The sequence below is a fragment of the Cupriavidus lacunae genome (genome assembly GCF_003353055.1).
In the GTDB taxonomy this organism is placed as follows: domain Bacteria; phylum Pseudomonadota; class Gammaproteobacteria; order Burkholderiales; family Burkholderiaceae; genus Cupriavidus; species Cupriavidus lacunae.
The window spans coordinates 171,600-221,850 of record NZ_QKWJ01000005.1 but is presented as its reverse complement, the minus strand read 5'-3'; the positions used below and the strand labels follow the sequence as shown (position 1 = coordinate 221,850).

47 protein-coding genes and 4 tRNA genes (1 of these 51 running past the window's edge) are annotated in these 50,251 nt (G+C 66.3%); 32 read left to right on the top strand and 19 right to left on the bottom strand.

The annotated features are described in order from the left end of the window. Positions 1 to 362 precede the first annotated feature (362 nt). From DN412_RS07255 to DN412_RS07245, 3 genes are all read right to left on the bottom strand, one after another. Positions 363 to 680, bottom strand: coding sequence for an Mpo1-like protein (locus tag DN412_RS07255; RefSeq protein ID WP_115013874.1), 318 nt, complete (start codon positions 678 to 680; stop codon positions 363 to 365). 100 nt (positions 681 to 780) lie between these two features. Beyond that, positions 781 to 1,605, bottom strand: a complete 825-nt coding sequence (locus DN412_RS07250) for an alpha/beta fold hydrolase (RefSeq protein WP_115013873.1) — start codon at positions 1,603 to 1,605, stop codon at positions 781 to 783. After that, the gene (locus DN412_RS07245; protein WP_115013872.1) at positions 1,605 to 2,927 is read right to left on the bottom strand and encodes an O-acetylhomoserine aminocarboxypropyltransferase; all 1,323 of its coding nucleotides are present in this window, start codon (positions 2,925 to 2,927) and stop codon (positions 1,605 to 1,607) included. The genes DN412_RS07250 and DN412_RS07245 overlap by 1 nt, the downstream gene beginning before the upstream one ends. Positions 2,928 to 3,166: 239 nt before the next feature. Here DN412_RS07245 and DN412_RS07240 point away from each other — a divergent pair, with 239 nt between their 5' ends. The 5 genes from DN412_RS07240 to DN412_RS07220 all read left to right on the top strand — a co-directional run bounded on the left by DN412_RS07240 (position 3,167) and on the right by DN412_RS07220 (position 8,893). After that, positions 3,167 to 3,613 carry a CBS domain-containing protein gene (locus DN412_RS07240; protein WP_078195923.1) on the top strand — a complete coding sequence of 149 codons (447 nt, stop codon included), beginning with the start codon at positions 3,167 to 3,169 and terminating at the stop codon, positions 3,611 to 3,613. A gap of 160 nt (positions 3,614 to 3,773) precedes the next feature. Next, positions 3,774 to 5,672: an MFS transporter gene (locus DN412_RS07235; protein WP_115013871.1), complete on the top strand. Its 1,899-nt coding sequence runs from the start codon at positions 3,774 to 3,776 to the stop codon at positions 5,670 to 5,672. Positions 5,673 to 5,699: 27 nt separating this feature from the next. Beyond that, positions 5,700 to 6,422: a glutathione S-transferase C-terminal domain-containing protein gene (locus DN412_RS07230; RefSeq protein WP_115013870.1), complete on the top strand. Its 723-nt coding sequence runs from the start codon at positions 5,700 to 5,702 to the stop codon at positions 6,420 to 6,422. Positions 6,423 to 6,496: 74 nt separating this feature from the next. After that, positions 6,497 to 7,606, top strand: a complete 1,110-nt coding sequence (aroC, locus tag DN412_RS07225; protein WP_078195926.1) for a chorismate synthase — start codon at positions 6,497 to 6,499, stop codon at positions 7,604 to 7,606. 12 nt (positions 7,607 to 7,618) lie between these two features. Then, positions 7,619 to 8,893 (top strand): MFS transporter, encoded by a 1,275-nt coding sequence (locus tag DN412_RS07220; RefSeq protein ID WP_115013869.1) that lies wholly within the window; start codon positions 7,619 to 7,621, stop codon positions 8,891 to 8,893. Here DN412_RS07220 and DN412_RS07215 read toward each other — a convergent pair. After that, complete coding sequence (locus DN412_RS07215; RefSeq protein WP_115013868.1) at positions 8,815 to 9,921, bottom strand: NAD(P)/FAD-dependent oxidoreductase; 1,107 nt, start codon at positions 9,919 to 9,921, stop codon at positions 8,815 to 8,817. The two genes, DN412_RS07220 and DN412_RS07215, sit on opposite strands and share 79 nt — an antisense overlap. Before the next feature lie 37 nt (positions 9,922 to 9,958). Beyond that, positions 9,959 to 10,672, bottom strand: coding sequence for a FadR/GntR family transcriptional regulator (locus tag DN412_RS07210; protein WP_115013867.1), 714 nt, complete (start codon positions 10,670 to 10,672; stop codon positions 9,959 to 9,961). A 239-nt stretch (positions 10,673 to 10,911) separates the two neighbouring features. On the opposite strand from DN412_RS07210, the gene DN412_RS07205 reads away from it, so the two are divergent. Next, positions 10,912 to 11,799: a flagellar brake protein gene (locus DN412_RS07205; protein WP_115013866.1), complete on the top strand. Its 888-nt coding sequence runs from the start codon at positions 10,912 to 10,914 to the stop codon at positions 11,797 to 11,799. An 84-nt stretch (positions 11,800 to 11,883) separates the two neighbouring features. Here DN412_RS07205 and DN412_RS07200 read toward each other — a convergent pair whose 3' ends face one another. Beyond that, positions 11,884 to 13,572 carry an electron transfer flavoprotein-ubiquinone oxidoreductase gene (locus DN412_RS07200; RefSeq protein WP_078195931.1) on the bottom strand — a complete coding sequence of 563 codons (1,689 nt, stop codon included), beginning with the start codon at positions 13,570 to 13,572 and terminating at the stop codon, positions 11,884 to 11,886. 332 nt (positions 13,573 to 13,904) lie between these two features. Here DN412_RS07200 and DN412_RS07195 point away from each other — a divergent pair, with 332 nt between their 5' ends. From DN412_RS07195 to DN412_RS07175, 5 genes are all read left to right on the top strand, one after another. Then, positions 13,905 to 14,690, top strand: coding sequence for an SDR family oxidoreductase (locus DN412_RS07195; RefSeq protein WP_115013865.1), 786 nt, complete (start codon positions 13,905 to 13,907; stop codon positions 14,688 to 14,690). 268 nt (positions 14,691 to 14,958) lie between these two features. Then, positions 14,959 to 15,567 (top strand): TRAP transporter small permease, encoded by a 609-nt coding sequence (locus tag DN412_RS07190; RefSeq protein ID WP_115013864.1) that lies wholly within the window; start codon positions 14,959 to 14,961, stop codon positions 15,565 to 15,567. Next, entirely contained in the window at positions 15,564 to 16,868 is a 1,305-nt protein-coding gene (locus tag DN412_RS07185; protein ID WP_206363367.1) for a TRAP transporter large permease, read from the top strand. Before DN412_RS07190 ends, DN412_RS07185 begins: the two co-directional genes overlap by 4 nt. A 49-nt stretch (positions 16,869 to 16,917) precedes the next feature. Continuing rightward, positions 16,918 to 17,946 (top strand): DctP family TRAP transporter solute-binding subunit, encoded by a 1,029-nt coding sequence (locus DN412_RS07180; RefSeq protein WP_115013863.1) that lies wholly within the window; start codon positions 16,918 to 16,920, stop codon positions 17,944 to 17,946. Between the two features lie 51 nt (positions 17,947 to 17,997). Then, on the top strand, positions 17,998 to 18,399 hold the full coding sequence (locus DN412_RS07175; protein WP_018310310.1) for an acyl-CoA thioesterase: 402 nt from the start codon (positions 17,998 to 18,000) through the stop codon (positions 18,397 to 18,399). 15 nt (positions 18,400 to 18,414) lie between these two features. On the opposite strand, the gene DN412_RS07170 is transcribed toward DN412_RS07175, so the two are convergent. Then, positions 18,415 to 18,960: a PAS and helix-turn-helix domain-containing protein gene (locus DN412_RS07170; protein WP_115013862.1), complete on the bottom strand. Its 546-nt coding sequence runs from the start codon at positions 18,958 to 18,960 to the stop codon at positions 18,415 to 18,417. Positions 18,961 to 19,130: 170 nt separating this feature from the next. Here DN412_RS07170 and DN412_RS07165 point away from each other — a divergent pair, with 170 nt between their 5' ends. Together DN412_RS07165 and DN412_RS07160 are read left to right on the top strand one after the other, a co-directional pair. Beyond that, a complete protein-coding gene (locus DN412_RS07165) occupies positions 19,131 to 19,832 on the top strand; it encodes a CoA transferase subunit A (RefSeq protein WP_078195937.1) in 702 nt (233 codons plus the stop codon). Positions 19,833 to 19,843: 11 nt separating this feature from the next. Then, positions 19,844 to 20,482 (top strand): CoA transferase subunit B, encoded by a 639-nt coding sequence (locus tag DN412_RS07160; protein WP_115013861.1) that lies wholly within the window; start codon positions 19,844 to 19,846, stop codon positions 20,480 to 20,482. 76 nt (positions 20,483 to 20,558) lie between these two features. Here the strand turns inward: DN412_RS07160 and DN412_RS07155 are convergent, their stop codons facing one another. Continuing rightward, entirely contained in the window at positions 20,559 to 21,041 is a 483-nt protein-coding gene (locus tag DN412_RS07155; RefSeq protein ID WP_115013860.1) for a DUF411 domain-containing protein, read from the bottom strand. 10 nt (positions 21,042 to 21,051) lie between these two features. Beyond that, on the bottom strand, positions 21,052 to 21,828 hold the full coding sequence (locus DN412_RS07150; RefSeq protein ID WP_115013859.1) for a 3-hydroxybutyrate dehydrogenase: 777 nt from the start codon (positions 21,826 to 21,828) through the stop codon (positions 21,052 to 21,054). Between the two features lie 234 nt (positions 21,829 to 22,062). On the opposite strand from DN412_RS07150, the gene DN412_RS07145 reads away from it, so the two are divergent. The 13 genes from DN412_RS07145 to DN412_RS07085 all read left to right on the top strand — a co-directional run bounded on the left by DN412_RS07145 (position 22,063) and on the right by DN412_RS07085 (position 34,237). Continuing rightward, positions 22,063 to 22,944 carry an alpha/beta fold hydrolase gene (locus tag DN412_RS07145; protein ID WP_115013858.1) on the top strand — a complete coding sequence of 294 codons (882 nt, stop codon included), beginning with the start codon at positions 22,063 to 22,065 and terminating at the stop codon, positions 22,942 to 22,944. A gap of 52 nt (positions 22,945 to 22,996) precedes the next feature. Further along, entirely contained in the window at positions 22,997 to 23,359 is a 363-nt protein-coding gene (locus tag DN412_RS07140; RefSeq protein WP_063238517.1) for a RidA family protein, read from the top strand. Between the two features lie 15 nt (positions 23,360 to 23,374). Further along, positions 23,375 to 25,594, top strand: a complete 2,220-nt coding sequence (locus tag DN412_RS07135) for a RelA/SpoT family protein (RefSeq protein WP_115013857.1) — start codon at positions 23,375 to 23,377, stop codon at positions 25,592 to 25,594. Between the two features lie 21 nt (positions 25,595 to 25,615). Next, a tRNA-Val gene (locus tag DN412_RS07130) sits at positions 25,616 to 25,692 on the top strand. A gap of 358 nt (positions 25,693 to 26,050) precedes the next feature. Further along, positions 26,051 to 27,958, top strand: a complete 1,908-nt coding sequence (thrS, locus tag DN412_RS07125; protein WP_115013856.1) for a threonine--tRNA ligase — start codon at positions 26,051 to 26,053, stop codon at positions 27,956 to 27,958. A 48-nt stretch (positions 27,959 to 28,006) separates the two neighbouring features. After that, positions 28,007 to 28,528 (top strand): translation initiation factor IF-3, encoded by a 522-nt coding sequence (gene infC, locus DN412_RS07120; RefSeq protein WP_078195944.1) that lies wholly within the window; start codon positions 28,007 to 28,009, stop codon positions 28,526 to 28,528. A 168-nt stretch (positions 28,529 to 28,696) separates the two neighbouring features. Further along, positions 28,697 to 28,894: a 50S ribosomal protein L35 gene (rpmI, locus tag DN412_RS07115; protein ID WP_006575466.1), complete on the top strand. Its 198-nt coding sequence runs from the start codon at positions 28,697 to 28,699 to the stop codon at positions 28,892 to 28,894. A 27-nt stretch (positions 28,895 to 28,921) separates the two neighbouring features. Then, entirely contained in the window at positions 28,922 to 29,278 is a 357-nt protein-coding gene (gene rplT / locus DN412_RS07110) for a 50S ribosomal protein L20 (protein WP_008650487.1), read from the top strand. Positions 29,279 to 29,514: 236 nt separating this feature from the next. Continuing rightward, the gene (pheS, locus tag DN412_RS07105) at positions 29,515 to 30,546 is read left to right on the top strand and encodes a phenylalanine--tRNA ligase subunit alpha (RefSeq protein ID WP_078195945.1); all 1,032 of its coding nucleotides are present in this window, start codon (positions 29,515 to 29,517) and stop codon (positions 30,544 to 30,546) included. 57 nt (positions 30,547 to 30,603) lie between these two features. Next, the gene (gene pheT, locus DN412_RS07100; protein ID WP_115013855.1) at positions 30,604 to 33,051 is read left to right on the top strand and encodes a phenylalanine--tRNA ligase subunit beta; all 2,448 of its coding nucleotides are present in this window, start codon (positions 30,604 to 30,606) and stop codon (positions 33,049 to 33,051) included. A gap of 101 nt (positions 33,052 to 33,152) precedes the next feature. Further along, complete coding sequence (locus DN412_RS07095) at positions 33,153 to 33,563, top strand: integration host factor subunit alpha (protein ID WP_078195947.1); 411 nt, start codon at positions 33,153 to 33,155, stop codon at positions 33,561 to 33,563. Positions 33,564 to 33,679: 116 nt separating this feature from the next. Further along, a complete protein-coding gene (locus DN412_RS07090) occupies positions 33,680 to 34,105 on the top strand; it encodes a MerR family transcriptional regulator (RefSeq protein ID WP_115013854.1) in 426 nt (141 codons plus the stop codon). Between the two features lie 55 nt (positions 34,106 to 34,160). Next, positions 34,161 to 34,237 (top strand) — tRNA-Pro (locus DN412_RS07085). 140 nt (positions 34,238 to 34,377) lie between these two features. Here the strand turns inward: DN412_RS07085 and DN412_RS07080 are convergent. The 4 genes from DN412_RS07080 to DN412_RS07065 form a co-directional block, all read right to left on the bottom strand. Beyond that, entirely contained in the window at positions 34,378 to 34,758 is a 381-nt protein-coding gene (locus DN412_RS07080; RefSeq protein ID WP_115013853.1) for a helix-turn-helix domain-containing protein, read from the bottom strand. Further along, the gene (locus DN412_RS07075; protein WP_244222581.1) at positions 34,755 to 35,138 is read right to left on the bottom strand and encodes a type II toxin-antitoxin system RelE family toxin; all 384 of its coding nucleotides are present in this window, start codon (positions 35,136 to 35,138) and stop codon (positions 34,755 to 34,757) included. Before DN412_RS07075 ends, DN412_RS07080 begins: the two co-directional genes overlap by 4 nt. Positions 35,139 to 35,221: 83 nt before the next feature. Further along, positions 35,222 to 35,728, bottom strand: a complete 507-nt coding sequence (locus DN412_RS07070) for a cupin domain-containing protein (protein ID WP_115013851.1) — start codon at positions 35,726 to 35,728, stop codon at positions 35,222 to 35,224. A 43-nt stretch (positions 35,729 to 35,771) separates the two neighbouring features. Beyond that, positions 35,772 to 36,032, bottom strand: a complete 261-nt coding sequence (locus DN412_RS07065; RefSeq protein ID WP_078195952.1) for a hypothetical protein — start codon at positions 36,030 to 36,032, stop codon at positions 35,772 to 35,774. A gap of 207 nt (positions 36,033 to 36,239) precedes the next feature. On the opposite strand from DN412_RS07065, the gene DN412_RS07060 reads away from it, so the two are divergent. Both DN412_RS07060 and DN412_RS07050 read left to right on the top strand, forming a co-directional pair. Further along, positions 36,240 to 36,626: a hypothetical protein gene (locus DN412_RS07060; RefSeq protein WP_115013850.1), complete on the top strand. Its 387-nt coding sequence runs from the start codon at positions 36,240 to 36,242 to the stop codon at positions 36,624 to 36,626. A gap of 486 nt (positions 36,627 to 37,112) precedes the next feature. Then, positions 37,113 to 37,448 carry a hypothetical protein gene (locus tag DN412_RS07050; RefSeq protein WP_115013848.1) on the top strand — a complete coding sequence of 112 codons (336 nt, stop codon included), beginning with the start codon at positions 37,113 to 37,115 and terminating at the stop codon, positions 37,446 to 37,448. A gap of 23 nt (positions 37,449 to 37,471) precedes the next feature. Here DN412_RS07050 and DN412_RS07045 read toward each other — a convergent pair whose 3' ends face one another. Together DN412_RS07045 and DN412_RS07040 are read right to left on the bottom strand one after the other, a co-directional pair. Beyond that, positions 37,472 to 42,328, bottom strand: a complete 4,857-nt coding sequence (locus tag DN412_RS07045; RefSeq protein WP_115013847.1) for an NAD-glutamate dehydrogenase — start codon at positions 42,326 to 42,328, stop codon at positions 37,472 to 37,474. A 167-nt stretch (positions 42,329 to 42,495) separates the two neighbouring features. After that, entirely contained in the window at positions 42,496 to 43,047 is a 552-nt protein-coding gene (locus DN412_RS07040; protein WP_115013846.1) for a MarR family winged helix-turn-helix transcriptional regulator, read from the bottom strand. Between the two features lie 398 nt (positions 43,048 to 43,445). Here DN412_RS07040 and DN412_RS07035 point away from each other — a divergent pair, with 398 nt between their 5' ends. Then, positions 43,446 to 44,954, top strand: coding sequence for an acetyl-CoA hydrolase/transferase family protein (locus DN412_RS07035; protein WP_115013845.1), 1,509 nt, complete (start codon positions 43,446 to 43,448; stop codon positions 44,952 to 44,954). A gap of 92 nt (positions 44,955 to 45,046) precedes the next feature. Here the strand turns inward: DN412_RS07035 and DN412_RS07030 are convergent, their stop codons facing one another. From DN412_RS07030 to DN412_RS07020, 3 genes are all read right to left on the bottom strand, one after another. Continuing rightward, on the bottom strand, positions 45,047 to 45,406 hold the full coding sequence (locus tag DN412_RS07030) for a hypothetical protein (protein WP_115013844.1): 360 nt from the start codon (positions 45,404 to 45,406) through the stop codon (positions 45,047 to 45,049). Positions 45,407 to 45,726: 320 nt separating this feature from the next. Next, the gene (locus DN412_RS07025; RefSeq protein ID WP_115013843.1) at positions 45,727 to 46,707 is read right to left on the bottom strand and encodes a tripartite tricarboxylate transporter substrate binding protein BugE; all 981 of its coding nucleotides are present in this window, start codon (positions 46,705 to 46,707) and stop codon (positions 45,727 to 45,729) included. Between the two features lie 352 nt (positions 46,708 to 47,059). Continuing rightward, positions 47,060 to 47,135, bottom strand: a tRNA-Lys gene (locus tag DN412_RS07020). Between the two features lie 149 nt (positions 47,136 to 47,284). Here DN412_RS07020 and DN412_RS07015 point away from each other — a divergent pair. Together DN412_RS07015 and DN412_RS07010 are read left to right on the top strand one after the other, a co-directional pair. Continuing rightward, complete coding sequence (locus DN412_RS07015; RefSeq protein WP_115013842.1) at positions 47,285 to 48,193, top strand: LysR substrate-binding domain-containing protein; 909 nt, start codon at positions 47,285 to 47,287, stop codon at positions 48,191 to 48,193. A gap of 136 nt (positions 48,194 to 48,329) precedes the next feature. Then, positions 48,330 to 49,718 (top strand): 8-oxoguanine deaminase, encoded by a 1,389-nt coding sequence (locus DN412_RS07010; protein WP_115013841.1) that lies wholly within the window; start codon positions 48,330 to 48,332, stop codon positions 49,716 to 49,718. A 128-nt stretch (positions 49,719 to 49,846) separates the two neighbouring features. On the opposite strand, the gene DN412_RS07005 is transcribed toward DN412_RS07010, so the two are convergent. After that, positions 49,847 to 49,922, bottom strand: a tRNA-Lys gene (locus DN412_RS07005). 226 nt (positions 49,923 to 50,148) lie between these two features. On the opposite strand from DN412_RS07005, the gene DN412_RS07000 reads away from it, so the two are divergent. Then, positions 50,149 to 50,251: the start of a DUF1488 family protein gene (locus DN412_RS07000; RefSeq protein ID WP_018006788.1), read on the top strand. It continues 161 nt past the right edge of the window; only the first 103 of its 264 coding nucleotides appear in the window; its start codon is at positions 50,149 to 50,151; its stop codon lies beyond the right edge, outside the window.

The following is a 50,251-nucleotide window of genomic DNA, read 5'->3' as shown; positions in this document are numbered from 1 at the left end:
AATAGAACGTGGTCGTCCGCCTGCCACGTTAGGGCCGGCGCGAAGCGCAGCCGAAGGCGTCCCACCGACGCGGTACTTAGCAGGCTGCCAACAGCCTAAAGTCGGGTTCGTCCAATAGTCCGTCGATGTGGGCACAGACAGGGTGCGTAGCAGGCTCGAACGGCCAACCACACCAAACGGCAAGCACCGCCGCCCGAACCACCCCCACCACCAAATTGATGGCCAGCCGCCAGAGGCGACGCGTTTTTTGGTTACTTTTGTCGCTCGGACAAAAAGTGACCCGCCCAGCAGGGCGGAACCAGGCGATTAAACCTACGACAACATCAAACCCGACCTACATACCCCCACCCAAACACCCCCCCTCAAAACGAAATCCTCCCCCGCCAGATATCCCCATACATCACCCAATCCCCCATCAAGCTATAAACCGGATGCCGAAACGTAGCCGGCCGATTCTTCTCGAACCCAAAGTGCCCCACCCAGGCAAAGGCATACCCCGCAACCACCGCGGCGAGCAGCCACCACGCATTGCCGGTGACAACCAGTGCAACCAGGCACAGCAACGCCACCGTCGACCCGACAAAATGCAGCCGCCGGCAGTTCCGATCTTGGTGTTCACTCAGGTAATAGGGATAGAAGGCCGCGAAATTCTCGAATTCGCGCACGCGGGCGTGGGCCATGACTGTCTCCGGCAGGTCTTGTTTTGTGCAGTGTAGACCTTCTGCGCCGAGGTGCCGGGAGGCTGGCCGCGACGGCGCCGGCCAGCCATCCGGGCCAGAACTAGCCGGCCGCAACCACCTTGCGCGCAAAGGCCGCCAGCGCGTCCAGCACTTCATCCGGACGCTCCCCCATCAGCGCATGCCCGCACGGCACCGTCACCAGACTCGCCTTGGCCATCTTGCCGGCCAGCGCCTGGGCCGCCTTGGGCGAGGTCATCATGTCCTTGGTGCCGGTGATGAACAGCGCCGGGCAGGCCACTGCGGCCGCGGCCTCTTCGCCATGGGCGTAGGCGTTGCAGGCCGAGAAGTCATTGTGGAACACATGGGCCTGCGGGTTGTTGCGCGACACGCGCTCCATCAGCCGCTGGCTGCCGCCGTGCATCCACGCGCCCGGTCCGGGCGAAGACGGCTTGTTGGCCAGGCTCGAATGCGACCAGGTGTTGACCATGGCGATGGCTTCGCCCTCGCGGTTGAGCGAGGCGTCCAGCAGTGCATCCGAGACTTTCATCGGGTAGGCCGTGGCCAGCAGGCCGATGCCGCGCACCGCTTGCGGATGCCGCGCCGCACATTCCAGCGCGATCAGCGAGCCCATGCTGTGGCCGAAGACGAAGGCCGGCGCCTTCACGCCGGCGGCCGCCACCAGCGCCATGACCCAGTCGGCCATCGCCTCGACGGTGGCCAGCGGCGCGCCCTTGCTGCGGTTGTGGCCCGGCAGGTCCACTGCCAGCACCGAGAAGCCGTGGTTGGCGAACCAGCGGGTCTGCAGGGCCCACACGCTGTGGTCGTTCTGCGCGCCATGGACGAACACGGCGCAGGGCAGGGCGGGATCGAACGGTTTGCCGCCGGTGTAGGCATAGGCCGGCTGGCCTGCAATGGTCAGTTCCATCAGGCTTGCCCTCCCTTGTTGCCAGCACCTGCGCTCATGGCCTTCTCTGCCGCCTTCAGGCCGCGCTTGAGATCGTCGATCAGGTCGTCCGGGTCTTCCAGGCCAATCGACAGCCGGATCGTGCCCTCGGTGATGCCGGCCGACTGCAGCGCCGCCGCGTCCATGCGGAAGTGCGTGGTCGAGGCTGGGTGGATCACCAGCGAGCGCGCATCGCCCACGTTGGCCAGGTGCGAGAACAACGACATGCTCTCGATAAAACGCTGGCCGGCCACGCGGTTGCCCTTCAGGTTGAAGCTGAACACCGCGCCGCAGCCGCGCGGCAGCAGGCGCTTGGCCAGTTCGTAGTCGGGGTGCGATTCCAGTTCCGGATACGACACCGATTCCACCATCGGGTGGGACACCAGGAACTGCACCACCTTGCGGGTGTTGTCGACATGGCGGCTCATGCGCAGCGGCAGTGTCTCCACGCCCTGCAGCAACTGCCAGGCGGCCATCGGGTTCATGCAGGCGCCGAAGTCGCGCAGGCCCTCGCGGCGCGCGCGCAGCAGGAAGGGCGCCACCGTGCTTTCCTCGGTAAACACCATGTTGTGGAAGCCTTCATACGGCTCGGACAGCTCAGGGAAGCGCCCCGAGGCCTCGAAGTCGAAGGTGCCGCCTTCGACCAGCACGCCGCCGATGGTGGTGCCGTGGCCGCCCAGGAACTTGGTGGCCGAGTGGTAGAGCAGGCCGGCGCCGTGGTCGAACGGGCGCAGCAGATAGGGCGTGGTGAAGGTGGAATCCACCAGCAGCGGGATGCCGTTATCCTGGCCCAGTTGCGCGAGGGTGGGGATGTCCAGCACGTCCAGCCCCGGGTTGCCCAGGGTCTCGCCGAACAGCAGCCGGGTGTTGGGGCGGATCGCGGCGCGCCAGGCGTCGATGTCGCGCGCCTTGACGAAGGTGGTCTCGATGCCGAAGCGGCGCAGCGTGTAGTGCAGCAGGTTGTGCGAGCCGCCGTACAGCGCCGACGAGGCCACCACGTGCGAGCCCGCGCCCATCAGCGTGGCCACCGCCAGGTGCAGCGCGGCCTGGCCCGAGGCCGTGGCGACGGCGCCGGCGCCGTTTTCCAGCGCGGCAATGCGCTCTTCGAGCACGGCCACGGTGGGATTGGAAATACGGGAATAGACGTGCCCCGCGCGTTCCATGTTGAACAGCGACGCGGCGTGCTCGCTGTCGCGGAACACGAAGGACGTGGTCAGGTGGATAGGGGTGGCGCGGGCGCCGGTGGCGGGGTCTGGCGCGGCGCCGGCGTGCAGCGCCAGCGTGTCGAAGCGGGTTCCGGACATGGTCGGTGGGCCTTGAGTTATCTCCGGCCAGCATCGTAGCACCGTGCGCCCGCCCACGCGCTGCCGCCGCCCGCAAACCGGCCTCCCGCTTTACTTTGACGGCGGGTTTGGGCTAGGATCGGCCAACGGGCAAACGGTGCCCACCCACCCATAGACAGATAATAAAGTGACCGGTATCGCCCCCCGTGCCATCGGCCGGAGCGATACCGTCAGTTTCAATACCGGCAGCGGAGACCACCATGAAAGTCAGCGACATCCTCCAGATCAAGGGCAATACGCTCTATACCGTGACGCCTGACACCTCCTTGCTGGTAGCCGTCCACACCATGGCCGAGCACGATATCGGCTCGCTGGTGGTGATGGAGTACGGCGACCTGGTCGGCATGCTGACCTTCCGCGAGATCATCGAGACGCTGGCCCGCAATCAGGGCAACGTCGGCACCACCAGCATCCGCAAGGTGATGGACGATGCGCCGCTGACCTGCACCATGGAGACCGACGTCAACGAGGTCCGCCGCATGATGCTGGAGCGTCACACGCGCTACCTGCCGGTGCTCGACAACCGGACGCTGATGGGCGTGATCTCCTTCTACGACGTCGCCAAGGCCGTGGTCGAGGACCAGAGTTTTGAGAACAAGATGCTCAAGGCCTATATCCGCGACTGGCCGGAAGAGCACGCCGAGTGACCTTGCCGGGCAGCGCGGGCAGCCCGGGCTGAGGATTCCTTCGGGAAAAGCCCTCGATTGGCGCCACGCAGTCGTGTTGGGGTGGCGGCCGGGCGCCGGCTCCGGCACACTAGCCGGCGTTTCCATTTCGGCGGCGGTTCCCTGACCGACCGGCCCATCCATGAGCCAACACAGCCAGTTCCGACTGCTCGGCCTGCGCCGCTTCGCCCCGTTCTTCTGGACCCAGTTCCTGGGGGCGATGAACGACAACCTCTTCAAGGTCGCCTTCACCTCGCTGGTGACCTACCACACGGCGCTGTTCGAGGGCGTGGACGCGCGCAGCGCGGCCTTCCTGATCTCGGCCATCTTTATCGCGCCGTTCGTGCTGTTCTCGGCTACCAGCGGGCAGATCGCCGACAAGCTGGAGAAGTCGCGCCTGATCCGGCTGGTCAAGTCGCTGGAAATCGCCATCATGGTGCTTGGGCTGGCCGGCTTTACCTGGCACAGCGCGCCGCTGCTGTACACCGGCACCTTCCTGATGGGGCTGCATTCCACGCTGTTCGGGCCGGTCAAGTTCGCCTACCTGCCGCAGCACCTCGATGAGAGCGAGCTGGTCGGCGGCAACGGGATGGTCGAGATGGGCACCTTCGTCGCGATCCTGATCGGGACCCTGATCGGCGGCGAGCTGGCCGGGCTGCAGCAGGGCGGCAGGATCGTGGGGCCGATGTACGTGGGCGCGGTGTGCGTGGTCATCGCCGTCGCCGGACGGCTGGTGTCGGGCCGCATCCCGGCCTCGCCGGCGCCGCAGCCGGACCTGCGCATCAACTGGAACCCGTTCTCCGAGACCTGGCGCAACCTGGTGCTGGCGCGCGGCAACCGCACGGTATTCCTCAGCCTGCTGGGCATCTCGTGGCTATGGTTCCTGGGTGCCACCTTCCTGACCTCGTTCTTCAGCTATGCCAAGGACGTGCTGGGTGGCGACCAGAACGTGGTGACCCTGCTGCTGGCAGTGTTCTCGCTGGGCATCGGCACCGGTTCGCTGCTGTGCGAGCGCCTGTCCGGGCGCCATGTCGAGATCGGCCTGGTGCCGTTCGGCTCGATCGGCATGACCGTGTTCGCGGTCGACCTGTACTTTGCCAGCCAGGGGCAGCCGCCGGCCGCGCTCAGTGGCCTCGGTGGCTTCCTGGCCGAGCCGCATCACTGGCGCGTGCTGGCCGACCTGTTCCTGCTGGCCATGTTCGGCGGCTTCTACAGCGTGCCGCTGTACGCGCTGATCCAGAGCCGCAGCGCGCCCACGCACCGCGCCCGCATCATTGCCGCCAACAACATCCTGAACAGCTTCTTCATGATCGCCGCCTCGCTGCTGGGCGTGGCGATGACGCAGGCGGGCTACAGCATCCCGCAACTGTTCCTGGTGGTGGGGCTGCTCAATGCGGTGGTGGCGGTGTATATCTACTCGCTGGTGCCGGAATTCCTGCTGCGCTTTATCGCGTGGATCCTGGTCCATACCATCTACCGGCTGCGCCGCGTCAACGCCGAGCGCATCCCCGCCGACGGCCCGGCGGTGCTGGTTTGCAACCACGTCAGCTTTGCCGATGCCGTGGTGCTGATGGCGTGCAGCCCGCGCCCGGTGCGCTTCCTGATGGACTACAACATCTTCAAGGTGCCGCTGCTGTCGTGGTTCTTCCGCCAGGCCCGCGCGATCCCGATCGCACCGGCGCACGAAAATCCGGACATGCTAAAGCGCGCCTATGACAGCGTGGCGCAGGCGCTGGACGAGGGGGATCTGGTCTGCATCTTCCCCGAGGGCAAGATCACCGCGACTGGCGACATCAACCCGTTTAAGCAGGGCGTCCAGCAGATCATCCGGCGCACGCCGGTGCCGGTGGTACCGATGGCGCTGCGCGGGCTGTGGGGCAGCTTCTTCTCGCGCAAGGGCGCCCCGGCGATGTCGCGGCCGTTCCGGCGCGGCATCCTGAACCGGCTGGAACTGGTGGTGGGTGAGCCCGTGCCGCCCGAGGCCGCCACCCCCGAAGGGCTGCAGCAGATGGTGCAGGCCCTGCGCGGCGACTGGCGCTGAATCGATAGCACGCAACCCAGGCCCACGATGATCACGCTCTACACCTTTGGCCCCGCCTTCGGGCTGCCCGACGCCAGCCCCTTCGTCACCAAGGCAGAGATGCTGCTCAAGCTGGCCGGCCTGCCTTACCAGGCGCGCCGCGGCAGCCTGCGGCGCGCGCCCAAGGGCAAGCTGCCCTACCTGGACGACATGGGCCGGATCGTGGCGGATTCCACCATGATCCGCTGGCATATCGAGAAGACCTACCACATCGATTTCGACGCCGGCCTGAGCGCGGCCGAGCGCGGCATCGCCTGGGCTGCCGAGAAGCTGATGGAAGACCACCTGTACTGGGCGGTGGCGCGGGTGCGCTGGCTGGACCAGGCCAACTTCGACAAGGGGCCGGCGCAGTTCTTCCGCGGCGTGCCGGCGCCGGTGCGCGGCCTGGCCGAGCGGCTGGTGCGCTACAAGGTGCGCAAGACACTGTGGGGGCAGGGGCTGGGCCGGCACAGCGAGGAAGATCTGGTGGCGCTGGCCAGCAAGGGCGTGACCTCGATCGCCGACATCCTCGGCGACAAGCCCTACCTGATGGGCAACCAGCCATGCGGGGCCGACGCCACGCTGTTTGCCTTCGCCGGCAGCCTGCTGTGCCCCGTATTCGACACGCCGATCCGCACCGCGGCCGAGGGGCATGCCAACCTGGTGGCCTATATGGAGCGGATGCGGGCCGAGTTCTACCCGGAACTGGCGGCGGAAACCACGGCCGCCTGAGCCCGCCGGGCCGCCAGCGGGGCGGCATTGGCCTTACAATGGAGGCCGTCCCCAATTCCTGTGCGGTTTCCATCATGTCCGGCAACACCCTTGGCCTGCTTTTCACTGTTACCACCTTCGGCGAATCGCACGGGCCCGCCATCGGCGCGGTGGTGGACGGCTGCCCGCCGGGCATGGCGCTGACCGAGGCCGACATCCAGGGCGACCTGGACCGCCGCCGGCCCGGCACCTCGCGCCACGTCACGCAGCGCCAGGAAGCCGACCAGGTCGAGATCCTGTCCGGCGTGTTCGAGGGCAAGACCACCGGCACCCCGATCTGCCTGCTGATCCGCAATACCGACCAGCGCAGCAAGGACTACGGCAATATCGTCGAGACCTTCCGCCCGGGCCACGCCGACTACACCTACTGGCAGAAATACGGCATCCGCGACCATCGTGGCGGCGGCCGTTCGTCGGCGCGCCTGACCGCGCCAGTGGTGGCAGCCGGGGCGGTGGCCAAGAAGTGGCTGCGCGAGCAGTACGGCACCGAGATCCGGGGCTATATGTCGCAACTGGGCGAGATCGCCGTGCCGTTCACGGACTGGTCGCACGTGCCGGAGAACCCGTTCTTCGCGGCCAATGCCGACATCATCCCTGAGCTGGAAACCTATATGGACGCGCTGCGCCGCGACGGCGATTCCGTCGGCGCGCGCATCGAGGTGGTGGCCAGCAAGGTGCCGGTGGGCCTGGGCGAGCCGCTCTTCGACAGGCTCGACGCCGATATTGCCCACGCCATGATGGGCATCAATGCGGTCAAGGGCGTGGAGATCGGCGCCGGCTTCGACAGCGTGGCCCAGCGCGGCAGCGTCCATGGCGACGAGCTGACCGCCGGGGGCTTCCGCACCAACAACTCCGGCGGCGTGCTGGGCGGCATCTCCACCGGCCAGGACGTCACCGTGTCGCTGGCGATCAAGCCCACGTCCTCCATCCGCACCCCGCGCGAATCGATCGACAAGGCCGGCAATGCCGCCACCGTCGAAACCTTCGGCCGCCACGACCCGTGCGTGGGCATCCGCGCCACGCCGATCGCCGAGGCCATGCTGGCGCTGGTGCTGATCGACCATGCGCTGCGCCACCGCGCCCAGTGCGGCGACGTCCGGGTCGAAACGCCGCGCATTCCCGCGCAGGCCGGCCAGACCCCCTGAGCTGACCCTGCGTTGGCCACACCCTCTGCGGGCGACGGTGCCACCGGCGCCGGCCGCCCGGACTACGCCCGTTTCGGGGTCTTCTATCTTGGCTACTACGGCTACGTCGGCCTGATCTCGCCATACGTCAGCCTGTATTTCGCCGACCGCGGTTTCAACCCGGTGCAGATCGGCGTGCTGATGGCGAGCTTCCAGGTCAGCCGTATTTTCGGGCCCTACCTGTGGGGCTGGCTGTCCGACGTGATGCACACGCGCGTGCGTATCCTGCGCGTGAGCGCGTTCACCTCGCTGCTGGCCTTCCTGATGCTGCCGGGCGTCGGCAGCTACGCCGGCATGATGGCGATGATGCTGACGCTGAGCCTCTTGACCAGCGCGATGTCGCCGCTGGGCGATGCCCTGACCATCTCCACGCTGCGCCGCTACGGCGCCTTCGACCATAGCTACGGCCGCATCCGCATGTTCGGCTCGGTTGGCTTTATCGGCGCGGTGCTGGCGGGCGGGGCGCTGTTCGAAGCGGTCGGCATGCGCGCGTTCCCGTGGGTGGCCAGCGCGCTGCTGGCGATCCTGGCCGGGGTGGTGCTGACCATGCGCGATGCCGCCGACGACGGCCCTCGCACGGCGCCGCCGCGCGCCTTGCCGCTGCTGCGCCGCCCGGACGTGGCCTGGTTCCTGGCGTCAGCCTTCCTGATGATGTTCGCGCACGCCGCGCTCTATGTGTTCTATTCGCTGTGGCTGGCCAAGCTGGGCTACAGCAAGTTCGCCATCGGGGTGATGTGGACCATCGGCGTGGTCGCCGAGATCGTCTTCTTCTACTACCAGGGCCTGCTGTTCGCGCGCTATGCGCTGCGCACCATCTTGGCCGGCACCTTCGTGCTGGCGGCGCTGCGCTTCGGTTTGACCGGCTACTTTGCGCAGTTTGCGTGGCTGATGGCGCTGGTGCAGGTGCTGCATGCCGCCACCTTCGCCGCGCATCACAGCGCCAGCCTGAAGCGGCTGCAGACATGGTTTGCCGGGCCGCTGCAGGGGCGCGGGCAGGCGCTGTACACGGGCATTTCCTACGGCGTCGGCGGCACGCTGGGCGGACTGGCGATGGGCTGGACCTGGAACGCGCTGGCGCCCGAGCATACCTTCGGGCTGGCCGCCATTGCGGCGGCAGCCGGCGCGTTCTGTGCGGTGATGAGCTTCCGCGCGGAAGGCGATGACGCCGTTCAGGCCAGCGCCGCGCAGACCCGTTCGGCGATCGCCAGCGACGAGGTCAGCCCCGGCGACTCGATGCCGAACAGGTGAACCAGCCCCGGCACGCCGTGCACGGCGGGGCCGTCGATGCGGAAGTCCGCCGCCACTTCATGCGGGCCGCTGATCTTGGGGCGGATGCCGGCATAGCCCGGCTGCAGCGCGCCGTCGGCCAGCCCCGGCCAGTAGCGGCGCACCTCGTCATAGAAAGCGTCGGCATCGGCCGGGTCCACGCCGTATTCGATCTCGTCGATCCAGCGCACATTGGGGCCAAAGCGCGCCTGGCCGCCCAGGTCGATGGTCAGGTGCACACCCAGCCCGGCCGCCTCGGGCACCGGGTAGATCAGCCGTGAGAACGGCGCCCGGCCGGCCAGCGTGAAATAGCAGCCCTTGGCGTAGTACTGCGGCGGGATATGGGCTTCGGGCATGCCATCGATGCGGCGCGCCAGTTCGGGCGCGGTCAGCCCGGCCGAGTTCACCACCGTGCGCGCCAGCAGCGTGGTGGCGCTGCCATCCTCGCTGCCGATCTCCAGCCGGATCCCGTCCGGCGTCACCGCGCCGCTTAGCACCGGCGATTGCACCGCCAGCATCGCGCCGGCGTTTTCCGCATCGCCCAGCAGTGCGGTCATCAGGCCGTGGCTGTCGACGATGCCGGTCGACGGCGACAGCAGCGCCGCATGGCATTGCAGCTGCGGCTCCAGCGCCTGCGCCTCGGCACGGCTGACCAGGCGCAGGTCGCCGACGCCGTTGGCAGCCGCCTTGGCGCGGATGCCTTCGAGCGTGGCCACCTGGGCCTCGCTGGTGGCCACGATCAGCTTGCCGCAGCGCTGGTGCGCCACGTGGTGGCTGGCGCAATAGTCATACAGCATGGCCTTGCCGCGCACGCACAGCTGCGCCTTGAGCGAGCCGGCCGGGTAGTAGATGCCGGCGTGGATGACCTCACTGTTGCGCGCGCTGGTGATGGTGCCGAAGGCGTTCTCGGCTTCCAGGATGATCACTTCGCGGCCCTGCTGCGCGAGCGCCCGTGCCACCGCCAGCCCCACCACGCCGGCGCCGATGACGACGCAATCCACTTGTTCCATGGTTGTTCCTTGCTCCAATGTCCTGTGTGTTCGGGATTCAGGCCGGCAGGCCGAGGCGAGTGGCGGCAGCCGCAAGGTGCCGCTGCGCGGCGTTGCGCGCGGCAGCCGCGTCGCCGGCGGCAATGGCTTCGGCCAGCGCCGCATGTTCCTGGTCGGCGGCCCGCGGCGCGCCGGTTGTGACGCTCAGCCGCGCCGTGTTCTCCCAGGCGCGCCGGCGCGCGGCCAGCATCTGCTGGCTGACGAAATCCGTGAGGCCGGTAAAGCAGGGGTTGTGCGCGGCCTCGGCAATGGCATGGTGGAAGGCCATGTCGGCCGCGGCAGCACTGGGCATGTCGCCGTGGCCGTCGGCCTGAGCCTGCATCACCGCCAGCGCGGCACGGATGGCGTCGATATCGGAATCGGTACGCCGCTGCGCCGCCATTTCGGCGCAGGCGGTTTCCACCACCCGGCGCAGCTCGAACAGCTGCGCCAGCGTCGGGCCACCGTCGGGCGCGCTGGCCACGCGCCAGGCCTGGCCGCCCGGGGTCTCGGACACATAGGCACCCGAGCCCTTGCGCGTCACCAGCACGCCATCGGCCTTCAACTGGGCGATGGCCTCGCGCACGATGGGCCGGCTCACGCCGAAGGTGTCGGCCAGGCTCGCCTCAGCCGGCAGGCGCGCGCCCGCGCCGTAGCGGCCGGCGAGGATGTCGTCGTGCAGGGTCTGGGCAATGCGGCTGGCCAGCGAGGCCGGGCGAGGCAGGATGGTCATGGTTTAATGTGTCAGGCTGTCAGACAGCTTTCGGTGATTTTGCGGCTAACTTTGCGTCGCGTCAAGGTTTCCGCAGGGAGCGAATGCTACACATGCGGCCTCGGTCAATCGCTGAGCGCTTAACTTCTCCGCGCCGGCGCCGATAGAAACCCAATACAGGTGGCGGATCCTGCGCGTCAGCTCCGCCCAGGGCTTGCCACGCCCCGTGGCGTCCATCACGGGGTCTACTGCGAACAGCCATGATCCAGCTCAAACCTAACGATCTTCCCGTCGGATACCCGCTGCCCTGGTCGCTGCTTGATGGCGAGGGCAACCTGGTGCTCGGCAGCGGCAACGTCATACCCGATGAACGCGACCTGGCGCTGGTGTTCCGACACGGCGTGGTCTGCCGCGAAGATGGCCACGACGATGCCGATGACGAATTGCGCCCGGCCACCGGGCCGCTCGGCCTGCAGGTCGGCACGCTGCTGCATATCAAGCTCGACGGCGAGGCCGCGCGCCCGGCTGCCAGCCGGCTGATCGGCTTTATCGAGCAGGGCCTCTTTGTCACCTGGCCACAGCTAGGCGGGCGCGACCTGCCGCTGAAGGCAGGCGATGCCGTGCTGCTGCGCGGCTTCTCCGGGCAGGCCATCCACAGCTTCACCTCGACCATCACCGCCGTCTGCCGCAGCCCGTTCCGCTACCTGGTGCTGTCGGCGCCGGTGCAGCAGCATGCAACGCCGGTGCGCAAGGCGGCGCGTGTGCCCACGCGGCTGGCGGCCTACCTGACCGAGCCCGGCGACGACGACGGCACCGACACCGGTGCGGCGCGCCTGGCGCTGCTGTCAGACCTCAGCACCGGCGGCGCACTGGTGCAGACCACCGCACCGGCGCCCGCACCGGGCAGCCGCCTGCGGTTGCGCTTCAAGCTGCGGACGGCGTCACTGGACAGCGAGGTCACCCTCGATGGCTGGGTCCGTGTGGCGGCCCCCGGCGCGGCCAGCGACGATGCCGATTTCCCGGCCTTCGGCGTGGCCTTCGACGTGCTGGCCGAGCGCGAGCTGACGCTGCTGCAGTGCTACATCTACGAACAGCTGCTTTCCAGTACCCGCATGCCCTTGCAGCCCGCGGCTGTAGCGGCCGTTTAGCAGCGCAGCGCTACCGGCAGCAGACGTGAGAACGGCACCGGGTTCCGGTGCCGTTCTCACATGCCAGCCGCTGGCGCGGCCGGCTTACATGCCGACGTAGTTCGGACCGCCGCCGCCTTCCGGCGTCACCCAGACGATGTTCTGGGTCGGGTCCTTGATGTCGCAGGTCTTGCAGTGCACGCAGTTCTGCGCGTTGATCTGCAGGCGTTCCTTGCCAGACGTCTCGTCCTGCACGAACTCATACACACCTGCCGGGCAGTAGCGCGACTCGGGGCCGGCGTACTTTTCCCAGTTGATGTTGACCGGCACGCTGGCGTCCTTGAGCGTCAGGTGCGCCGGCTGGTTTTCTTCGTGGTTGGTGTTGCTGATGAACACCGAGCTCAGGCGGTCGAAGGTCAGCTTGCCGTCCGGCTTCGGGTACTCGATCTTCTGGCACTCGGCCGCCGGCTTCAGGTAGACATGGTCCGGCTTCACGCGGTGGATGGTCCACGGCGGGTTGCGGATGCCCAGCTTGGGCAGCAGCCATTGCTCGATGCCGGTCATCAGCGTGGCGGTGGTGCGGCCCTTCTTGAACCACTGCTTGAAGTTCTTGGCCTGCAGCAGTTCCTTGTGCAGCCAGCTCTGCTCGAACGCGGCCGGGTAGGCGGCCAGCTCGTCGTGCTGGCGGCCGGCCTGCAGCGCGTCATAGGCGGCCTCGGCGGCCAGCATGCCGGTCTTGATGGCGGCGTGGCTGCCCTTGATGCGCGAGGCGTTCAGGTAGCCGGCGTCGCAGCCAACCAGCGCGCCGCCCGGGAACACGGTCTTGGGCAGCGACAGCAGGCCGCCGGCGGTGATGGCGCGCGCGCCATAGGAGAGGCGCTTGCCGCCTTCGAAGTACTGGCGGATTTCCGGGTGCGTCTTGAAACGCTGGAATTCCTCGAACGGCGACAGCCACGGGTTGGTGTAGTCCAGGCCGACCACAAAGCCGACCGCGACCTTGTTGTCTTCCATGTGATACAGGAACGAGCCGCCGTAGGTGGCCGGGTCCAGCGGCCAGCCGGCCGTGTGCACCACCAGGCCGGGCTTGTGCTTGGCCGGGTCGATTTCCCACAGCTCCTTCAGGCCGATGCCGTAGCTCTGCGGGTCCTTGCCGGCATCCAGCCCGAACTTGGCGATCAGCTGCTTGCCCAGGTGGCCGCGCGCGCCTTCGGCGAAGATGGTGTACTTGGCATGCAGCTCCATGCCCAGCTGGAAGTTCTCGGTGGGCTCGCCTTCCTTGCCGATGCCCATGTTGCCGGTGGCCACGCCCTTGACCGAGCCGTCCTCGTTGTAGAGCACCTCGGCGGCGGGGAAGCCCGGGAAGATCTCGACGCCCAGCGCCTCGGCCTGCTGGCCCAGCCAGCGCACGAAGTTCGACAGGCTGACGATGTAGTTGCCTTCGTTGTGGAAGCACTCGGGCAGCAGCGCGGGCGGCGTGCCCTTGGAGCCGGACTCGTTCAGGAACAGGAACTTGTCTTCGGTGACGGCCTGGTTCAGCGGCGCACCCAGTTCCTTCCAGTTCGGGATCAGTTCATTGAGGGCGCGCGGATCCATGATGGCGCCCGACAGGATGTGGGCGCCGGGCTCGGAACCCTTTTCCAGCACGCACACGTTGACGTCGGCGCCTTTCTCCTGCGCGAGTTGCTTCAGGCGGATGGCGGTGGCCAGGCCGGCGGGGCCGCCGCCGACGATGACCACATCGTATTCCATGGCTTCGCGCGGGCCGAACTGCTCCAGGAGCTGTTGCTGATCCATTGTCTCTAACCCTCTATTTCTTTGCTGCTTGCTTGCAATTGTGGGAAATGCGGTGATCGTTTTGCTGAGAACCCGGCCCGGCACGCGGATCAGAGCCGCGGGAAGGGAGTTGGCGGCGTTTCGGTCTTGAACGGCGCCCGAACGGCGCCCGAAGACTGCCGGATCGCGCGTTTTCCCTCTTTCCCTTTGCTGGCCAAGTTCTTAGAATCTCCGGCATTGTCCGGGACTCGCCACCCACAGGCAAGGATTTTTTTGGAACGGTCGTTCTTTTTTTCGATATGCTGCCTTCTGCTCCCAAGTAGGCCGGAGGGGCTCCCGCACAAGAGGTAATCATGGGTTTGTCGATCAATCTGGAAGGCAAGGTCGCGCTGGTCACCGGCGCTTCAAGCGGGCTGGGCTCGCGTTTCGCCACGGTGCTGGCCGCCGCCGGCGCCAAGGTGGTGCTGGCCTCGCGCCGCAGCGAGCGGCTCAAGGAACTGCGCGCGGCCATCGAGGCCGAGGGCGGCAGCGCCCACGTGGTGCGCCTGGACGTCACCGATCCGGACAGCATTCGCGCCGCCGTGGCGCATGCCGAGACGGAAGCCGGCTCCATCGATATCCTGGTCAACAACTCCGGCGTGTCGACCACGCAGAAGCTGACCGATGTGACCCCCGACGATTTCGATTTCGTCTTCGACACCAATACCCGCGGCGCCTTTTTCGTCGCCCAGGAAGTGGCCAAGCGCATGATCGCGCGCGCCAAGGGCGCCGAGCGCAACGGCAGCCCGCTGCCGCAGGCGCGCATTGTCAACATCGCCTCGGTGGCCGGGCTGAAGGTGCTGTCGCAGATCGGCGTCTATTGCATGAGCAAGGCGGCCGTGGTGCACATGACCAAGGCCATGGCGCTGGAATGGGCGCGCCACGGCATCAATACCAACGCCATCTGCCCGGGCTATATCGACACCGATATCAACCATCACCACTGGGACTCGGACGCCGGGCAGAAGCTGATCCAGATGCTGCCGCGCAAGCGCCTGGGCAAGCCTGAGGATCTCGACGGGCTGTTGCTGCTGCTGGCATCCGACCAGTCGCAGTTCATCAACGGGGCCGTCATCACCGCCGACGACGGCATGGTCTGACCGCCTGAGCGCGGGCAGTGGGGGCGCAACGCCCCAACATCCCGGCCGCGCGCCAAAAGCGCTGCGGGATACCCAGATTGCGTCCCCAGGGCTTATCCGGTCCCCTTGGGCGCGCCGTCGCCAGCACATATCAATGTTCAGAAAATTCGTGCGCTGCGGGCCAGTCTTGGCATAATCCGCCATGTCTGCAGATTAAGTCTTTACATACAAGTAAAAAACGCCGCAGTGGCCGGATGGCCCGAGCGGCCCTGGACCGGAGGCCGGGGAGATGGAGCAACAAGCAGAAGCACGGCGCAACGCCGTGCCGCAACACGTCGTCGATGCCGTGCTGATCCCGCAGGCCGCCGACGAAGCGCAGGACGCTGAATTCCGGGTATCGCCCCGCATCGAGGACTGGATTGGCGTGATCGTGATGGTGCTGCTGGTGGGCATCACCTTCGCCAACGTGGTGGTCCGCTATTTCACCGACGAATCGTTCGCCTGGACCGAGGAGTTCTCGGTCTTTCTGATGATCGTGCTGGCGCTGGTCGCCGGCAGCGCCGCGGTGGCGCGCGACCGCAATATCCGCATCGAATTCTTCTTCGAGCGCGGCAGCGAGGCCCGGCAGAAGCGCCTGGCGATCCTGTCGGCGCTGGGCGTCGCGGTGATGTTCATTGCACTGGCGGTGCTGGGCGCGCGCATTACGTGGGATGAATACACCTATGGCGAGACCTCGCCGGGGATCGGCGTGCCGAGCTGGTGGTATTCGGTCTGGCTGCCGGTGCTGTCGGCGGGCATTGCGCTGCGCGCATTCGGGCTGATGGCGCGCAACGTGCGCGCGCTCAAGGCGCTGCATGCGGGCAAGGCAGCGGACAAGACGGCGGAGCAGGCGCAATGACCCTGATTGCCATCATCCTGTTCGTGGTCTTTATCGGCCTGATGCTGCTGGGCGTGCCCATCGGCGTGTCGCTGGGCCTGGGCGGCCTGGTTGCCATCGGCCTGTCCAACCTTGATACCCAGATGTTCGGCCTGCTGGCCGTGCCGCAGAACTTCTATGCGGGGCTGGCCAAGTATCCGCTGCTGGCGATCCCGATGTTCGTGCTGGTGGGGTCGATCTTCGACCGCTCCGGCGTGGCGCAGCGGCTGGTGACCTTTGCCATCGCCATTGTCGGCCGCGGCCCCGGCATGCTGCCGCTGGTGGCGATCCTGGTGGCGATGTTCCTCGGCGGCATCTCCGGCTCCGGCCCGGCCAACGCGGCCGCGGTGGGGGGCGTGATGATCGCGGCGATGTCGCGCGCCGGCTATCCCGGTTCGTACAGCGCCGCCGTGGTCGGCGCGGCCGCCGCGACCGACATCCTGATCCCGCCTTCGGTCGCGTTCATCATCTACAGCGTGCTGGTGCCTGGCGCATCGGTGCCCGCGCTGTTTGCGGCTGGCATGATTCCGGGCATCCTGGCCGGCGTGGCCCTGATCGTTCCGGCGGTGTGGCTCGCGCGCAAGCACAACATGGGCGCGATCGAGGCCGGGCTGCCGCGCCCGCCATTCTGGAAGAGCCTGCGCGAAGCGGCCTGGGGGCTGGTCGCGCCGTTCCTGATCCTGGGCGGCATGCGTGCCGGCTGGTTCACGCCGACCGAAGCGGCAGTGGTGGCGGTGGTCTACGGCCTGTTCGTGGGCATGGTGATCTACCGCAGCATCGGCATGCGCGACCTGTTCACGATCTTCCAGGAGGCGGCCGAGACCTCGGCGGTGATCCTGCTGGTGGTGGCGCTGGCCGGCATCTTTGCCTATGCGCTGTCCACGCTCGGCGTGATCGACCCGCTGGCCCATGCCATTGCCAATTCCGGCCTGGGCGAGTACGGCGTGCTGGCGCTGATCGTGCTGCTGCTGATGACGGTAGGCATGTTCCTCGACGGCATTTCGATCTTCCTGATCTTCGTGCCGCTGCTGCTGCCGATTGCCAACGCCTTCCACTGGAACCCGGTGTGGTTCGGCGTGGTGCTGACGCTGAAGGTGGCGCTGGGCCAGTTCACGCCGCCGCTGGCCGTGAACCTGATGGTGTCGTGCCGGATTGCCCGCGTGCGCATGGAAGAGACCGTGCCCTGGGTGATCTGGATGCTGCTGGCGATGTTTATCGCCATGCTGATGGTGCTGGCCTATCCGCCGCTGGCGACCTGGCTGCCGGACTACCTCGGCTATTGATGTTCCGCATTCACAAAGAAGAATTCACGCTTTCCCGAGAGGAGATGAAATGAAACGTCGTGCCCTGATGCTCGCAACGGCTGCCGCCATGGCCGCCTCCGCCTTCGCCCCCGCCGGCGCGATGGCCCAGACCTACAAGTCCGAGTACAAGATGTCGCTGGTGCTCGGCCCGGCCTTCCCGTGGGGCAAGGGCGGCGAGATCTGGGCCGACCTGGTCAAGCAGCGCACCAACGGCCGCATCAACATCAAGCTGTACCCGGGCACCTCGCTGGTGGCCGGCGACCAGACCCGCGAATTCTCGGCGATCCGCCAGGGCGTGATCGACATGGCGGTGGGCTCGACCATCAACTGGTCGCCGCAGGTCAGGGAGCTGAACCTGTTCTCGCTGCCGTTCCTGATGCCCGACTACAAGGCGCTGGACGCGCTCACGCAGGGCGAAGTCGGCAAGTCGATCTTCACGACGCTGGAAAAGGCCGGCGTGGTGCCGCTGGCCTGGGGTGAGAACGGCTTCCGCGAGGTGTCCAACTCCAAGCGCGAGATCCGCAAGCCCGAAGACCTCAAGGGCATGAAGCTGCGCGTGGTGGGCTCTCCGCTGTATATCGAGACGTTCAATGCGCTGGGCGCCAACCCGACGCAGATGAGCTGGGCCGACGCGCAGCCGGCCATGGCCTCGGGCGCCGTCGACGGCCAGGAGAATCCGCAGTCGGTGTTTGCCGCCGCCAAGCTGTACACGGTGGGCCAGAAGTTCGTCACCACCTGGGGCTACGTGGCCGATCCGCTGATCTTCGTGGTCAACAGGCAGATCTGGGAAAGCTGGACCCCGGCCGACCGCGAGATCGTCAAGCAGGCCGCCATCGACGCCGGCAAGCAGGAAATCGCGCTGGCCCGCAAGGGCCTGGCCGAGCCGGGCGCGCCGGCGTGGAAGGACATGGAGGCGCACGGCGTGAAGGTCACGCACCTGACGCCGGCCGAGCACGACAGCTTCCGCAAGGCGACCGCCAAGGTCTACGACAAGTGGAAGAAGCAGATCGGCACCGACCTGGTGACCAAGGCCGAAGGCGCGATCGCCAAGCGCTAAGCCACGCAGGGGCCCGCCAGACTCGGCGGGCCTTTTCATTTGGAGACCGTGATGAAGCACGTCTATACGGTGGTCATGCCGATCCGCTGGGGCGACATGGATGCCATGGGCCATGTCAACAACACCGTTTATTTCCAGTACCTGGAGCAGGCGCGCATCGAGTGGTTCGCGTCGCTGGGGCGGGGCGGCAAGGATGCGAGCGGGCAGGGGCCGGTCATCATCAATGCGCATATGACGTTCCTGAAGCAGTTGCGCTATCCGGGCGACATCGAGTGCCGCGTCTACGCCGGCCAGCTGGGCCGCACCAGCTTCGAGACCCGCATGGAAATCCGCCGCACCGACCTGCCCGACGTGGTCTGGGCCGAGGGCGGGGCCAAGGTGGTGTGGTGCGACTACACGCAGGAGAAGTCGGTGCCGGTGCCGGCCGAGATCCGGGCGATCATCGAGGGCTGACGCCCGCCACGGGGCTCAGTGGTTGACCAGTCGCTGCACCAGATCAACTGAGGTACTGGCCCCATACTTCTTCATCAGCCTTGCCCGGTAGATGTCCACCGTACGCGGGCTGATCGCCAGCAGCTTGCCGATCTGCTTGCTGGTCTTCCCCTCCACCAGCTGCGCCGCGATCTCGCGTTCGCGCGCGGTCAGCTCGGCCGTGACCTGGCGCTTCTGCGACAGGTCCTCGAAGGTCCAGATCCCGGCGCCCAGCGGCTGCGAGCGGTCCAGCGCGCGGCCGGTGACATGGCACCAGAACAGTTCCCCGCCGGCGCGCTTCATGATGCGCTCGTCCGAGTACATGCCGCGCGTGCCCATGATCGGCGCAATGCGCGCGCCGGTGCGCTCGAATTCGTCGGCGGTGGGGTAGAGTACCTGGAACGACTGGCCCAGCAGCGCCTCGCGCGTGGTGCCGAAAATGCGGCAGACCTCCTCGTTGCAGTCCTCGATCACGCGTTCGCGTGACAGCACCAGGCCCACGGGGGCGAGCTGGAAGGCGGTCTGGTAGTCGATTGCGGGCATCTGCTTATGTATTTTTACGTAATGGCGTAGCCGGCTGCGCTTGCGTATGCTGTCGGTCGGACGAGTTGCGGCGCCTGTCGCCGATTGTACCGTTACAATTTCCCTGCGTCGCCCGCCGCACAACCCGGTGGCGGGAAGCTCGACAGGGACTACCGAGGAAGGAGCGAAGCATGAACAAGGTCTACGCCAGCGCCGCAGAAGCGCTTGCAGGCGTCGTCCGCGACGGCCAGACGATCGCTGTGGGCGGTTTTGGCCTGTGCGGCATCCCCGAGGCGCTGATCGCCGCGCTGCGCGACAGCGGCGCCAAGCAGCTGACCTGCATCTCCAACAATGCCGGCGTCGATGGCTTCGGCCTGGGCCAGCTGCTGGCCACGCGCCAGGTCAAGAAGATGATCTCGTCCTACGTGGGCGAGAACAAGGAGTTCGAGCGCCAGTACCTGGCGGGCGAACTGGAGCTGGAATTCACCCCCCAAGGCACGCTGGCCGAGAAGCTGCGCGCCGGCGGCTCGGGCATCCCGGCCTTCTTCACCAAGACCGGTGTCGGCACCATCGTCGCCGAAGGCAAGGAAATCCGCGAATTCGACGGCGAGCAGTACGTGATGGAGCGTTCGCTGACGGCCGACGTGGCGCTGGTCAAGGCCTGGAAGGCCGACAAGGCCGGTAACCTGGTGTTCCGCCGCACCGCGCGCAACTTCAACCCGATGTGCGCCATGGCGGGCAAGGTCACCGTGGCCGAGGTCGAGCAGATCGTCGAGACCGGCGAGCTGGATCCGGATGAAATCCACCTGGCCGGCATCTTCGTGCAGCGCCTGGTGCTGAACACCACCCCCGAGAAACGCATCGAGCAGCGCACCGTGCGCGCGGCCAGCTAAGGAGAGTCATCATGGCATGGACACGTGACGAAATGGCCGCGCGCGCCGCGACCGAGCTGCAGGACGGCTTCTACGTCAACCTGGGCATCGGCCTGCCGACGCTGGTGGCCAACTGGGTGCCGGAAGGCATGGAAGTGTGGCTGCAGTCCGAGAACGGCCTGCTGGGCATCGGCCCGTTCCCGACCGAGGACGAAGTCGACGCCGACATGATCAACGCCGGCAAGCAGACCGTGACGACGCTGCCGGGCTCGTCGATCTTCTCGTCGGCCGACTCGTTCGCGATGATCCGCGGCGGCCACATCAACCTGGCGATCCTGGGCGCGATGCAGGTCAGCGAGAAGGGCGACCTGGCCAACTGGATGATCCCGGGCAAGATGGTCAAGGGCATGGGCGGCGCGATGGACCTGGTCGCCGGCGTCGGCCGCGTGGTGGTGCTGATGGAACACACCGCCAAGAAGAAGGACGGCACCGAGGACATCAAGATCCTGAAGGACTGCAACCTGCCGCTGACCGGCTTGGGCGTAGTCAACCGCATCATCACCGACCTGGGCGTGATCGACGTGACCGAGGCCGGCCTGAAGCTGGTGGAGACTGCCCCGGGCGTCAGCCGCGAGGAAATCCAGAGCAAGACCGGCGCGCCGCTGCTGTAAGCGGCATCTGCCTGCGGAAAGGAAAAAGGCCCCGCCGGTGCGAAACCGGCGGGGCCTTTTCCATGGCAGCGGCAGGTCAGCCGGCCTGCTTGTTGTAGCTGGCAAACACCTTGGCGGCGCCGTCGGCCTTGACCAGCAGCACGTCGAACGGGTCCTTGCGCGGGGCCTGTTCCATGCCGGGCGAGCCGACCGGCATGCCCGGCACGGCCAGGCCGACGGCCTTGGGCTTCGCGGCCAGCAGCTTGCGGATATCCGCCGCCGGCACATGGCCCTCGATGGCGTAGCCGCCAATATAGCCGGTATGGCAGGAGCCGAAGCGCTCAGGCATGCCGAAGCGCTGGCGGTACACACCGGTGTCCTCGACGTCATGCAGGGTCACGGTGAAGCCGTTGCTGCGCAGATGCTTGACCCAATCCTCGCAGCAGCCGCACAGCGGGCTCTTGTAGACGTCGATGGCAAGCGGCCTGGCGGCTTGCGCAAGTGCGCTCGCCACCGGCGCCAGTGCCCCGGCCGAGACCGCGCCCAGCGCCAGCGCGCGCAGGAAACTGCGTCGTTGCATCGCTGCCTCCTTACTGCGCCACCCAGCCGCCATCCATGTTCCAGATCGCGCCGCGGACCTGGCGGGCCGCTTCGGACGACAGGAACACGGCCAGCGCGCCCAGCTCATCGGGCATGACGAACTCCCCGGATGGCTGCTTCTCGATCACAAATTCGCGTGTGGCCTGATCGAGCGGAATGTTGTCGCGCTGCGCGCGCGCCTCGATCTGCTTCTGCACCAGCGGCGTCAGCACCCAGCCCGGGCAGATTGCGTTGGCGGTCACGCCGGTCCGCGCGGTTTCCAGCGCAGTGACCTTGGTGAAGCCGACGATGCCGTGCTTGGCGGCCACGTAGGCCGATTTCTGCGCCGATGCCACCAGGCCGTGCGTGGAGGCAATATTGATGATCCGGCCCCAGTTCTTCTGCTTCATGCCGGGCAGCGCCAGGCGCGTGGTGTGGAAGGCCGAGGTCAGGTTGATGGCGATGATGGCGTCCCAGCGCTCGGGCGGGAAATCCTCGATATTGGCGACAAACTGGATGCCGGCGTTGTTGACCAGGATGTCGGCGCCGCCGAATTCGCTGTCGGCATAGCGCATCATGTCCTCGATCTCGGCCGACTTGCTCATGTCGGCACCGTGATAGCCCACCTTGATGCCTGCACCGGCCTGCGCGATTTCCTGCTTTGCGGCGTCCACATCACCAAAGCCGTTGACGATGATGTTGGCGCCCTGTGCGGCCAGTGCCTGCGCGATGCCGAGTCCGATGCCGCTGGTCGAGCCAGTCACCAGTGCCGTCTTGCCTTTGAGCATGTAAGCCTCCGTTGAGAGAGTGGTTTGGCCGGACACGGCCCGGCCGGTCTGATGCGCCTTCGTTGCCGGAATGCGCGAGGCCGCGCGGAGGCGGCATACGCCGGATTAACGCTGGCGGGAGTGCGTAAAGCGTACTGTGGCATTGTACCCGCTGCGGCGTACAATCCAGCTTTGCTCAACCTCCGTCAGCGGCGTCTTTCAGCGCTCCGCGGTCGGGTTCGTCAGGGAGTCCAGATGTCTGCCAGTCCGCGTCTCGGTTTTGTCCAGTGCATCAGTCCGGCGGGCCTGCACCGCATGGCCTACCACGAGTGGGGCGACCCCGCCAATCCGCGCGTGCTGGTGTGCGCGCACGGCCTGACGCGCACCGGCCGCGACTTCGATACCGTGGCCAACGCGCTGTGCGGCGACTACCGCGTGGTCTGCCCCGACGTGGCCGGGCGCGGCCGCTCCGAATGGCTGGCGGACCCCAACAGCTACGTGGTGCCGCAGTATGTCGCGGACATGGTCACGCTGATCGCGCGGCTCAACGTGGAGAAGGTGGACTGGTTTGGTACCTCGATGGGCGGCCTGATCGGCATGGGCCTGGCCGGGCTGCCGAAGTCGCCGGTGCGCAAGCTGCTGCTCAACGACGTGGGCCCCAGGCTGGCGCCTTCGGCGGTGGAGCGCATCGGTGCCTACCTGGGGCTGCCGGTGCGCTTCAAGACCTTCGAGGAAGGGCTGGCCTACCTGCAGACCATCAGCGCATCGTTCGGGCGCCATACGCCTGAGCAGTGGCGCGAACTCAACGCCGCCATCCTGAAGCCGGTGCAGGGCACCGAAGGCCTGGAATGGGGCTTGCATTACGACCCGCAGCTGGCAGTGCCGTTCCGCAAGTCCACGCCTGAGGCCATTGCCGCGGGCGAGGCCGCGCTCTGGCACGGCTTCGAGGCCATCGAGGCCCCGGTGCTGGTGGTGCGCGGGGCGCAGTCTGACCTGCTGCTGCGCGAGACCGTCGCGGAGATGGTGGCGCGCGGCAAGCATGTGAGCTCGGTCGAAGTGCCCGACGTGGGCCATGCCCCGACCTTTGTCGATCCGGCGCAGATCGCGATTGCCCGGCAGTTCTTTACCGGGGCCTGATCGCTTCATCGCATTCTGTGCCGGCCTTGTTTTTATCCGTCAACGCATTGTCATGAGTAACCTTGAACTGAAGCGCGCCCACGTGGGCAAGCGGTTGTCCGAATACGCGGTCTACAACGGCGTGGTCTACCTGGCCGGGCAGGTGCCCGAGGTCGATCCCAAGGCCGATATCCGTGGCCAGACGCGCGAGGTGCTTGGCCATATCGACCGCCTGCTGGCCGAGGCCGGCAGCGACAAGACCCGCATCCTGTCGTGCCAGATCTTCCTCACCAACGTCGACCTGATCGGGGAGATGAACGAAGTCTGGGACGCCTGGGTGCCGCAAGGCAACACGCCCCCGCGCGCCACCGTCGAAGCGCGCCTGGCCAATCCCGATTACCTGATCGAAGTGGTGGTGACCGCTGCGCTCAACTGATGCAGGCGTAGTGACATGGTGACGTCCACCGACCTGACCGGTCGGGTCGCGGGCATTCCGGATGCCGAACTGGTCGAACGCGCGCTGGCCTACGTGCGCGAGCATGGTGCCGAGGTTGCGCTGCCGACCGGCGAGACCGTGCTGTCGCACGCGCAGGGCATGCTGCGCATCCTCGACGGCTTGCGCGTCGATGATGCCGCGCGCGCCGCTGCCTGCCTGTTCGGGCTGGTGGCCTACGTGCCCGGCACCGAGGCCGAGATCGCGCCGCGCTTCGGCGACGAGGTGGCGCGGCTGGTCGACGGCGTGCGGCAGCTGCTGCGCATCGGCGCCATCGCCGGCAGCCGCCCCGACGCCGAGCCCTCCAAGAACGAAGCGCAGGCCCGCCACGAGCAGGTCGAGGCGCTGCGCAAGATGCTGCTGGCGTTCGCGCAGGATATCCGCGTGGTGCTGGTGCGCCTGGCGTCTCGGCTGCAGACGCTGCGCTGGCTCGCCGAGACCAAGCAGGCGCCACTGCCCGGCGTGGCGCGCGAAACGCTCGACATCTACGCGCCGCTGGCCAACCGCCTGGGCATCTGGCAGATGAAGTGGGAGCTGGAGGACCTGGCGTTCCGCTTCGAGCAGCCCGATACCTACAAGCGCATTGCCAAGCTGCTGGATGAGAAGCGCATCGAGCGCGAAGGCTATATCGCCAGCGCCATCGCGCGGCTGCAATCCGAGCTGGCGACCGCCGGCATCCCTGCCGAGGTCAGCGGGCGGCCCAAGCACATCTACAGCATCTGGAAGAAGATGCGCGGCAAGGAGCTGGATTTTGCCGACCTGTACGATGTGCGCGCCTTCCGCGTGATCGTCGACGATATCAAGGACTGCTACACGGTGCTGGGTATCGTCCACCATATCTGGCAGCCGATCCCGCGCGAGTTCGACGACTACATCTCGCGGCCCAAGGCCAATGGCTACAAGTCGCTGCACACGGTGGTAATCGGCGACGACGGCCGCGCCTTCGAGGTGCAGATCCGCACCCACGAGATGCACCACTTCGCCGAATACGGCGTGGCCGCGCACTGGCGCTACAAGGAGGCGGGCAGCCGCGGCTATGCCGGGCAGTTCTCCGCCAGCGAGCGCTATGACGAGAAGATAGCGTGGCTGCGCCAGCTGCTGGCGTGGAAGGACGATGCCGACCACAGCGTGGCGCACGACGAATCGTGGGAGCAGATCAAGCACGCCGCGATCGACGACCACATCTACGTGCTGACGCCGCAGGCGCGCGTGGTGGCGCTGCCGCAGGGCGCGACCGCGGTGGACTTTGCCTACTACCTGCACAGCGACCTCGGCCACCGCTGCCGCGGCGCGCGCGTCGACGGCACCATGGTGCCGCTGAACACGCCGCTGAAGAACGGCCAGACCGTGGAGATCATCGCGGTCAAGCAGGGCGGCCCGTCGCGCGACTGGCTCAACGCGGACCTGGGCTACCTGGCCAGCAGCCGCGCGCGCGCCAAGGTGCGCGCGTGGTTCAACGCGCTCGATTCGCAGGAAACCATCGCGCAGGGCCGGGCGCTGATCGACAAGACGCTGCAGCGTGAAGGCAAGACCGCGGTCAAGCTGGAAGACCTGGCCACGCGGCTGGGCTTCAAGACGCCGGAAGAACTGTTCGCGGCGGTGGCAAAGGATGAGTTCAGCCTGCGCCATGTGGAGCACGCGCTGCGCCACCCGGAGGGCGAGGTCCAGGCGCCGCTGAGCGAGGAAGACGCCGTCACCAAGAAGAGCCGCGCCACCAGCGTGGCGCGCGGCGCCAAGAGCGGCGTGCTGGTGGTGGGGGTGGATTCGCTGATGACGCAGATGTCGCGCTGCTGCAAGCCGGCGCCGCCGGACGATATCGTCGGCTTTGTCACGCGCGGGCGCGGCGTGTCGATCCATCGGCGCAGCTGCCACACCTTCCAGCAACTGGCGGCGCGCGCGCCGGAGCGGGTGATCCAGACCGAGTGGGGGCAGAAGAGCCACGCAGCGGTCTATCCGGTCGACATCCACGTCGAGGCGATCGACCGCCAGGGTCTGCTGCGCGATATCTCCGAAGTGCTGTCGCGCGAGAAGATCAACGTCACCGGCGTCAAGACACTCTCCAGCAAGGGCGTGGCGCGCATGCAGTTCACCGCCGAGGTGTCTGAGGCCACGCAGCTGCAGCGCGCGCTGCTGCTGATCGAAGAGGTCCAGGGGGTGTTGCAGGCGAAAAGAAAGTGATGCTATACTTGCGGCTTCGCTAGGCTCGTAGCTCAGCTGGTTAGAGCACCACCTTGACATGGTGGGGGTCGTTGGTTCGAGTCCAATCGAGCCTACCAACGAATTGCAGTAAAGCATTAAAAAGAAGTACGGCAAGTCCGATTCAACCCCATACGGAACGGAAGCGCATCATGGTTATGACACCGCGAACTACTACCGCTGGCAAGCGACAGTAGTCGAGGTGCGCCTTCGGCCCGGTTGGATCGGGTTTGACAAAGAGAAACGCGGCCTTGGCCGCGTTTTTTTTCGTCTGTCGCCTGCCAGCGCCCTGATAAGCTGCCGCCTTCGCGCGCTGCAGAGCAGGGCAGCAAAGAATGAATCGCCAGCCCCGCACGCATGCGGGCCGGTGCCACAAGATGCAGTTTGATCCGCTCAGGCGATGCGCAAGGCGCGGCCGGCGGAACCTGGAGAGTCGAAATGATCGCAATCACGCTGCCGGATGGGTCCCGCCGCGAGTTCCCCGGCCCGGTAACGGTTGCCGAAGTGGCGCAAAGCATCGGTTCCGGCCTGGCCAAGGCCGCACTGGCTGGCAAGGTGGATGGCCAAATGGTCGACACGAGCTACCGGATCGACCGCGATGTCGAGCTGGCCATCGTCACGGACAAGGACGCCGACGGCGTCGATGTGATCCGCCACTCCACGGCGCACTTGCTGGCCTATGCCGTCAAGGAGCTGTATCCCGAGGCGCAGGTGACAATCGGGCCGGTGATCGAAAATGGCTTCTACTACGACTTCGCCTACAAGCGTCCCTTCACGCCAGAAGACCTGGCCGCCATCGAAAAGAAGATGACGGAACTCGCCCGCAAGGACGAGAAGGTCACGCGCGAAGTGTGGAACCGCGATGAGGCGGTGGCGCTGTTCGAGTCGATGGGCGAGAAATACAAGGCCGAGATCATCGGCTCGATCCCGGCTGACCAGGAGATCGGCCTGTACCGCGAAGGCAATTTCGTCGACCTGTGCCGCGGCCCGCACGTGCCGTCCACGGGCAAGCTGAAGGTCTTCAAGCTGATGAAGGTGGCCGGTGCCTACTGGCGCGGCGATGCCAACAACGAGATGCTCCAGCGCATCTACGGCACGGCCTGGGCGAAGAAGGAAGACCAGGAAGCCTACCTGCACATGCTGGAAGAGGCCGAGAAGCGCGATCACCGCAAGCTGGGCAAGACGCTCGACCTGTTCCACCTGCAGGAAGAGGCGCCCGGCATGGTGTTCTGGCACCCCAAGGGCTGGCAGGTGTGGCAGGCGGTGGAGCAGTACATGCGCGGCCGCCTGACCGACGCGGACTACGATGAAGTCCGTACGCCACAGGTGATGGACCGTTCGCTTTGGGAGAAGTCCGGCCACTGGCAGAACTACAAAGAGAACATGTTCGTCACGGAGTCGGAGAAGCGCGACTACGCCATCAAGCCGATGAACTGTCCGGGCCACGTGCAGATCTTCAACCACGGCCTGCGCTCGTACCGCGACCTGCCGTTGCGCCTGGCCGAGTTCGGCGCCTGCCACCGCAACGAGCCGTCCGGCGCGCTGCACGGCCTGATGCGCGTGCGCGGCTTCGTGCAGGATGATGCACACATCTTCTGCACGGAGGAGCAGATCGTCGCGGAGGCCAAGGCCTTCAACGAGCTGGCTTTCTCGGTCTACGACGACTTCGGCTTCAAGGATGTGAAGGTCAAGCTGTCGCTGCGCCCGGACCAGCGCGCCGGCTCGGACGAGGTCTGGGATCACGCCGAAGAAGGCCTGCGCCTGGCGCTGCGCGCCTGCGGCGTGGACTGGGAAGAACTGCCGGGCGAGGGAGCCTTCTATGGCCCCAAGGTCGAGTACCACATCAAGGACGCGATCGGCCGCTCGTGGCAGTGCGGCACGCTGCAGCTGGACCTGGTGCTGCCGGAGCGCCTGGGTGCCGAATACGTCTCCGAGGACAACTCGCGCAAGCGCCCGGTGATGCTTCACCGCGCCATCCTGGGCTCGTTCGAGCGTTTCCTGGGCATCCTGCTGGAAAACCACGCCGGCGCGCTGCCGGCCTGGCTGGCTCCGGAGCAGGTCGTGGTCATGAATATTGCGGATTCGCAGGCAGAGTACGCTGAAAGCGTCGTGCAATTGCTGCAAAAACAAGGGTTTAGGGCCAAGGCCGATTTGCGTAACGAGAAAATTACGTATAAAATCCGCGAGCATTCGCTTCAAAAGGTTCCCTACCTGCTGGTAGTGGGCGACAAGGAGCGGGATGCCAATCAAGTGGCCGTGCGTGCCCGTGGCAATGTGGATCTGGGTGTAATGCCCGTCTCCGCGTTTGTTGAGCGTCTGCAAAACGACGTCGCCAGCAAAGCCTGATGGGTGGTAAGCACGGCTTGTTTTTTTGTCTTCTTGAGGTAACGCAACATCGCTACGGACAAAGGTCATCGCATCAACCGGGAAATCAGCGCGCCTGAGCTGCGCCTGGTAGGGGTTGATAACGAACAGCTCGGCATCGTCAAGTTCATGGACGCGCTCCGGCTGGCTGAAGATAAGGACTTGGACCTGGTGGAGATCGCGCCGAACGCGGTTCCGCCCGTCGCCCGGATCATGGATTACGGGAAGTTCAAGTACGAGGAAGCCAAGCGCGCCCACGAGGCGAAGCTGAAGCAGAAAATCATCCAGGTCAAGGAAGTCAAGTTCCGGCCGGGTACGGATGATGGCGACTACAACGTCAAGCTGCGCAACCTGAAGCGCTTCCTGGAAGATGGCGACAAGACCAAGATCACGCTGCGGTTCCGTGGTCGCGAGATGGCGCACCAGGAAATCGGCGCGCGCATGCTCGAACGCCTGAAGGCGGACCTGGAAGAAATCGGCCAGGTCGAGCAGATGCCGAAGATGGAAGGGCGCCAGATGGTGATGGTGCTCGCTCCCAAGAAGAAGAAGTAATTCTTGCGCGATGCGGCGGCCGGGATGCCAGGCATCCCGGCGTTGCTTCGTGCGGAAGCCGCGCGTCGCCCGCAAGGGACGCACGCGCAACAACAAGTGGATGCGGGTCTTGCAAGCGTCGGCGTGAGCCGTCCACCTGCATGCATGTCATATGAGCTGGAGTTTTTCATGCCGAAGATGAAGACGAAGAAAAGCGCCTCCAAGCGCTTTACTGCCCGTCCGAACGGTTCGTTCAAGCGTGGCCAGGCCTTCAAGCGTCACATCCTGACCAAGAAGACCACCAAGAACAAGCGTCAACTGCGCGGTACCCAGGACGTCCATGAGACGAACCTGAAGTCGGTGCGCGCGATGATGCCGTACGCATAACCCTAACGAAAACGAAAGGAGCATTACATGCCTCGAGTAAAGCGTGGGGTCACTGCACGGGCCCGTCACAAGAAAGTCATCGACGCTGCCAAGGGTTACCGCGGCCGTCGCAATAACGTCTACCGTATCGCCAAGCAGGCGGTCATGCGTGCTGGCCAGTACGCATACCGCGATCGCCGCAACAAGAAGCGCGTGTTCCGTGCGCTCTGGATTGCGCGTATCAATGCCGCGACGCGTGAGCATGGCATGACCTACAGCGTGTTCATGAACGGTCTGAAGAAGGCCTCGATTGAACTGGACCGCAAGGTGCTGTCGGACATGGCTATTCACGACAAGCCTGCCTTTGCCGCCATCGTCAACCAGGTGAAAGCCACCGTTGCCTGATGCCGGCGCCGGCCGCGCGCGAGCGTAGCCGGGCAAGCACCGACCGCAAGGTCGACCGCTGACCGCAAGGTCTGCTGAAACGGGGCTCCTCACCGAGCCCCGTTTTTATTTCGAATGCCGTTTCGGTGGCCGCCATCGCGTTGCCGAGACCGTATTCGAAACGAACACCGCACGTAGTGCCAACCCACGTCGGACCGGGCGTACCGGCCCGACGCCAAAATTCCACGACCGCCGCCATGTCTCAGGATCTGGATCAAATTGTCGCCGATGCCCAGGCCGCCTTCGCAGCCGCCAACGACAACGCCACGCTGGAAAACGAAAAGGCCCGCTTCCTGGGCAAGACCGGCGCGCTGACCGAACTGCTCAAGGGCCTCGGCAAGCTCGACCCGGAAACCCGCAAGAGCGAAGGCGCCCGCATCAACCAGATCAAGCAGCAGGTCGAAGCCGCGCTGCAGGCACGTCGCCAGGCGCTGGCCGATGCGCTGATGAACGCGCGCCTGGCCGCCGAGGCCATTGATGTCACGCTGCCTGGCCGCGCGGTCAGCCGCGGCAGCCTGCACCCGGTGATGCGCACGTGGGAGCGGGTGGAACAGATCTTCGGCTCGATCGGCTTTGATGTGGCCGACGGCCCCGAGATCGAGACCGACTGGATGAACTTCACCGCGCTGAACAACCCGGACAACCATCCGGCGCGTTCGATGCAGGACACCTTCTACGTCGACGGCCGCGACAGCGAAGACAAGCTGCTGCTCCTGCGCACGCACACCAGCCCGATGCAGGTGCGCTACGCCAAAATGCACGTGGAGAAGTACGCCGGCAAGGCGATGCCGCCGATCAAGGTAATCTGCCCGGGCCGCACCTATCGCGTGGACAGCGACGCCACGCACTCGCCCATGTTCAACCAGGTCGAAGGCCTGTGGATCGGCGAGGACGTCAGCTTTGCCGACCTCAAGGGCGTGTACACCGACTTCCTGCGCAAGTTCTTCGAGCGCGACGATATCCAGGTGCGCTTCCGCCCGTCGTACTTCCCGTTCACCGAGCCGTCGGCGGAGATCGACATGGCCTTCGGCAATGGAAAATGGCTGGAGATTTCCGGTTCGGGCCAGGTGCATCCGAACGTGCTGCGCAATATGGGCCTCGATCCCGAGCGCTACATCGGCTTCGCGTTCGGCTCCGGCCTGGAGCGGCTGACCATGCTGCGCTACGGCATCAACGACCTGCGCCTGTTCTTCGAGGGCGACGTGCGCTTCCTGCGCCAGTTCGCCTGACGCACCGCGTCTCACTCGTCACCGACTACACAGAATACTTACCGGATCAGAAGCGCCATGCAATTCTCGGAATCCTGGCTTCGCACCTTCGCCAACCCTGAAAAGATCTCCACCGACGCGCTGTCGCATACCCTGACCATGGCAGGGCTGGAAGTGGAAGAGGTGGGACCGGTCGCGCCGCCGTTCGACAAGATCGTGGTCGCGCGCGTGCTGTCGACCGAGCGCCATCCCAACGCCGACCGTCTCAACGTGTGCCAGGTCGATGCCGGCACCGGCGAGACCCTGCAGATCGTCTGCGGCGCGCCCAACGTCAAGCCGGGCATCCTGGTGCCGTGCGCACTGGTTGGCGCCGTGCTGCCCCCGTCCGAGGACGGCGGCAAGCCGTTCGAGATCAAGGTTGGCAAGCTGCGCGGCGTGGACAGCTACGGCATGCTGTGCTCGGCGCGCGAGCTGAAGCTGTCGGAAGACCACGGTGGCCTGATGGTGCTGCCGGAAGACGCGCCGATCGGCCAGGACATCCGCCAGTACCTCGACCTGGACGACCAGGTCTTCGTCATCAAGCTCACGCCGAACAAGGCCGACTGCCTGTCGATCCACGGCGTGGCGCGTGAAGTGTCGGCACTGACCGGCGCCACGCTGACCCTGCCCGAGATGAAGCCGGTGGCGGTGACGATCCAGGACAAGCTGCCGGTCAAGGTATCGGCCCCGGACCTGTGCGGCCGCTTCTCCGGCCGCGTGATCCGCGGCGTCAACGCGCGCGCGGCCACGCCCGCATGGATGGTGCAGCGCCTGGAGCGCTCGGGCCAGCGCAGTGTTTCCGCGCTGGTCGATATCTCCAACTACGTGATGCTGGAGCTGGGCCGTCCGTCGCACGTGTTCGACCTGAACAAGATCCACGGCGGCCTGGACGTGCGCTGGGGCCGCAAGGGCGAGCAGATCAAGCTGCTCAACGGCAACACCATCGAGATCGACGAGCAGGTTGGCGTGATCGCCGATGACAAGGAAATCGAGAGCCTGGCCGGCATCATGGGCGGCGACAGCACCGCCGTGACACTGGACACCACGGATATCTATCTCGAGGCCGCATTCTGGTGGCCCGCTGCGATCCAGGGCCGTGGTCGCCGCTACAACTTCTCGACCGACGCCGGACATCGCTTCGAGCGCGGCGTGGACTATGCCACCACGGTCGAGCATATCGAACGCATCACCGCGCTGATCCTTGAGATCTGCGGTGGCCAGGCCGGCCCGGTGGACGACCACGTCGTCAACCTGCCGCAGCGCAAGCCGGTCAGCCTGCGCGTGGCGCGCGCCGAGCGCGTGCTCGGCATCGAACTGTCGCCGGCGGCCATCGCCGATGTGTTCCAGCGACTGCAGTTGCCGTTCACGCGCACGCAGGGCGCGGAGGGCGAAGTGTTCGAAGTCACGCCGCCGAGCTACCGCTTTGATATCGAGATCGAGGAAGACCTGATCGAGGAAGTGGCCCGCATCTACGGCTTCGAGCGCATCCCGGCACGCCCGCCGATCGCCGAAAGCGAGATGCGCCCGACCAACGAGGCCCGTCGCTCCACCCACGTGGTGCGCCATGCCGTGGCCGCGCGCGACTACCAGGAAGTGATCAACTTCGCCTTCGTCGAAGAGAAGTGGGAGCGCGACTTCGCCGCCAACGACAACCCGATCCGCCTGCTGAACCCGATCGCCAGCCAGCTCGCGGTGATGCGCTCGACGCTGATCGGCGGGCTGGTCGACAAGGTGCGCTACAACCTCAACCGCAAGGCCGCGCGCGTGCGCCTGTTCGAAGTGGGCCGCGTGTTCCATCGCGATGCCGACGTGAAGGACGGTGGCCTGACGGTGGCCGGCTATGACCAGCCGATGATGGCCGCAGGCATTGCCTACGGCCCGGCCTTCGAGGAGCAATGGGGCATCCCCACGCGCAATGTCGACTACTTCGACATCAAGGGCGATGTCGAGGCGCTGTTCCATCCGCGCGTGCCGCGCTTCGAGCCGGTGTCGCACCCGGCGCTGCATCCGGGCCGCGCCGCGCGCGTGCTGCTCGACGGCCAGCCGGTTGGCGTGGTCGGCGAGCTGCATCCGCGCTGGCTGCAGGAGTACGAGCTGGCGCATGCGCCGGTGCTGTTCGAACTGCAGCTCGACGCGCTGCGCGACACCGGCCTGCCGGTGTACACCGAGATCTCCAAGTTCCCGGCCGCCGTGCGCGACCTGGCCGTGGTCGTGAAGCAGACGGTACGCGTGCAGGACCTGCTCGACGCCATGCGCGCGGCACTGGAAAAACAGGGCTACGGCCGCTACTGCCAGAGCCTCGTGCTGTTCGACGAGTTCCGTCCCAAGGGCGCTTCCACGGCCATTGGCGCGGACGAGAAAAGCCTTGCGTTCCGGGTGACCTTGCAAGATACTGGGTCGACCCTCCAGGACGAAACCGTCGACAGCGCAGTGCGCTGCATGGTCGACGCGCTGACAGAGGCCTTCCAGGCCCGGCTGCGCGGCTAAGCCATCGCCAGTACGCGACAAGTACGCGACGGACACACGATAAACAAGGGCGCCCGGGCTTGCCCCGGGCGGATCGCCAGACACACACTTGAGCGATCGACATGAATGATCGAGACGCGAATTCCATGACCGCTGCAGCACTGGGTGAGATGAGCGACCGGCAGGCTTCCTCCCTTGACGATGCAATGCCGGACGCCCGCGCGACCGAAGTTCCCACGCTGACCAAGGCCGAGCTCGCCGAGATGCTGTTCGACCAGGTGGGCCTGAACAAGCGCGAATCGAAGGACATGGTCGAAGCCTTCTTCGACGTCATCCGCGAAGCGCTGGAGCAGGGCGACAGCGTCAAGCTGTCCGGCTTCGGCAACTTCCAGTTGCGCGACAAGCCGCAGCGGCCCGGCCGCAATCCCAAGACCGGCGAAGTCATCCCGATCACCGCGCGCCGCGTGGTGACGTTCCACGCCAGCCAGAAGCTCAAGGGCCTGGTGGAAGAACGCGCCGGCATCGACGGCTGACGCGTCCCCCGAACGGCGGATTGCTTCCCGCGGCCGGCATCGGTATTCTTCTGGGCGCGCACCTGATGCGCCCCAACCTCATGGCCGGCATGGCCTGACGCTCGTCTACACACCACATGTCGGACAAATCCAGCGACCGCATCGCGTTGCCGCCGATCCCGGCCAAGCGCTACTTCACCATCGGTGAGGTGAGCGAGCTTTGCGCCGTCAAGCCGCACGTCCTGCGCTATTGGGAGCAGGAGTTCACGCAGCTCAAGCCGGTCAAGCGCCGCGGCAACCGCCGCTACTACCAGCACCATGAAGTCCTGCTGATCCGGCGCATCCGCGACCTGCTGTACGAGCAAGGCTTCACCATCAACGGCGCACGCAACCGCCTCGATGAAGGCCGCCACCACAGCGCGACAACGGCAGTCCAGGAGGCCGTGGAATCCAGCGACGAAAGCGCAACGGCACTGTCGGTCGACATCGCCGGCTTGCGCAACGAACTGGTCGAAGTCCAGCACCTGCTTGCGCAATTGCGTGAGATTGCGAAGCATGGATAATTTCGACGTCAGCCGCTAGTCATACGGGAAATGCTTCTGCTATAATCTTTTGCTTCGGGGCGTAGCGCAGCCTGGTAGCGTACCTGCATGGGGTGCAGGTGGTCGGAGGTTCAAATCCTCTCGCCCCGACCAGACAGAGACCCGCTTGGTGAATAACCAAGCGGGTTTTTTTATTTTGTTTGCGCGGCGTTTGCCAATGTGCCGCAACGGGATACGGGCGTGCCCAATGCCCGTTGCGATGCCCGCAGCGGCGCCGTGAGGTCCGGGGTGGCTTACCCGCCGTTGGGTTCCACCAGCAGATCCATCGGCACGTCGAGCGCGGCAGCAATTTTCTGCAACACCTCGATGGTGCCATCGCGCTTGCGGTTCTCGAGTTGGCTCAGGTAAGGCGTGCTCAAGCCGGCCGCAGTGGCCACGGCGTCCTGTGTCATGCGACGGTATTCGCGCCAGGCCTTGATGGGGTGGTCGCCGGCCAGTTCAGCATCGACGACTGCCGCCGGGATGCGCACGCCGTCGTCCCGCGCCCTGGCAGCGTCGAACAGCGCTACGTCGTCAAGATCTTCGAAGAGATGCTTCACCCGATCCCAGATTTCAATGGGCACCACCGCGAATTCACGGTGTCCATCGCGTTCGATGAATTGGATCTCTGTCATTGGTAGGCGCCTCCACGCGGTTTGATTGCCAGCACCATGATCACCAGCCGGCCATGCTCGATCTGGTACAGCACGCGCCAGTCGCCCACGCGCAAGCGGTAGCCATCACGACCGGCCAACTTTCGGGCATTCGGGTTTGGAGCGTAAGGATCGGCCGCAAGCGCGTCGAGCTTGGTGCGGATGATTGTCGCAACGTTCCGGGGCATTGCCTTGAGGGCTTGTGCGGCTTGCCTGCTGAATTCGATGGCGTGCACGTGGAATATTAGCAAACTGCTAACTTTTTTGGCAAAGAGATATCGCGGGTCGAATTTCAGCGTGGTCAGGGCCGGAAAAGCAGAAAAAGCCCCCGGGATACCCGGGTTCTCTTGCCATGGCGCCATTGCTCTCCGGCGTAGACTGGGCCCGCTGTACTCATCGGCCCGCCCGCACCCCGCCGCGGCGGGCTGTTTTTTTTAAGCGGCGGCTATCGCGACAGCCTGTGCAACAGCGCGTCATGTCCGCTCGCCAGCCCGGCAAGCGTCGCTGCGTCGGCTAGCTCGAACTCGCTGAACTGGAAGGCCGGCGCCACGGTGCAGCCGACCAGGGCAAAGTCGACGCCGTCGTCCGGATCCACGCGCTCGGCGGCAAACCATTGGCCGGCCGGCACCATCGCCTGGAAGGCCGCGCCGGGATGCCGCAGCGGGTCGCCCAGGCGCTGCGTGACGATGGCGCCGTCCACGATCCGGTGCACGTCCACGGGCGAGCCGGCGTGGAAGTGCCACAGTTCGTCGGACCGGATTCGGTGCCATGCGGAATAATCGTTGCCGCACAGCATGTAGTGGATCGCGGTGCAGGCTTCGCGGGTGCGTCCGTCCTGGCATGCGACCCGTTCTTCGCTGCGATAGGTTTCGCGGTAATAGCCGCCTTCCGGATGCGGCTGCAGGTCGAGGGAGCGGATCAGTTGGCGGGCGGTCAGGCTGAGGTCTGGCATGGGGGCAGGGCGCGTGGCGCATCGGGGAGGCGGAAGGCGTAGCTTAGAGCAGCGCGAAGCGTGCCTGCCCCGGGCCGACCAGCGCCGGGCGGCTCACTGGATAGCGGTGGCGGGTGCCCTGGGCGTCGAAGGAGAGGAAGTCGGGCGTCCAGCGCAGGGACTGCAACTGGCGTAGCTCGATGCCGTCGACGACGATGGCGCCGGCGTTCACGCAAACACTGCCGCAAGGCAGGCGCAGGGATTCGGTGTCGTCGCCAAAATAGTAGGCTTCGAGCAGGATGGAATCGGACTGGTACAAGGGCATGGCGATGTCCTGATACTGTATGGATGTACAGTATAGTCCTGGCCTGCGGTTCGGTCATCCCCCTCGATTCTCATTTTTCGGGCATCGGCTCACACGAGCCGCCGGCCGGTTGCAAGCGGTGTCGCCGCGGATTGGTATAACCTGAAACCAGGGCCGGTCGCACAACACCGTCGTGCCACGACTGGCCGGGTCGCTACGGGGGATGCCATGGCGAGGTGCGGAAGCAAGGCTTGCTGGTTCGGCTTGGGCATGGCGCTTGGCGCGGTGGTGGGCGGTGCCTGCGCGATGCTGGTGCGCACCGCCACGCAGGAGCGGGTGCTGCGCCAGCGCGATGCGGCGATGGTGCCGTCCGATGCCACCGCGGACCAGGCGCTGACCGTAGATGCCACCGATGTGGTGGAGTACCGCGGCTTCGTCATCCATGTCTTCTGCCATGCGCTGGGCATGGGGCGGTTCAAGGCCCTGTGCGATATCTGGGAGTCGGGCGCCGTGGTGCTGGAGGGCGGTGGGCCGCCGACCACGCATATGACGGCCGAGGAGTCGCGCTCCGCGGCGATTGCGTGGGCGCGGCAATGGGTGCAGCGCAACGGTTGAAATTCGCCCCGCCGCCGGACGACTGGCCTGATAATCGCGGCGGAGCAAGTGCGGGCCGCCTGAATTGTGGGCGATATCCGCCCCGGATCACGCCCCGGACACACTATTGGCGTAACTTTCCAGGAGTATTCATGTTTGTTTGTGGGAACCAGGCTTGCGGCGCACGCTGGGAGCTGGACGAGGTCCAGATCCGCAATGAGGGGCAGGGGCCGGTGTTCCGTTGCCCGCAATGCGGCGCACGCAACCACGTCGAGGCACGCACGACGCGCGATGGCAGCACGGTCTACCGCCAGGTGCCCGCAAAGGCTGCAGAAAAGTCTCCTGAAAAGCCGGCCCCAAAGCCGGCCCCTAAGGCCCCTAAGGCCCGCTCAAAGCCGGCACCGCGCTAATGCCATCCGGGGGCCGGCCAAGTCACCCCACCTGTGTGGGGTCAAATTCACATCGTTGGCGCCTTAAGCTAGTCTGGGCAGGACCGTTAAACACACCATGGACTTTGCCGACCTCCCCCAAGACTCCGCTTCCAATGCTGAACGCATGGGCTGGGCCAGCGCTTCGCCGGATGTCATCGCGAAGGTATTGAATTCGGCGCTGGCGGCGCAGGACCTTTCCGGGTTTGCCGCGCTGCTGTCGGATATCGCGCGCGACCGCGGCCTGAAGGGCGAGCGCGCCGCGCACCAGTCGATCTATGACATGCCGTACGCCAGCCTGCTGCCCAGGCAGAAGCACCTGCTGTCCGATGCGTTCGAGCTGCTGATCCTGCTCGGCCTGGAATTGCGCGCGCGCGGTGTCGATGCCGATGCGGACATCGACACGGACGAGTAAGCTGCCCGCCGGCAGGCGCGGCGTCAGCCGCGCTCCAGCATGCCGATCTCGCGCACCGCCACCGACAGCATCGACAACCCCGCGGCCCCCGAGGCGCGCTGGTCCGCCAGCATGCGCGTGAAGCGTTCGAGCGCGCCGTGGCGGCTGGCACGCCAGGCGTCGATCATGGCGTCAGGCGTATCGAGCTCGCCCGCCTGCGACAGCACGCTGACCGTCAGCGCGCGCTTGAGCCGCCCCAGGTCTTCCAGCGTGGTCGTGCGTGCCAGCAGGTCCCAGTGCGTGTCCGAAGGCAGCGCCAGCGCGCGCTCGCGCAGCCAGCTGAAGCTCAGGTGGCTGTCCAGCGCGAAATAGACCCCTGCCACCAGATTCAGGCTGCGTTCGCATGCCGTCGCCACTTCGGCGATGTCGAGCGCGGCGGCGGAGGTTTCGCTGCCCGCCACGCGCACGGCCAGCGCCTCGTCGACGCCTGCGTCCGTCAGCGCCCTGGTACGCTCCGTCATCGCCGCGGCATCGGCCTGCGGCAGCAGCCGCGGCAGTTCCGGCACCAGCCACTGCGCCGCCTTTCCAAAGCGCGCCAGGTCCTCGGGGGCCTTGCTGCCGCTGCGCAGATAACGGATGAACCACAGGCAGGCGCGCTCCAGCAGCAGCGCCACGGCGCCGAACATGCGCGCCTGCTCGGCGTCGGCGACGCGGTTGTCAAGCGCATCGATTTCCTGCCACAGCGTGGTCAGCCCGAACACATCGCGCGCGATCAGGCAGGCGCGCACGATATCGGCCGGGCGCGCGTCGGTCTCTTCCATGATCCGGTGCACGAAGGTGGCGCCGATGCGGTTGACCAGCATATTGGTCAGGTGCGTCGACAGGATCTCGCGGCGCAGCGGGTGGCGCTGCATGGCCTCGCCATAGCGCTGGCGCAGCGGCACCGGGAAGTAGTCGGCAAGCAGGCCGGAGACCAGCGCGTCTTCGGGCACGTCGGAGCCCAGCAGCTCGTCGTACAGCCACATCTTGCTGTAGGCCAGCAGCACGGCGCGCTCGGGCGACGCCAGGCCTTCGCTGGCAAGCTTGCGCTCGGCGATTTCCTCGTCCGACGGCAGGAACTCCAGCGCGCGGTTGAGCCGCCCGGCGCGTTCCAGCCAGCGTACCAGCCGTGCCTCGCCGTCGAGCAGCGCGGTGCTGCTGCGCCCGGCCACGGACAGCGCCTGGGTCTGGTAGTAGTTGTCCTGCAGCACCAGCAGGCCGACCTCGTCGGTCATCTCGGCCAGCAGCTTGTTGCGCTGCTTCTCGGTCATCTCGCCGTCGGCAACCACCAGCCCGAGCAGGATCTTGATATTGACCTCATGGTCCGAGCAGTCCACGCCGGCCGAGTTGTCGATGGCGTCGGTGTTGATGCGCCCGCCCTTGCGCGCGAACTCGATGCGGCCCAGCTGGGTGAAGCCCAGGTTGCCGCCTTCGCCGACCACCTTGCAGCGCAGGTCGTTGCCGTTGACGCGCACCGCGTCGTTGGTGCGGTCGCCGGCCTGCAGGTGGGTTTCATGGCTGGACTTGACGTAGGTGCCGATGCCGCCGTTGTAGAGCAGGTCCACCGGCGCCATCAGGATCGCGTGGATCAGTTCGGCCGGCGACAGCGCCGCCGCCGTGATGCCCAGCACCGCCTGCACCTGCGGCGACAGCGGGATGGTCTTGGCGCTGCGCGGATAGATGCCGCCGCCGGCGGAAATCAGCGTGGCGTCGTAGTCTGCCCAGCTCGAGCGCGGCAGGCCGAACAGCCGCGTGCGTTCCTGCAGGCTGCGCGCCGTATCCGGATCGGGGTCGAGGAAGACATGCCGGTGGTCGAAGGCCGCCACCAGCCGGATATGCGGCGACAGCAGCATGCCGTTGCCGAACACGTCGCCCGACATGTCGCCGATGCCGGCCACGGTGAAGTCGGTGGTCTGGATATCGACGCCCATCTCGCGGAAATGCCGCTTGACCGATTCCCACGCGCCGCGCGCGGTGATGGCCATCTTCTTGTGGTCATAGCCGACCGAGCCGCCTGAGGCGAAGGCATCGCCGAGCCAGAAGCCATACTCGGCCGAGATCGCATTGGCGAAGTCCGAGAACGTGGCGGTGCCCTTGTCGGCGGCGACCACCAGGTAGGGATCGTTGTCGTCGTGGCGCACCACCTCGGGCGGCGGCACCAGCTGGCCGCCGACGAGGTTGTCGGTCAGGTCCAGCAGCCCGCGCAGGAAGGTCTGGTAGCAGGCAATGCCCTCCTGCAGGAAGGCATCGCGGTCGGTGGGCGGGGGCGGGCGCTTGACCACGAAGCCGCCCTTGGAACCCACCGGCACGATCACCGTGTTCTTGACCATCTGCGCCTTCATCAGGCCCAGCACTTCGGTGCGGAAGTCCTCGCGCCGGTCCGACCAGCGCAGCCCGCCGCGCGCCACGCGCCCGCCGCGCAGGTGCACGCCTTCCACGCGCGGCGAGTAGACCCAGATCTCGAACATCGGGCGCGGCTCGGGCAGGCCGGGCACCAGCGCGGGATTGAACTTGAACGACAGGTACGGGCGCGGCTGGCCTTCCTCGCCGCGATGAAAATAGTTGGTGCGCACGGTGGCGCTGATCACGCCCAGGAAGAGCCGCAGGATGCGGTCTTCGTCCAGGTTCGGCACCTTGTCCAGCGCCGCGCCGATGTCGGCCAGCAGCTTGTCGCAGCGCGCCTGGCGGGCGGTGTCGGTGGCCACCTGGCTGAAGGTGTCGAAGCGCGCCACGAACAGCGCGACCAGCATCGCGGCAATGGCGGCGTTGCCGGTCAGCGCGCGTTCGATATAGGCGTCGCTGAAGGTTGACCCCACTTGGCGCAGGTAGCGGGCGTAGGCTCGCAGGATAGTGACGTCGCGCGCGGCCAGCTCGGCGCGCAGCACCAGCCGGTTGAGGTCGTCGTTCTCGATCTCGCCGTGCCACGCGCGCGAGAACGCATCCTCGAACAGCGCCTTGACGCGCGCGATGTCGAACTCCGCCGCGCCGCCGCTGTCGGCGATCTCCAGCCCGAAGTCGTGGATCCATACCGGTACGCCACTGTCGGGCTCGATCAGATAGGGACGTTCCTCATCCACGCGCACGCCCAGGTGCTCCAGCATCGGCAGGCTCAGCGACAGCGCGATCGGCTCGCCGGCGCGGTACACCTTGAAGCGGAATGCCCCCGGCGCGGCCTCGATCGGGCGGTACAGGTTCATCGCCATGCCATTGCCGCGCAGCGCGTGCTCCATCAGCTCGATATCGCGTACCGCGGTGCGGGCCGGATAGTCTTCACGGTAGCCCGCGGGGAACGAGCCGCCATAGCGCTGCAGCAGCCGGTTGCCTTGCTCTTCGCCGTGGCTTTCGTGCAGGGCCTCGGCGAGGTCGTCCTGCCAGCGGCGGCTGGCGTGGACGATGCGCGCCTCAAGCTCGTGCGTGTCGACGTGCGGCATGCTGCCGGGCTCGCCGCGCACGGTCAGCTGGATGCGCGCCAGCGGCGATTCCGACAGCAGCGGCGTGAACTCGCAACTGGTGCCGTGAAAGGCCGCGGTCAGCAGCTTCTGGATCTTCTGGCGCAGGTCGGTGTTGTACTTGTCGCGCGGCACGAACACCAGGCATGAGACAAAGCGGTCGAAGCGGTCGCGCCGCACAAAGAGCCGCGTGCGCTGGTGCTCCTGCAGCCGCAGGATGCCGGTGGTGATGTCGAACAGTTCATCCTCTGTCGCCTGGAACAGTTCATCGCGCGGGTATTGCTCGAGGATGGTCACCAGCGATTTGTACAGGTGACCCTTGGCGAGGAAGCCGGCGCGCGCCAGGATATTGGCGCACTTGCGCCGCACCAGCGGGATCTCCGCGATCGGCACCATGTAGGCCGTCGAGGTGTACAGGCCGACGAAGCGCCGTTCGCCGAACAGCTTCCCGTTTTCATCGAGCAGCTTGATGCCGACATAGTCGAGATAGCCGGGCCGGTGCACGGTGGCGCGCGAATTGGCCTTGGTCAGGAAGATCGGCAAGCTGCCTTCGATGATCGCCGTGGCCGCCGCGGGCAGCAGGGTGACGTCTTCGGCATCGGGCTCGCGCAGGCTTTCGCGCAGGATGCCCGCGCCGGAGCCCGCCACGCCGCGCAGGAAATAGCGCCCGTCCTGCGACACCAGCTGGTAGTCGCGCTGTCCGAGGAAGGAGAAGTGGTCGTCCATCATCCATTCCAGGAAGGCGCGCGCCTCGACGCTGTCCGGCGAGGCCGCGTCCGGCGCCTGCGCCATCGCACTGATGGTGGTCCGGGTGATGTCGCACATCTGCGGCCAGTCTTCCACCGCCGCGCGCACGTCGACCAGCACCTGTGCGATGCCGCTGCGCAGCGTCTCCAGCCGGGCGGCTTCGCCGCTGCGGTCGATCTCGAAATGGATAAAGGATTCCAGGCGCGAGTTGTCGCCGGCCTTGCCGGCGCCGCCCGGTGCGATCCGCTCGATGCCGCCGCCCGCGCCGCGCCAGACCCGGAACACCGGATGGATGGCCGAATGCAGGGCCAGTCCCTGGCGGTTGATCTCCATCGTCACCGAATCCACCAGGAAGGGCATGTCGTCGTTGACGATTTCGACCACGGTGTGGTCAGAGTGCCAGCCGTGCTCTTCCAGGTTGGGGTTGTAGACGCGGATGCGCGCGCTGCCGGGGGTGAATTTCTGCGCCGTCTGCCAGTGCGCCATCACCGCCCCATAGAGGTCGGCGACTTCGCTCTGCAGCAGGTCCTCGGCGTCGGCCTGGTCGTAGTAGTGCAGCAGGAAGGGCTCGACCACGCTGAACATCGCCGCGGGCAGCCGCTCGCGCGCGAAGCTGGCCAGTTCGTCCAGCAGGTGCGCGACCTTGTCTTCGTTCTCCTGCGGCATAGTCCCTCCTCGCAGTGTCGATGGGGCGCCGCGGCATGTGCCGGGGCATGCTCATACTTTAGGAAAAAACCGCGTGCCTGGCGCAACAATGTGGCGGACACCGGGAATGGCGAGGGAAAGCAGCGGACCGGTCCCGATGCAGCCCGCGGGACCGGCTTGCGTGGCGCTCAGTAGCGCGCGGCGAGGGTGGGGCAGCAGGCCGGGCGGTGTGCTACCGGCGGCAGGCCAGGGCAGGGGGCGGGCGACACGTGTAATTCCTGCCGGGCAGCTTCGGTGCCCGCGCGGACCTGGCGTGCCGTGTGGCCGTCCAGCGTGGTCTTCATGCGCTCCAGCAGGCTGCCCAGCGCCGCGCGCTCCTGCGAACTGAACGGGGCCACCGACACGCTGTGCAGCGCACTGAGGGCCTGCGCGGTGCGCTGCAGCCGGCTGGCCGCGCTTTCCGCAATACGTGGCGCCTGGGTCCCGGCATACTCGATCCAGCCATCGCGCCGCAGTTCATCCAGCATCGTCTCGGATCGCGCGACATCGATCGGCATCAGTCCCGCCAGGGGCGTGCCACGCACGAAGGCACCCTGGCGAATGGCCCGCAGCAGCAGCCATTGGGCGTAGTCCAGGCCAGAAGCGCGCAGAGTCTGTTCCAACGCACTTTGCCAGGCGGTTACGGCATCAACCAGGGCAAGGACAACCGGCTCGCTGGGTTCGAGTGGTCTTGGCTGCATGAATGGCGTCTCCTGTTGTGATTTGCCGCCACTGCGATGCACTGTGCACCCTTGAAGGGCGCCAGAAAGGCCGGAGCATGGCCGGCCCGGGCGGCACGGACGCCGCAGCCTCTCTGGCGGGCTGGGTCGACCGATGGGCGAGACACTACCAGAAACTTTTGCGAGTTTTGTGACACCGCGGGAATGTCCTGAGCCGGCGCAAGGACATAGTGCCGCGCGCGTCTCGCACAGCCTGCGCCAACGTATGAATAAAGCGACTGGCAGCCATGACTTTAAATCACAGCCGGAATAATGACGGCTGGCTACACTGCCTGCCTAAGACCCCGCCAACCAGCCCTACAGGCCAGCACGGGGCGCGCGGCGCGGGCACGGGCCCGGCCGTCAGACCGGAGATGAGGATGTACAAGGAACGCATTCGCCTGGCCAGGCTTCATGACAAGGTAGTCTCGGCCGACAAGGCCGCCGCACTGATCCGCGACGGCATGACGGTAGGCATGAGCGGATTCACGCGCGCGGGCGACTGCAAGGAAGTCCCGTTCGCGCTGGCGCGGCGGGCGGCAACCGAGCCGCTGCGCATCACCCTGATGACCGGCGCCTCGCTGGGCAACGACATTGACCGGGTGCTGGCGGAGGCGGACGTGATCGCGCGCCGCCTGCCGTTCCAGTCCGATGCGACGCTACGCCGCAAGATCAACGCCGGCGAGGTGATGTTTATCGACCAGCACTTGTCCGAGACCGTGGAACAGCTGCGCTCGGGCCAGATCGCGCCGGTGGACGTGGCGGTGGTGGAGGCGGTGGCGATCACCGAGCAGGGCGGCATCGTCCCCAGCACCTCGGTCGGCAACTCGGCCAGCTTCGCCATGCTGGCGCGCAAGGTGATCGTCGAGATCAACCTGAACATGCCGCTGGAGCTGGAAGGGCTGCACGATATCTATTTCCCGGTGCAGCGCCCGTACCGCCAGCCGATCCCGTTGATTGCACCAGAGCAGCGCATCGGCCTGCCGTATATCCCCATCGATCCCGAAAAGATCGCCGCCATCGTCATCACCGCCAAGGACGACAGCCCGTCCAACGCGCTGCCGCCGGATGCCGACACGCGCCATATCGCGGGGCATTTCAATGAATTCCTGCTGCACGAAGTCCGCGCCGGCAGGCTCTCGGCCTCGCTGCAACCGCTGCAGGCGGGCATCGGCACCATTGCCAATGCGGTGCTGCACGGCATGGTGGATTCACCGTTCCGCGACCTGCAGATGTATTCCGAGGTGCTGCAGGACAGCACCATCGAACTGCTGGATGCCGGGCGCCTGGCCTTTGCCTCGGCCTCGTCGGTGACGCTGACGCGCGAGGTCTACCAGCGCTTCCTGTCGAACCTGGACCGCTATCGCTCGCGCCTGGTGCTGCGTCCGCAGGAGATCAGCAACCATCCGGAGATCCTGCGCCGGCTGGGTCTGATCACCATCAACACGGCGCTGGAGTGCGACATCTACGGCAACGTCAATTCGACGCATGTGGGCGGCACGCACATGATGAACGGCATCGGCGGCTCCGGCGATTTTGCGCGCAATGCGCACCTGTCGGTGTTCGTGACCAAGTCGGTGGCCAAGGGCGGCAATATCTCCAGCATCGTGCCAATGGTGGCGCACGTGGACCATACCGAGCACGACGTCGATATCATCGTCACCGAGCATGGCCTGGCCGACTTGCGCGGCCTGGCGCCGCGCGAGCGCGCGCGCGCCATCATCGCCAACTGCGCCGACCCGCAATACCGCAAACTGCTGGGCGACTACTTCCGGCGCGCCAGCAAGCACGGCGGCCAGACCCCGCACCTGCTGGAAGAGGCGTTGTCCTGGCATGTCGGTTTCCGCGACCGCGGCACCATGCAGCCGGCCCAGGCACTGGCCGCCTGAGGCCAGCCGCCGCTGCAAAGCAAAACAGCCCGCGCAAGCGGGCTGTTTGCCTTGGTGCCGCCGGTTGGCGGCGGGGCAGGTCTACTGCGGGCTTACTGCGCCTTGCCGCCCTGGCTGGCGGGCGCCTTGGCGCCGTCGGTGTAGGGATCGGCCTTGCCGGCCTTGGCGCCGTCGGTGTACGGATCGAACTTGCCGGCCTTGGCGCCATCCGTATTCGGGTCGACCTTTTTGCCCGAATTGGTCAGCTCCGATTTGGTCGATTGCTTGGCGCCGTCGGTGTACGGGTCGAACTTGCCGGACTTGGCCGGGTTCTGGTGCGGGCTGGCCTTCTTGGTGTGGCTGCCGCCGTAGAGATCGCCGCCTTCGGTGTAGTTCTTCTGCGCATACACCTGTGTCGCGCCCAGCGCGGCCAGTGCTGCAACGATCAGGGTCGGAACGGTCTTCTTCAGCATCTTTCTAATCCTCGCGAATGACGGCCGCGCAGCGCCTGCGCGAAACCGGTTTGGGGGCCGGACGTTGGCCGGCGACTGCCGGCGCCCGTTGCGGAGCACCCGGTAAATGTACCGAGCCAGCGCGTGTCCGCAAAGTGAAAGTTTCTTCTACATGTATTGAACGCCGACGGCGCTGCCGGCGTACTGTGCGCGATCAAATGCAACAGGAATTAAGTACATGTGTGTGGCCTGGGGTGCATTTTCAAGCGCCGGCCATAAAAAAAACCGGCTGCCATGGCAGCCGGTCGTGACCCCTCGCGGGACGGTTCTTCCCGTCCGTTTTATTCCAGTGTGATGTTCTGGTCGTGTGCGATCTTCTTGCGCAGGTCCAGTTCGCGCTTGATCTGCGCGGTGTACTGCGCCGGGGTGTTGCCGTCGGTGTAGGCGCCGCTGTCAGCCAGGCGGCGCCTGGCGTTCGGGTCCTGCAGCGCCTTGACCGCGGCGTCGTGCACGCGCGTGATGATTGCCGCCGGCGTGCCGGCAGGGGCCACCAAGCCGTACCAGGCCATGTTGTTCATGTCCTTCATGCCAGCTTCGGCAAAGGTCGGCACGTCAGGCAGGCCCTCGACGCGCTTGGGCGCCGCCACGGCCAGCGCGCGCAGCTTGCCGGCCTGGATATGGGGCATCGACGACGGCAGGTTGTCGAACTGCGCACTGACCTGGCCGGCCAGCGTGTCGTTCAGCGCCGGGCCCGATCCGCGATAGGGAATGTGGACCATGTCGGTCTTGGTGATGTCCTTGAACAGCTCGCCATCCAGGTGCGAGATGCTGCCCTTGCCGGCCGAGGCGTAGCTGTACTTGCCCGGGTTGGCCTTCAGCATCGCGACGAATTCCTTCAGGGTCTTGGCCGGCACCTTCGGGTTGACCGTCAGCACGTTGGGCACGTTGACCAGGTTGGTGATCGGCGCGAAGTCCTTGAGCGGGTCGTAGGGGTTCTTCGGGTTGGTGGCGGGGTTGGTCGCCATGGTGCTGACGGTGGCGATGCCCAGCGTGTAGCCGTCCGGCGCGGACTTGGCCAGCGCGTCGGCGCCGATCGCGCCGCCGCCGCCGCCACGGTTTTCAACCACCACCGGCTGGCCCAGTTCGCGGCCCAGTGCCTCGGAGACCGCGCGCGCAACGATGTCGGTGGTGCCGCCGGCCGCGAACGGCACGATCAGGCGGATCGGCTTGGTAGGGTAGGACTGGGCCTGTGCCAGGCCGGCGTGGGCCAGACCAAGGGCGGCGATGCAGGCGGCTGCGCCGGCGTTAAGGACTGCTTTCAAAGGGTGCCTCCGTGTTCTTCTTTCACTGATTGGCCAGGCGGGTTGCAGGCGCTTCTGCGGGCACGGACGGATGTCCGCGCCCCACGCTGTCAGGGGTTCCCGTACTGGCATGACCGGGCCGTGCCGGGATGCGGTACGGCCGGCACCTTGCGATAGTTCCGCGATACGGAACTATGTTCCACAATGTGCGCGGAAGCGATTCAACCGGGAAAGCGCGAAAAGGGGAATTGGTAAGAACCCGCGTATCAAGAAACCGGCTGCAATGCCGATCGCTCGCGGGAAGGAACGGGCGAGGATGAGCGCGAAAAAGCAAAAAGCCGGAAGCAAGGCTTCCGGCTTTTCCTGAATTCGCTGGTGGGGCGTGAGTGACTCGAACACTCGACCTACGGATTAAGAGTCCGCTGCTCTACCAACTGAGCTAACGCCCCAACGAAGAAAAAGATTGTAGCAAGGTATCTGATAAGACGCAATAGCCTTCGCGCAATTTTTACGAGCCGGGCGGCACTGGCCGCTACAATGCCTGGCCCCCGTGCGCATCCTGCGCCGGGGCCGCCGAATCCACCCGTTTGCCCAGTCCATGCATGCCAGAGTCCTGCGCTATCTCGACGAGGTCGTCCGCCGCGGTTCGATCCGCAAGGCGGCCGAGCACCTGCATGTGGCACCGACCGCGGTCAACCGGCAGATACTGGACCTGGAAGCGGAACTGGGCGCGCCGCTGTTCGAGCGCATCAACAAGCGCCTGCGGCTGACGCCGCTGGGCGAGATGGTGCTGGCCCACGTGCGCCAGACCCTGCGCGAGCATGACGCGCTGCGCCAGCGCATCGAGGACTTCAAGGGTGCGCGCCGCGGCGAGGTCACGGTGGCGGTCACGGCGGGGCTGGCGGGCTCGTTGATGCCGTCGCTGGTGCATGACTTCCGCCAGCGCTATCCGGGCATCGTGGTGCGCGTCAATGACCTGCCGGTGGCTGACATCATCGCGGCGGTGGAGCAGGGCGATGCCGACCTGGGGCTCGGCTATGACCTGCCCGAGTTGCCGGCCTTCCGCGCCCTGGCCACCAGCGACTGGCAGATCGGCGCGGTGGTGCCGCCCGGCCATGCGCTGGCGGCCCGGCAATCGGCGCTGCTGAGCGAGTGCGTCGGCTATCCGCTGATCCTGCCGGCGCCGTCGCTGTCGATCCGGGCCATCCTGGATGCCGCTTTTGCCCGCAATGCGATCGAAGTCTCGCCGGTGGCGGAGTCCACCTCGACCGCGCTGATCCGGCGGCTGGTGATGCTGGGCACCGGCATCGCCCTGCTGAACCCGCTCGATGTGATGGAGGAGCGCACCCGCCAGGCGCTGGTCTATGTGCCGCTACGCGATCGCCACCTGCAGGGGCAGACGCTGACGCTGGTGGCGCGCGCCCGCGGCCCGCTCAGCGCTGCGGCCGGGCTGATGGCCGAGCGCATCGGCGACGCCCTGGCGGTGTTGTTCGCGCAGGCGCGCTGAGCGAAGGGGTGCCGCAGGTAGGTGTCCACTTTTTGTGGACAGGATGGTCGGAATTCTATGCTTTGGAGATGGCACCGCGCCGCCGTAGACTGGTGGCCATCCAGTCCCCAATCCGCTTTGCAGAAGGAATTCCCCCATGACCCTGATTGCCCTGAACGCCGACGTGCTGGTCACCATGGACGCACAGCGCCGCGAGATCCGCGACGGCGCCCTGGTCGCCGAAGGACCCGCCGTCCAATGGGTCGGCCCCACCTTGGAACTGCCGCCGCAATACCGGCGCATGGTCGACGACGGCAGCGCGCAGGTGCTCGACATGCGCGGTCGCGTGGTCACGCCCGGCCTGGTCAACACCCACCACCACATGTACCAGAGCCTGACGCGCGCGGTGCCGGCGGCGCAGGATGCCGAGCTGTTCTCGTGGCTGACCAACCTGTACATGCTGTGGTCGCACCTGACGCCGGAAATGATCGCGGTGTCGACCAAGACCGCGATGGCCGAGCTGATGCTGTCGGGCTGCACCACCACCAGCGACCACCTGTATTTGTTCCCGAACGGCTCGCGCCTGGATGACTCGATCGCCGCGGCGCACGAGATGGGCATGCGCTTCCATGCCGCGCGCGGCTCGATGAGCGTGGGCCGCACCAAGGGCGGCCTGCCGCCGGACGTGGTGGTGGAAGAGGAGGACGCCATCCTGCGCGACAGCCAGCGGCTGGTGGAGCAGTATCACGACAGCGCGCGCCACGCGATGCTGCGCGTGGTGCTGGCGCCGTGCTCGCCGTTCTCGGTGTCGCGCGACCTGATGCGCGAGTCGGCCAATATGGCGCGGCACTACGGCGTGTCGCTGCATACGCACCTGGCCGAGAACGACAACGACATCGCCTACTCGCGCGAGAAATTCGGCCTGACGCCGGCGCAGTATGCCGAGGACCTGGGCTGGGTCGGTCACGATGTGTGGCACGCGCACTGCGTCAAGCTGGACGAAGAGGGCATCGCACTGTTTGCCCGCACCGGCACTGGTGTGGCCCATTGCCCGTGCTCGAACATGCGGCTGGCGTCCGGCATTGCGCCGGTGCGTGCCATGCGCGACGCCGGCGTGCCGGTGGGGCTGGGCGTGGACGGCAGCGCGTCGAACGACGGCGCGCATATGCTGGGCGAGGCGCGCCAGGCGATGCTGCTGCAACGCGTTGGCTACGGTCCGGCGGCGATGAGCGCGCGCGAGGCGCTGGAGATCGCCACCCTGGGTGGCGCGCGCGTGCTCAACCGTGACGATATCGGCGCGCTGGCGCCGGGCATGTCGGCGGACTTTGTCGCCTTCGACATGTCGGCAGTCGGCTTTGCCGGTGGCGGCCATGACCCGGTGGCGGCGCTGGTGTTCTGCACCCCGGCCAATGTCGCGGCCAGCGTGATCAACGGCAGGGAAGTGGTGCGCGACGGTGCACTGCTGACCGCCGACCTGCCCAATGTGCTGCTGCGCCATCGCGCGCTGGCGCGCACGCTGTTCGAGCGGGCCAGCCAGGGCGCCTGATGCAAGGCCGCCGTGGCGTGGGCATGTGCCTCGCCGCGGCGGATCAGGAAAGCAGGGGGGGGCGCACAAAGCGGCCCCACGAAGCAAAAGGCCGGAAGCATTGCTGCTTCCGGCCTTTTTGTATTCGGTGGTGGGGCGTGAGTGACTCGAACACTCGACCTACGGATTAAGAGTCCGCTGCTCTACCAACTGAGCTAACGCCCCAACGAAGAACGAAATTTTAGCATGATTTCTGGCGCTGTCAAATGTTTGATGCAGTTGCCGCAGCAACCACCCGCATTGTGACCAGCGTGCGAGGCTGCATGCGGATGGAACCGAACGGCGGCCGCGATGGTCTTCCGAATGAGCGCATTCGCATGGGTGGCACCCATACGATTTTGCCGGAGCCATGTTAGGATGTTTCTCCACTTGCATATGGAGGGCCGCACCGATGGATATCAAATTCCAAGAGCAAGAGCGCTACGACATCAATAACGAAGGCTTGTTGTTCCAGGCACTTGTCAATGGCGAGAAGGTGACTTGCGTGGTGACAC

Excerpts from the sequence above, each read along its gene's own strand:
- DN412_RS07255 (WP_115013874.1), bottom strand. The coding sequence starts at position 680 with ATGGCCCACGCCCGCGTGCGCGAATTCGAGAATTTCGCGGCCTTCTAT.
- DN412_RS07250 (WP_115013873.1), bottom strand. The coding sequence starts at position 1,605 with ATGGAACTGACCATTGCAGGCCAGCCGGCCTATGCCTACACCGGCGGC.
- DN412_RS07245 (WP_115013872.1), bottom strand. The coding sequence starts at position 2,927 with ATGTCCGGAACCCGCTTCGACACGCTGGCGCTGCACGCCGGCGCCGCG.
- DN412_RS07240 (WP_078195923.1), top strand. The coding sequence starts at position 3,167 with ATGAAAGTCAGCGACATCCTCCAGATCAAGGGCAATACGCTCTATACC.
- DN412_RS07235 (WP_115013871.1), top strand. The coding sequence starts at position 3,774 with ATGAGCCAACACAGCCAGTTCCGACTGCTCGGCCTGCGCCGCTTCGCC.
- DN412_RS07230 (WP_115013870.1), top strand. The coding sequence starts at position 5,700 with ATGATCACGCTCTACACCTTTGGCCCCGCCTTCGGGCTGCCCGACGCC.
- aroC (WP_078195926.1), top strand. The coding sequence starts at position 6,497 with ATGTCCGGCAACACCCTTGGCCTGCTTTTCACTGTTACCACCTTCGGC.
- DN412_RS07215 (WP_115013868.1), bottom strand. The coding sequence starts at position 9,921 with ATGGAACAAGTGGATTGCGTCGTCATCGGCGCCGGCGTGGTGGGGCTG.
- DN412_RS07210 (WP_115013867.1), bottom strand. The coding sequence starts at position 10,672 with ATGACCATCCTGCCTCGCCCGGCCTCGCTGGCCAGCCGCATTGCCCAG.
- DN412_RS07205 (WP_115013866.1), top strand. The coding sequence starts at position 10,912 with ATGATCCAGCTCAAACCTAACGATCTTCCCGTCGGATACCCGCTGCCC.
- DN412_RS07200 (WP_078195931.1), bottom strand. The coding sequence starts at position 13,572 with ATGGATCAGCAACAGCTCCTGGAGCAGTTCGGCCCGCGCGAAGCCATG.
- DN412_RS07195 (WP_115013865.1), top strand. The coding sequence starts at position 13,905 with ATGGGTTTGTCGATCAATCTGGAAGGCAAGGTCGCGCTGGTCACCGGC.
- DN412_RS07190 (WP_115013864.1), top strand. The coding sequence starts at position 14,959 with ATGGAGCAACAAGCAGAAGCACGGCGCAACGCCGTGCCGCAACACGTC.
- DN412_RS07185 (WP_206363367.1), top strand. The coding sequence starts at position 15,564 with ATGACCCTGATTGCCATCATCCTGTTCGTGGTCTTTATCGGCCTGATG.
- DN412_RS07180 (WP_115013863.1), top strand. The coding sequence starts at position 16,918 with ATGAAACGTCGTGCCCTGATGCTCGCAACGGCTGCCGCCATGGCCGCC.
- DN412_RS07175 (WP_018310310.1), top strand. The coding sequence starts at position 17,998 with ATGAAGCACGTCTATACGGTGGTCATGCCGATCCGCTGGGGCGACATG.
- DN412_RS07170 (WP_115013862.1), bottom strand. The coding sequence starts at position 18,960 with ATGCCCGCAATCGACTACCAGACCGCCTTCCAGCTCGCCCCCGTGGGC.
- DN412_RS07165 (WP_078195937.1), top strand. The coding sequence starts at position 19,131 with ATGAACAAGGTCTACGCCAGCGCCGCAGAAGCGCTTGCAGGCGTCGTC.
- DN412_RS07160 (WP_115013861.1), top strand. The coding sequence starts at position 19,844 with ATGGCATGGACACGTGACGAAATGGCCGCGCGCGCCGCGACCGAGCTG.
- DN412_RS07155 (WP_115013860.1), bottom strand. The coding sequence starts at position 21,041 with ATGCAACGACGCAGTTTCCTGCGCGCGCTGGCGCTGGGCGCGGTCTCG.
- DN412_RS07150 (WP_115013859.1), bottom strand. The coding sequence starts at position 21,828 with ATGCTCAAAGGCAAGACGGCACTGGTGACTGGCTCGACCAGCGGCATC.
- DN412_RS07145 (WP_115013858.1), top strand. The coding sequence starts at position 22,063 with ATGTCTGCCAGTCCGCGTCTCGGTTTTGTCCAGTGCATCAGTCCGGCG.
- DN412_RS07140 (WP_063238517.1), top strand. The coding sequence starts at position 22,997 with ATGAGTAACCTTGAACTGAAGCGCGCCCACGTGGGCAAGCGGTTGTCC.
- DN412_RS07135 (WP_115013857.1), top strand. The coding sequence starts at position 23,375 with ATGGTGACGTCCACCGACCTGACCGGTCGGGTCGCGGGCATTCCGGAT.
- thrS (WP_115013856.1), top strand. The coding sequence starts at position 26,051 with ATGATCGCAATCACGCTGCCGGATGGGTCCCGCCGCGAGTTCCCCGGC.
- rpmI (WP_006575466.1), top strand. The coding sequence starts at position 28,697 with ATGCCGAAGATGAAGACGAAGAAAAGCGCCTCCAAGCGCTTTACTGCC.
- rplT (WP_008650487.1), top strand. The coding sequence starts at position 28,922 with ATGCCTCGAGTAAAGCGTGGGGTCACTGCACGGGCCCGTCACAAGAAA.
- pheS (WP_078195945.1), top strand. The coding sequence starts at position 29,515 with ATGTCTCAGGATCTGGATCAAATTGTCGCCGATGCCCAGGCCGCCTTC.
- pheT (WP_115013855.1), top strand. The coding sequence starts at position 30,604 with ATGCAATTCTCGGAATCCTGGCTTCGCACCTTCGCCAACCCTGAAAAG.
- DN412_RS07095 (WP_078195947.1), top strand. The coding sequence starts at position 33,153 with ATGAATGATCGAGACGCGAATTCCATGACCGCTGCAGCACTGGGTGAG.
- DN412_RS07090 (WP_115013854.1), top strand. The coding sequence starts at position 33,680 with ATGTCGGACAAATCCAGCGACCGCATCGCGTTGCCGCCGATCCCGGCC.
- DN412_RS07080 (WP_115013853.1), bottom strand. The coding sequence starts at position 34,758 with ATGACAGAGATCCAATTCATCGAACGCGATGGACACCGTGAATTCGCG.
- DN412_RS07075 (WP_244222581.1), bottom strand. The coding sequence starts at position 35,138 with ATGGCGCCATGGCAAGAGAACCCGGGTATCCCGGGGGCTTTTTCTGCT.
- DN412_RS07070 (WP_115013851.1), bottom strand. The coding sequence starts at position 35,728 with ATGCCAGACCTCAGCCTGACCGCCCGCCAACTGATCCGCTCCCTCGAC.
- DN412_RS07065 (WP_078195952.1), bottom strand. The coding sequence starts at position 36,032 with ATGCCCTTGTACCAGTCCGATTCCATCCTGCTCGAAGCCTACTATTTT.
- DN412_RS07060 (WP_115013850.1), top strand. The coding sequence starts at position 36,240 with ATGGCGAGGTGCGGAAGCAAGGCTTGCTGGTTCGGCTTGGGCATGGCG.
- DN412_RS07050 (WP_115013848.1), top strand. The coding sequence starts at position 37,113 with ATGGACTTTGCCGACCTCCCCCAAGACTCCGCTTCCAATGCTGAACGC.
- DN412_RS07045 (WP_115013847.1), bottom strand. The coding sequence starts at position 42,328 with ATGCCGCAGGAGAACGAAGACAAGGTCGCGCACCTGCTGGACGAACTG.
- DN412_RS07040 (WP_115013846.1), bottom strand. The coding sequence starts at position 43,047 with ATGCAGCCAAGACCACTCGAACCCAGCGAGCCGGTTGTCCTTGCCCTG.
- DN412_RS07035 (WP_115013845.1), top strand. The coding sequence starts at position 43,446 with ATGTACAAGGAACGCATTCGCCTGGCCAGGCTTCATGACAAGGTAGTC.
- DN412_RS07030 (WP_115013844.1), bottom strand. The coding sequence starts at position 45,406 with ATGCTGAAGAAGACCGTTCCGACCCTGATCGTTGCAGCACTGGCCGCG.
- DN412_RS07015 (WP_115013842.1), top strand. The coding sequence starts at position 47,285 with ATGCATGCCAGAGTCCTGCGCTATCTCGACGAGGTCGTCCGCCGCGGT.
- DN412_RS07010 (WP_115013841.1), top strand. The coding sequence starts at position 48,330 with ATGACCCTGATTGCCCTGAACGCCGACGTGCTGGTCACCATGGACGCA.